The organism is Rudaea sp. 3F27F6 (assembly GCF_005503555.1).
Lineage (GTDB): Bacteria > Pseudomonadota > Gammaproteobacteria > Xanthomonadales > Rhodanobacteraceae > Rudaea.
Window position 1 is genome coordinate 919,787 of the sequence record NZ_SCNG01000001.1, and the last position, 54,575, is coordinate 974,361.

The 54,575-nt window shown below is 63.6% G+C and carries 69 protein-coding genes (2 of these 69 running past the window's edge); 28 read left to right on the plus strand and 41 right to left on the minus strand.

Annotated features, from left to right (window positions below; genetic code table 11):
- On the minus strand, positions 1-605 hold the 5' portion of the coding sequence (lptG, locus tag FFS30_RS03900; protein WP_137911784.1) for an LPS export ABC transporter permease LptG. 532 nt of this gene lie to the left of the window's left edge; 605 of the gene's 1,137 nt are visible here — the first part of the coding sequence; it begins with the start codon at positions 603-605; the stop codon falls past the left edge of the window.
- Entirely contained in the window at positions 602-1,945 is a 1,344-nt protein-coding gene (locus FFS30_RS03905) for an LptF/LptG family permease (protein ID WP_137911785.1), read from the minus strand. Before FFS30_RS03905 ends, lptG begins: the two co-directional genes overlap by 4 nt.
- Positions 1,946-2,206: 261 nt before the next feature.
- Between FFS30_RS03905 and FFS30_RS03910 the strand changes: the two genes are divergently transcribed.
- A complete protein-coding gene (locus FFS30_RS03910; RefSeq protein ID WP_137911786.1) occupies positions 2,207-3,715 on the plus strand; it encodes a leucyl aminopeptidase in 1,509 nt (502 codons plus the stop codon).
- An 87-nt stretch (positions 3,716-3,802) separates the two neighbouring features.
- Entirely contained in the window at positions 3,803-4,225 is a 423-nt protein-coding gene (locus tag FFS30_RS03915) for a DNA polymerase III subunit chi (RefSeq protein ID WP_137911787.1), read from the plus strand.
- A 727-nt stretch (positions 4,226-4,952) separates the two neighbouring features.
- Here the strand turns inward: FFS30_RS03915 and FFS30_RS03920 are convergent.
- The 29 genes from FFS30_RS03920 to FFS30_RS24160 all read right to left on the minus strand — a co-directional run bounded on the left by FFS30_RS03920 (position 4,953) and on the right by FFS30_RS24160 (position 32,920).
- A complete protein-coding gene (locus FFS30_RS03920; protein WP_137911788.1) occupies positions 4,953-5,720 on the minus strand; it encodes a DNA adenine methylase in 768 nt (255 codons plus the stop codon).
- 142 nt (positions 5,721-5,862) lie between these two features.
- A complete protein-coding gene (locus FFS30_RS03925) occupies positions 5,863-6,648 on the minus strand; it encodes a hypothetical protein (protein WP_137911789.1) in 786 nt (261 codons plus the stop codon).
- A 3-nt stretch (positions 6,649-6,651) separates the two neighbouring features.
- A complete protein-coding gene (locus FFS30_RS03930; protein ID WP_137911790.1) occupies positions 6,652-9,033 on the minus strand; it encodes a hypothetical protein in 2,382 nt (793 codons plus the stop codon).
- Positions 9,034-9,227: 194 nt separating this feature from the next.
- Positions 9,228-10,769, minus strand: coding sequence for a putative Ig domain-containing protein (locus tag FFS30_RS03935; RefSeq protein ID WP_137911791.1), 1,542 nt, complete (start codon positions 10,767-10,769; stop codon positions 9,228-9,230).
- The gene (locus FFS30_RS03940; protein ID WP_137911792.1) at positions 10,766-16,603 is read right to left on the minus strand and encodes a phage tail length tape measure family protein; all 5,838 of its coding nucleotides are present in this window, start codon (positions 16,601-16,603) and stop codon (positions 10,766-10,768) included. The genes FFS30_RS03935 and FFS30_RS03940 overlap by 4 nt, the downstream gene beginning before the upstream one ends.
- Positions 16,603-16,911 carry a DUF1799 domain-containing protein gene (locus tag FFS30_RS23735; protein WP_171014399.1) on the minus strand — a complete coding sequence of 103 codons (309 nt, stop codon included), beginning with the start codon at positions 16,909-16,911 and terminating at the stop codon, positions 16,603-16,605. The genes FFS30_RS03940 and FFS30_RS23735 overlap by 1 nt, the downstream gene beginning before the upstream one ends.
- 56 nt (positions 16,912-16,967) lie before the next feature.
- Positions 16,968-17,312, minus strand: a complete 345-nt coding sequence (locus tag FFS30_RS23740) for a hypothetical protein (RefSeq protein WP_171014400.1) — start codon at positions 17,310-17,312, stop codon at positions 16,968-16,970.
- 74 nt (positions 17,313-17,386) lie between these two features.
- Positions 17,387-18,313, minus strand: a complete 927-nt coding sequence (locus FFS30_RS03950) for a phage tail tube protein (RefSeq protein ID WP_137911794.1) — start codon at positions 18,311-18,313, stop codon at positions 17,387-17,389.
- 12 nt (positions 18,314-18,325) lie between these two features.
- On the minus strand, positions 18,326-18,550 hold the full coding sequence (locus tag FFS30_RS03955) for a hypothetical protein (RefSeq protein WP_137911795.1): 225 nt from the start codon (positions 18,548-18,550) through the stop codon (positions 18,326-18,328).
- Positions 18,547-19,029, minus strand: a complete 483-nt coding sequence (locus FFS30_RS03960; RefSeq protein WP_137911796.1) for a hypothetical protein — start codon at positions 19,027-19,029, stop codon at positions 18,547-18,549. Before FFS30_RS03960 ends, FFS30_RS03955 begins: the two co-directional genes overlap by 4 nt.
- Complete coding sequence (locus tag FFS30_RS03965; RefSeq protein ID WP_137911797.1) at positions 19,026-19,541, minus strand: hypothetical protein; 516 nt, start codon at positions 19,539-19,541, stop codon at positions 19,026-19,028. Before FFS30_RS03965 ends, FFS30_RS03960 begins: the two co-directional genes overlap by 4 nt.
- Positions 19,538-20,227: a hypothetical protein gene (locus tag FFS30_RS03970; RefSeq protein WP_137911798.1), complete on the minus strand. Its 690-nt coding sequence runs from the start codon at positions 20,225-20,227 to the stop codon at positions 19,538-19,540. The genes FFS30_RS03965 and FFS30_RS03970 overlap by 4 nt, the downstream gene beginning before the upstream one ends.
- Positions 20,228-20,240: 13 nt before the next feature.
- Positions 20,241-22,544, minus strand: coding sequence for a hypothetical protein (locus FFS30_RS03975; protein ID WP_137911799.1), 2,304 nt, complete (start codon positions 22,542-22,544; stop codon positions 20,241-20,243).
- A complete protein-coding gene (locus FFS30_RS23745) occupies positions 22,544-22,708 on the minus strand; it encodes a hypothetical protein (protein WP_171014401.1) in 165 nt (54 codons plus the stop codon). The genes FFS30_RS03975 and FFS30_RS23745 overlap by 1 nt, the downstream gene beginning before the upstream one ends.
- A gap of 264 nt (positions 22,709-22,972) precedes the next feature.
- Positions 22,973-23,839: a hypothetical protein gene (locus FFS30_RS03980; protein ID WP_137911800.1), complete on the minus strand. Its 867-nt coding sequence runs from the start codon at positions 23,837-23,839 to the stop codon at positions 22,973-22,975.
- Positions 23,840-23,842: 3 nt separating this feature from the next.
- Complete coding sequence (locus tag FFS30_RS03985) at positions 23,843-25,330, minus strand: hypothetical protein (protein WP_137911801.1); 1,488 nt, start codon at positions 25,328-25,330, stop codon at positions 23,843-23,845.
- Between the two features lie 88 nt (positions 25,331-25,418).
- Positions 25,419-27,071, minus strand: a complete 1,653-nt coding sequence (locus FFS30_RS03990) for a hypothetical protein (RefSeq protein WP_212742391.1) — start codon at positions 27,069-27,071, stop codon at positions 25,419-25,421.
- Positions 27,068-27,652: a phage protein Gp27 family protein gene (locus FFS30_RS03995; protein ID WP_137911802.1), complete on the minus strand. Its 585-nt coding sequence runs from the start codon at positions 27,650-27,652 to the stop codon at positions 27,068-27,070. The genes FFS30_RS03990 and FFS30_RS03995 overlap by 4 nt, the downstream gene beginning before the upstream one ends.
- 215 nt (positions 27,653-27,867) lie before the next feature.
- Entirely contained in the window at positions 27,868-28,137 is a 270-nt protein-coding gene (locus tag FFS30_RS04000; protein ID WP_137911803.1) for a hypothetical protein, read from the minus strand.
- 27 nt (positions 28,138-28,164) lie between these two features.
- Positions 28,165-28,563 carry a hypothetical protein gene (locus FFS30_RS04005; RefSeq protein WP_137911804.1) on the minus strand — a complete coding sequence of 133 codons (399 nt, stop codon included), beginning with the start codon at positions 28,561-28,563 and terminating at the stop codon, positions 28,165-28,167.
- A gap of 206 nt (positions 28,564-28,769) precedes the next feature.
- A complete protein-coding gene (locus tag FFS30_RS04015) occupies positions 28,770-28,952 on the minus strand; it encodes a hypothetical protein (protein ID WP_137911805.1) in 183 nt (60 codons plus the stop codon).
- A 7-nt stretch (positions 28,953-28,959) separates the two neighbouring features.
- A complete protein-coding gene (locus FFS30_RS04020; RefSeq protein ID WP_137911806.1) occupies positions 28,960-29,283 on the minus strand; it encodes a hypothetical protein in 324 nt (107 codons plus the stop codon).
- Positions 29,283-29,660 (minus strand): hypothetical protein, encoded by a 378-nt coding sequence (locus FFS30_RS04025; RefSeq protein WP_137911807.1) that lies wholly within the window; start codon positions 29,658-29,660, stop codon positions 29,283-29,285. Before FFS30_RS04025 ends, FFS30_RS04020 begins: the two co-directional genes overlap by 1 nt.
- Positions 29,651-30,337, minus strand: a complete 687-nt coding sequence (locus FFS30_RS04030) for a transglycosylase SLT domain-containing protein (RefSeq protein ID WP_212742393.1) — start codon at positions 30,335-30,337, stop codon at positions 29,651-29,653. Before FFS30_RS04030 ends, FFS30_RS04025 begins: the two co-directional genes overlap by 10 nt.
- Complete coding sequence (locus FFS30_RS04035; RefSeq protein ID WP_137911808.1) at positions 30,334-30,792, minus strand: putative holin; 459 nt, start codon at positions 30,790-30,792, stop codon at positions 30,334-30,336. The genes FFS30_RS04030 and FFS30_RS04035 overlap by 4 nt, the downstream gene beginning before the upstream one ends.
- Before the next feature lie 102 nt (positions 30,793-30,894).
- Positions 30,895-31,188, minus strand: a complete 294-nt coding sequence (locus tag FFS30_RS04040) for a hypothetical protein (RefSeq protein WP_137911809.1) — start codon at positions 31,186-31,188, stop codon at positions 30,895-30,897.
- Positions 31,189-31,268: 80 nt separating this feature from the next.
- Positions 31,269-31,703, minus strand: coding sequence for a hypothetical protein (locus tag FFS30_RS04045; protein ID WP_137911810.1), 435 nt, complete (start codon positions 31,701-31,703; stop codon positions 31,269-31,271).
- Positions 31,704-31,919: 216 nt separating this feature from the next.
- A complete protein-coding gene (locus FFS30_RS04050; protein WP_137911811.1) occupies positions 31,920-32,489 on the minus strand; it encodes a helix-turn-helix domain-containing protein in 570 nt (189 codons plus the stop codon).
- Positions 32,490-32,611: 122 nt separating this feature from the next.
- Entirely contained in the window at positions 32,612-32,920 is a 309-nt protein-coding gene (locus FFS30_RS24160; RefSeq protein ID WP_249352157.1) for a hypothetical protein, read from the minus strand.
- Positions 32,921-32,994: 74 nt separating this feature from the next.
- On the opposite strand from FFS30_RS24160, the gene FFS30_RS04060 reads away from it, so the two are divergent.
- From FFS30_RS04060 to FFS30_RS04185, 26 genes are all read left to right on the plus strand, one after another.
- A complete protein-coding gene (locus FFS30_RS04060; protein WP_212742394.1) occupies positions 32,995-33,498 on the plus strand; it encodes a hypothetical protein in 504 nt (167 codons plus the stop codon).
- A complete protein-coding gene (locus FFS30_RS04065) occupies positions 33,495-33,722 on the plus strand; it encodes a hypothetical protein (RefSeq protein WP_137911813.1) in 228 nt (75 codons plus the stop codon). Before FFS30_RS04060 ends, FFS30_RS04065 begins: the two co-directional genes overlap by 4 nt.
- Positions 33,719-34,024, plus strand: coding sequence for a hypothetical protein (locus FFS30_RS04070; protein WP_137911814.1), 306 nt, complete (start codon positions 33,719-33,721; stop codon positions 34,022-34,024). The genes FFS30_RS04065 and FFS30_RS04070 overlap by 4 nt, the downstream gene beginning before the upstream one ends.
- Before the next feature lie 15 nt (positions 34,025-34,039).
- On the plus strand, positions 34,040-34,888 hold the full coding sequence (locus tag FFS30_RS04075; RefSeq protein ID WP_137911815.1) for a hypothetical protein: 849 nt from the start codon (positions 34,040-34,042) through the stop codon (positions 34,886-34,888).
- A gap of 8 nt (positions 34,889-34,896) precedes the next feature.
- Positions 34,897-35,118, plus strand: coding sequence for a helix-turn-helix transcriptional regulator (locus tag FFS30_RS04080; protein WP_137911816.1), 222 nt, complete (start codon positions 34,897-34,899; stop codon positions 35,116-35,118).
- A gap of 31 nt (positions 35,119-35,149) precedes the next feature.
- On the plus strand, positions 35,150-36,898 hold the full coding sequence (locus tag FFS30_RS04085) for a DDE-type integrase/transposase/recombinase (protein ID WP_171014403.1): 1,749 nt from the start codon (positions 35,150-35,152) through the stop codon (positions 36,896-36,898).
- 32 nt (positions 36,899-36,930) lie between these two features.
- A complete protein-coding gene (locus FFS30_RS04090; RefSeq protein ID WP_137911818.1) occupies positions 36,931-37,221 on the plus strand; it encodes a hypothetical protein in 291 nt (96 codons plus the stop codon).
- A gap of 394 nt (positions 37,222-37,615) precedes the next feature.
- Positions 37,616-38,470: an AAA family ATPase gene (locus FFS30_RS04095; RefSeq protein ID WP_171014404.1), complete on the plus strand. Its 855-nt coding sequence runs from the start codon at positions 37,616-37,618 to the stop codon at positions 38,468-38,470.
- Positions 38,470-38,706, plus strand: coding sequence for a hypothetical protein (locus FFS30_RS04100; RefSeq protein ID WP_137911820.1), 237 nt, complete (start codon positions 38,470-38,472; stop codon positions 38,704-38,706). Before FFS30_RS04095 ends, FFS30_RS04100 begins: the two co-directional genes overlap by 1 nt.
- Complete coding sequence (locus tag FFS30_RS04105) at positions 38,706-38,975, plus strand: hypothetical protein (RefSeq protein WP_137911821.1); 270 nt, start codon at positions 38,706-38,708, stop codon at positions 38,973-38,975. Before FFS30_RS04100 ends, FFS30_RS04105 begins: the two co-directional genes overlap by 1 nt.
- Complete coding sequence (locus FFS30_RS04110) at positions 38,972-39,172, plus strand: hypothetical protein (RefSeq protein ID WP_137911822.1); 201 nt, start codon at positions 38,972-38,974, stop codon at positions 39,170-39,172. The genes FFS30_RS04105 and FFS30_RS04110 overlap by 4 nt, the downstream gene beginning before the upstream one ends.
- Entirely contained in the window at positions 39,169-39,621 is a 453-nt protein-coding gene (locus tag FFS30_RS04115) for a hypothetical protein (RefSeq protein WP_137911823.1), read from the plus strand. The genes FFS30_RS04110 and FFS30_RS04115 overlap by 4 nt, the downstream gene beginning before the upstream one ends.
- Positions 39,618-39,935 carry a hypothetical protein gene (locus tag FFS30_RS04120; RefSeq protein WP_137911824.1) on the plus strand — a complete coding sequence of 106 codons (318 nt, stop codon included), beginning with the start codon at positions 39,618-39,620 and terminating at the stop codon, positions 39,933-39,935. Before FFS30_RS04115 ends, FFS30_RS04120 begins: the two co-directional genes overlap by 4 nt.
- Entirely contained in the window at positions 39,910-40,482 is a 573-nt protein-coding gene (locus FFS30_RS04125; protein ID WP_137911825.1) for a hypothetical protein, read from the plus strand. Before FFS30_RS04120 ends, FFS30_RS04125 begins: the two co-directional genes overlap by 26 nt.
- A gap of 179 nt (positions 40,483-40,661) precedes the next feature.
- Positions 40,662-41,018, plus strand: a complete 357-nt coding sequence (locus FFS30_RS04130; RefSeq protein WP_212742395.1) for a hypothetical protein — start codon at positions 40,662-40,664, stop codon at positions 41,016-41,018.
- A gap of 47 nt (positions 41,019-41,065) precedes the next feature.
- Positions 41,066-41,596 (plus strand): hypothetical protein, encoded by a 531-nt coding sequence (locus FFS30_RS04135; RefSeq protein ID WP_137911826.1) that lies wholly within the window; start codon positions 41,066-41,068, stop codon positions 41,594-41,596.
- Complete coding sequence (locus FFS30_RS04140; protein WP_137911827.1) at positions 41,593-41,841, plus strand: hypothetical protein; 249 nt, start codon at positions 41,593-41,595, stop codon at positions 41,839-41,841. Before FFS30_RS04135 ends, FFS30_RS04140 begins: the two co-directional genes overlap by 4 nt.
- Positions 41,796-42,554 carry a DUF2786 domain-containing protein gene (locus FFS30_RS04145; RefSeq protein WP_171014405.1) on the plus strand — a complete coding sequence of 253 codons (759 nt, stop codon included), beginning with the start codon at positions 41,796-41,798 and terminating at the stop codon, positions 42,552-42,554. Before FFS30_RS04140 ends, FFS30_RS04145 begins: the two co-directional genes overlap by 46 nt.
- On the plus strand, positions 42,551-42,910 hold the full coding sequence (locus tag FFS30_RS04150) for a hypothetical protein (RefSeq protein WP_137911829.1): 360 nt from the start codon (positions 42,551-42,553) through the stop codon (positions 42,908-42,910). Before FFS30_RS04145 ends, FFS30_RS04150 begins: the two co-directional genes overlap by 4 nt.
- The gene (locus FFS30_RS04155; RefSeq protein WP_137911830.1) at positions 42,907-43,401 is read left to right on the plus strand and encodes a regulatory protein GemA; all 495 of its coding nucleotides are present in this window, start codon (positions 42,907-42,909) and stop codon (positions 43,399-43,401) included. The genes FFS30_RS04150 and FFS30_RS04155 overlap by 4 nt, the downstream gene beginning before the upstream one ends.
- Positions 43,398-43,769, plus strand: a complete 372-nt coding sequence (locus FFS30_RS04160) for a Mor transcription activator family protein (protein WP_137911831.1) — start codon at positions 43,398-43,400, stop codon at positions 43,767-43,769. Before FFS30_RS04155 ends, FFS30_RS04160 begins: the two co-directional genes overlap by 4 nt.
- A gap of 641 nt (positions 43,770-44,410) precedes the next feature.
- On the plus strand, positions 44,411-44,749 hold the full coding sequence (locus FFS30_RS04165) for a hypothetical protein (protein WP_137911832.1): 339 nt from the start codon (positions 44,411-44,413) through the stop codon (positions 44,747-44,749).
- A 99-nt stretch (positions 44,750-44,848) separates the two neighbouring features.
- Positions 44,849-45,064, plus strand: coding sequence for a hypothetical protein (locus FFS30_RS04170; protein WP_137911833.1), 216 nt, complete (start codon positions 44,849-44,851; stop codon positions 45,062-45,064).
- A gap of 207 nt (positions 45,065-45,271) precedes the next feature.
- Positions 45,272-45,658: a hypothetical protein gene (locus tag FFS30_RS04175; protein WP_137911834.1), complete on the plus strand. Its 387-nt coding sequence runs from the start codon at positions 45,272-45,274 to the stop codon at positions 45,656-45,658.
- A complete protein-coding gene (locus FFS30_RS04180) occupies positions 45,659-46,078 on the plus strand; it encodes a hypothetical protein (protein ID WP_137911835.1) in 420 nt (139 codons plus the stop codon).
- 279 nt (positions 46,079-46,357) lie between these two features.
- Positions 46,358-46,642, plus strand: coding sequence for a hypothetical protein (locus tag FFS30_RS04185; RefSeq protein WP_137911836.1), 285 nt, complete (start codon positions 46,358-46,360; stop codon positions 46,640-46,642).
- A 356-nt stretch (positions 46,643-46,998) separates the two neighbouring features.
- Here the strand turns inward: FFS30_RS04185 and rimI are convergent, their stop codons facing one another.
- The 10 genes from rimI to FFS30_RS04235 form a co-directional block, all read right to left on the minus strand.
- Positions 46,999-47,478 (minus strand): ribosomal protein S18-alanine N-acetyltransferase, encoded by a 480-nt coding sequence (gene rimI, locus FFS30_RS04190; protein ID WP_137911837.1) that lies wholly within the window; start codon positions 47,476-47,478, stop codon positions 46,999-47,001.
- Between the two features lie 5 nt (positions 47,479-47,483).
- The gene (locus FFS30_RS04195) at positions 47,484-47,963 is read right to left on the minus strand and encodes a hypothetical protein (RefSeq protein WP_137911838.1); all 480 of its coding nucleotides are present in this window, start codon (positions 47,961-47,963) and stop codon (positions 47,484-47,486) included.
- Positions 47,960-48,637 (minus strand): ABC-type transport auxiliary lipoprotein family protein, encoded by a 678-nt coding sequence (locus FFS30_RS04200; RefSeq protein ID WP_137911839.1) that lies wholly within the window; start codon positions 48,635-48,637, stop codon positions 47,960-47,962. Before FFS30_RS04200 ends, FFS30_RS04195 begins: the two co-directional genes overlap by 4 nt.
- Positions 48,634-49,572, minus strand: coding sequence for an MlaD family protein (locus FFS30_RS04205; RefSeq protein ID WP_137911840.1), 939 nt, complete (start codon positions 49,570-49,572; stop codon positions 48,634-48,636). The genes FFS30_RS04200 and FFS30_RS04205 overlap by 4 nt, the downstream gene beginning before the upstream one ends.
- A gap of 80 nt (positions 49,573-49,652) precedes the next feature.
- On the minus strand, positions 49,653-50,597 hold the full coding sequence (locus tag FFS30_RS04210; RefSeq protein ID WP_137911841.1) for a DegV family protein: 945 nt from the start codon (positions 50,595-50,597) through the stop codon (positions 49,653-49,655).
- Positions 50,598-50,699: 102 nt separating this feature from the next.
- Entirely contained in the window at positions 50,700-51,509 is an 810-nt protein-coding gene (locus tag FFS30_RS04215; RefSeq protein WP_137911842.1) for an ATP-binding cassette domain-containing protein, read from the minus strand.
- Between the two features lie 27 nt (positions 51,510-51,536).
- Positions 51,537-52,244 carry a DUF3592 domain-containing protein gene (locus FFS30_RS04220; protein WP_171014406.1) on the minus strand — a complete coding sequence of 236 codons (708 nt, stop codon included), beginning with the start codon at positions 52,242-52,244 and terminating at the stop codon, positions 51,537-51,539.
- 112 nt (positions 52,245-52,356) lie between these two features.
- Positions 52,357-53,154 carry an ABC transporter permease gene (locus FFS30_RS04225; RefSeq protein WP_137911844.1) on the minus strand — a complete coding sequence of 266 codons (798 nt, stop codon included), beginning with the start codon at positions 53,152-53,154 and terminating at the stop codon, positions 52,357-52,359.
- A gap of 19 nt (positions 53,155-53,173) precedes the next feature.
- Entirely contained in the window at positions 53,174-53,509 is a 336-nt protein-coding gene (locus tag FFS30_RS04230; RefSeq protein ID WP_137911845.1) for an STAS domain-containing protein, read from the minus strand.
- On the minus strand, positions 53,506-54,575 hold the 3' portion of the coding sequence (locus FFS30_RS04235) for a SpoIIE family protein phosphatase (RefSeq protein ID WP_137911846.1). 658 nt of this gene lie beyond the right edge of the window; only the last 1,070 of its 1,728 coding nucleotides appear in the window; its start codon lies off the right edge, out of view; the stop codon is at positions 53,506-53,508. Before FFS30_RS04235 ends, FFS30_RS04230 begins: the two co-directional genes overlap by 4 nt.

Sequence of the window (54,575 nt, forward strand, 5' to 3'; positions counted from 1 at the left end):
GTGAACTCGAACACGCGCACGTCGGACAGTTCGATCGACGGCTGGCCGTTCTTGTTCGGCAGCTTGCGTCCGCGTTTGGCGTTGATCACCGCTTCGCCGTCGCGCGCCCACAGGGTACCGCCCTTGCCGATCGTCACGTCGCGATTCTTCGCGGTCAGCGCCAGCGCCTCGGCCTTCTGCTGCGCGCGCGGCGCAATCAGTTCGCCCATCAGCGCGACGAACACGGTCAACACGGTCAGTGCGAGCACCACCGAGGCGCAAATGCGCAGCTTCGACAGGCCGGCCGCGCGCAGCGCGGTCAACTCGCCGCTCGCCGCGAGCGCGCCCATGCCCATCAGGCCGCCGATCAGGCCGCCGTAGGCGAAGAACTGATACATGCGCCGCGGGATCGTCAGCAGGATATAGGTCACCGCCTTCGCCAGCGTGTAGTCGCCCGTGCCGACGTCGTTGATTTCGTTGACGAAGGCCATCATCGCGTCGAGCGCGACGACGACGAACCAGGCGAGCATCACCGCACCGATCACCGAAAGCGCGACGACCTTGTCGACCTTCTTGAAGCGCAGCCGGTCGAGGCCGCTGCGCGCCGCCAGCGCGAGGCTTGTCATGCGGCCCCCTTCGCGAGAGCGGCTTTCGGCGGTTTCGGCCGCGGCAACTGCTGGCTGCGCCAGAGCAGGAACAATGCAACCAGCAGCACCGGAATATGCACCCACCACATGCCGAGCGCGAAGCTCAGCTTGCCGACGCTGAGCTGGTTGCGCGCGATATTCATCAACGCGTAGTAGATCGACCAGGTCAGGAACGCGATGATCAAACCCGCATAGCGCGGCTGGCGCGGACTCGATTTCGACAGCGGCAGCGCGAGCATGATCAACACCAGGGTCGAGAGCGGCGCGGCGAGCCGCCAGTGCAGTTCGGTGCGCTGGACCAGGTCCGTACTGCGCAGGAGTTCCGAAGTCGGCGCCGCGCGCTTGACCGCGTCGGCGGTGGCATCGGGCTCAGACTCGGTCAGTTTGACGTCGTTGCGCTCGTAGCGCAGCAGGCGGTAATTGTCCTGGCCGACGATGCCTTCGACGCGGAAGCCGTCGTTGAGGCCGAGGTAGCGTTCGGCGCCGTTGACGTCATGGTACAGCTCACCGTCGGTCGCCGTGACCACGTTGATGCGCACGCGCGGCGGTGCGCCCTTGTCGTCGGCATTCTGCGCGACCGCCTCTTTTTCGCCCGCCTCTTTCGCGCTTGCGTCCTTTGCCTCCTTATCTTTCTTGCTCACGTCTTTCGCGCTCACATCCTTCGCATTCTTGTCCTTCGTGCCCGCATCCTTGGCACTGCTGTCTTTCGGATCTTTTGCGTCGGTGCCCGGCGCGGGGGCGTGCTTGTCGGCAAGCTCGGTGCGCTCGCTCGCGACAAACATTTTCTTGAACTTGGTGCCGTCCTCGTTCATCGCCTCCACGTACATCACACCGTCATTGTTCGGCAGCTCGACGAAACGCCCCGGCTCGAGGCCGGCGATGATCAGCGAACGATTGGCCTGCAGCACCAGGCTCTGCGACAGGCGCACCGCGGCTGGCGCGAGCCAGAACGAGATCAGCCCCATGACCGCGACCAGCGGAACCGCGAGCAGCATCAACGGCCGCAGCAGGCCGGTCATCGGCAAGCCGGACGCGGCGAACACGGCCATTTCGCTCTCGCGGTACAAGCGGCCATAGGCGAGCTGCACGCCGATGAACACCGCGAGCGGCGCGAGCAGGGTCAGCGCGTCGACCGTGCGCAGGCCGATCAGGGTGAACAGCAAATCGGCCGGAATGCGTCCGCGCGCGATCTTGCTGAGCAAATCGGCCACCGTGCCGCCGATGCTGACGAGCAACAGGATCGCGGTCGCGGCGATGAAGCTGATCAACAACTCGCGGGCGAGGTAGCGATCGATGATGCGCAGGGTGGGGAGTCGCATGATGCGGTAAACTTCGTCTCTTGTGTGTGCGCCGCGGGCGTCGCGCGTCGCGATTGCACACGCAAGCACGTTTACGCAGGCTTAATTGTAGCCGAGTCGGGCGACGCCCTCGCCCGCTCGACGCGCGCCGGCAGATCGTAGCGCCCGCGGATCGGGAAGCCTGCAGCCTCCGGGCGCGGCGCACGTTTCGCCCGGTTTTCCTTGCGCCGTTTGCCGCGCGCACTCGTTTTTCGCTTTTCATTCCATCGACACGGTAACGAAATGACTCTTCAATTCAGCTTCGATCCGCACACTCCCGAAACCGCGGAAGCCCCCTGCCTCGTCGTCGGCCTGTATGACGAGCGCGTGTTTTCCGCGGCGGCCCAGCGCGTCGACGCGGCCGCGGGCGGTGCGCTCTCGCGCCTGGTCGAATCGGGCGATTTGTCCGGCAAACCCGGTACCGCGCAGGTTCTGTTCGGCCTCGCCGGCATCAAGGCCGCGCGCGTGCTCGTCGTCGGCCTCGGCGAAGTGAAGAAATTCGATGCCGCGCGCTACGCACGTGCGAACGCCGACGCCGCGCGCGTGCTGAAAGGCCTGCCGATCGACGCCGCGCTGTCGTATCTCGCCGAACTCGACGTGCCGGGCAAGGATTTGACCTGGAAACTGCGCACCGCCGCGCTCGCCAGCGATGCCCAAGCGTACAAGTACACCGCCACGTTCAAGCCGCGCGATCGTTCTGCGTCGGAGCGTACCAAGGCAACGGAACTGCGCGCGCTCGCATTCGCCGCGACCGAAGCCGATGCGGGCGTTCTCGCCCAAGCCACCGCGATCGCCAAGGGTGTGCGTTTTGCGCGCGAACTCGGCAACCTGCCGCCGAACATCTGCACGCCCGCCTACCTCGGAGAGCAGGCGCAGAAGCTCGCTGCCGAACACGCCGGCGTCACCTGCGAAGTGCTCGAAGAAGCCGAGATGAAGAAACTCGGCATGGGCGCCCTGCTCGGCGTCGCCCAGGGTTCGGCGAACAAGCCGCGCCTGATCGTGCTGCAGTGGAACGGCGCCGCTGCGGGCGACAAGCCCTATGCGCTGGTCGGCAAAGGCGTCACCTTCGACACCGGCGGCATCTCGATCAAGCCGAGCGCCGGCATGGAAGAAATGAAATTCGACATGTGCGGCGCGGCCGGCGTGCTCGGCGCGTTCCTCACCGCGGTCGAGTTGAAGCTCAAGCTCAACCTCGTTTGCGTGGTGCCGGCCGTCGAGAACATGCCCGGCAGCAACGCACAGCGGCCGAGCGACGTGGTCACGACCATGTCGGGCCAGACTGTCGAAGTGCTCAACACCGACGCCGAAGGCCGCCTGATCCTGTGCGACGCGCTGACCTACGTGCAGAAATATCAGCCGCAGGTCATCATCGATGCAGCGACCCTGACCGGCGCCTGCGTCGTCGCGCTCGGCAAGCATGCGAGCGGCCTGATGACCACGGACGACGAACTCGCCGACCAACTGCTCGCCGCCGGCAATGCCACCCTCGACCGCGCCTGGCGCCTGCCGCTCTGGGACGACTACCAGAGCCAACTCGAAACCGGCTACGCCGACATCGCCAACATCGGCGGCAAGTACGCCGGCGCGATCACCGCGGGCTGCTTCCTCGCGCGCTTCACCGAAGGCTACCGCTGGGCGCACCTCGACATCGCCGGCAGCGCATGGGACGAAGGCCGCAAGGGTTCGGCGACCGGACGCCCGGTGCCGCTGCTCGTGCAATATCTGCTCGACAGAGCCGAGAGTCGGGAATAGAGATTGGAGATTCGGAAGAGCGCGCCTGATGCGCTCTTCCGCCTTACTCAATCCCGAATCTCAAATCTCGAATCCCCGCTCTCGACCATGCCTCGCGCCGACTTTTATCTCATCGCCAAGCCGCGCTTCCGTGACGATCCGTTGCTGCTCGTCTGCGAACTTGCCAAGCGCGCGTTCGAGTCGGGCCAGCCGACCCTGATCCTCGCACGCTCGGCCGACCAGGCCGACGCGCTCGACGAGAAACTCTGGGAATTCGACGAACAGGCTTTCGTCCCGCACCAGATCGCCGGCGACGATGACGACGCCATCACGCCCGTGCTGATCGCAGCACCCGGCATCGCCACCGCCGACCGCAGCCTCGTCATCAACCTGCGCGACGAATGCGCACCGGGCCTGTTCGAACGCGTCCTCGAAGTCGTGCCCGCCGACGAAGCAGAACGCCTCGGATCGCGCGAGCGCTGGAAAACCTACAAGGCGGCGGGGTTTGAGGTGAACAAGCACGACATGTGACGGGGGCTGCGCTTTGCTTTCGTGTAGGTTCAAGAGCTAGAGCTTCCACTCGCCCTGCGGGCGAGCGGCTTACTTTCTCTGCTCGTGCAGAGAAAGTAAGCAAAGAGACACGCCCCAGAACATTGCGCCCTTCGGGCTCCTGCCCGAAGGGTCCGCGTCAGCGGCCGGGTTCCGCTAATTGCACATCCCTGTGCAATAGCGGAATCGGCGCGATCCATCGCGCCGACCCTAGCGGGCCTTTTCGTCCGCTGCCGCCGCAATGTAATGGGGACCCGGAAGAGCCGGAGCAGCGCGCATCCTGCGCGCCCAAGCAACAGCCGCCTTCGTAGGTACGGCCCTTGATCTGTCTTTTGATCTCGGGTCCCCGTCAGCCGCGGCGAGGGCATGACGGATTCGCCCGCTAGGGTCGCGCGCAGGATGCGCGCGAGTTCGCGAATGGACACGGATGTCCATCGAGCGAACCCCGGCATGACCTCGCGAACTCGCAGCGAAGCTGCGAGCGCGGCTCCCGGGGTGTGTTCTCTTTGGTTACTTTCTCTTGCACAAGCAAGAGAAAGTGACCCGCTCGTCCGCAGGACGAGTGGAAGCTCTGCTCCTAAAGCACAAAAGAACCAAAGCTGATGCGGCGCGCGATAACTGCGGCCGGAATTGCTTGATAACTGCATCGTCCAAAGTTTTCGCCATGCAAAACAAAATGCCGCATGGCGAAAATCCTACCTGATCAGCGCTACCAAGTGCGATAGATCAGTTCGCCGAACGCCTTACTCTTCACTTCACGGTTCATCGAGTACTTCAGCTCGACCCTTTGCCGGCGAAACGCACCGAACACGCGCCGCATATCAGGATGATCGTTGATCGTCAACACGGCGCGACCTTCCAAAGCTGCCAGCTTTGCCGCGAGCTGCTCGTACTGCTCGATGCCGAACTCGACGCCATAACCCTGCGTCTGCCAGTACGGCGGATCGACGAAGAACAGCGTATGCGGCCGATCGTAGCGCCCGATGCAGTCTGCCCACGGCAGATGCTCAATCGTGACGCGCGAAAGCCGAAGATGCGCCGCGGAGAGCGTCTCTTCCAGCCTGCAGAGGTTCAGCGCGGCCGGCCCGGTTGTCGAGGTGCCGAACGTCCGGCCCGCGACCTTGCCGCCGAACGTCAATTGCTGGAGGTAAAAGAACCTTGCAGCGCGCTGGACGTCGGTCAATCCGTCCACGTGGGCCTTCTGCGCCCATTGGAACATCTCCCGGCTCGTTAGTGCCCACTGGTACTGGCGGACAAACTCGACCAGATGATGCTGGACGACGCGATACAGGTTGACCAGGTCGTGATTGATATCGTTCAAGACTTCCGAGCGCGCCGGCTCCGGCCGGGCGAAGAGCATGGCGGCGGCGCCAGCGAAGGGCTCGACGTAGCAGGTATGAGGGATTTCAAAGAGCGGCAAGAGGTGTTTCGCGAGCCGGCGCTTTCCGCCAGGCCAAGGAATGATCGGTTGAGCCACGTTTTCTACTCCGAGTTTTTGTTAGGCTCGGCTCGTCCCTGGCCAGGGATGGGGAGCCTTGCCTGTGCTCACGGGTCTGTAGCCCGCGTGTTTCGGGGGCCGGCCCGTGTTGACGCACGTTCCGGCCGCTCCTCTTTGCTTGTTAAACCGGGATCGGAATCTCGTCGACCAAGATCTCCGAAGGGTCGTACCACTTTCCCGACAGATGCGCGGTTCCGGGCGGCTGCTTAGCGATGCCGAAGATCGCGTTCGCCGCGATCAGGCCGGGCGAGAGCAGGCCGGCATCGTCAAGCCAGCGCGTGATATAGATCGCTCGCTGGCGGCGATTGATTCGCGCCCAGAGCGCCTTGAAACCCATCGACATGACATTGCCGGCGCCGTACACATCCGCCTCTTTGATCTGTGTGACGGCGAAAGTGCGCTGACGGCGTACTTGGCCGCGCCGATCTGACTGCTGCGAGAACTCGGACATATCGCCTTCGGACTTATCGACCTCTTGATCGCGCCAGCCCTTCTTGATCGGTACGTCGCTCATCGGCGCATGCCAGGCTTCTCCGATATCGACCAACGTACCCGCGCCCAGCCCTGACTCGATCGAGAGCGTCACGGCCGACGAGGCGGCCAGACCGAAGTGCATGACCAAGAAAAGCCGCTCGCCTTGCGGCAGCGCGACGACGGTTCCGGTGGTCGAGTACGCACCAATGGTCACCGTCACAGGACTGCCGACCGGCAGCGTCGTATTGAGGAAGCCAGTTAGGCCAGGCACGATCGACGCAGTGAGCGATCCGGTCAGGGTTAAAGGGCCGGCAACGGGCGTTGCGATACGGGCGGTCTCAGCCGGATTGCCCGACGATAGAACCGCCAGATCATCGACCGCGGTCCCATTCGTCGTCCAGACAATCTGAGGCCGGCTATGACTGATCTTCATTGTTCAACCCCACCCAACAGAAATTTCGTAGCGGCATGGCAGCGGGTAGTGACGACGCTGCTTGATGTAGAGATTTTTCCCAGCCGTGAAGGCGCCCGAGTCGCAGATCACACGCAAAGCCAATCCGGGCCGCAAGATCGGCGCGGGGGGCCACGCATAAGTGAACGTCACGGGGTAGTCGAAGCGGGCGTCGGCAAATAGCCCGCACACGCTGTCGTGTTGCGTTTGGACATGCGCCGGGATATCGAGCAGTGTCCAGAGTTCCTTTGCGTTCTCGGCAAACGAATAGAGGTCTGGCAGATTCGCTGACGACTTCACGAGGAACTGACATTGCCTCTTGAATTTGGCGCGCGTAGCGGCGTCGATGCCGGTGGCCGGATTGAAGTCGAGAACGAAGTCACTGTCGCCGTGGACCTTCCAGTTGTAGCGACCGCCCGCGTTGAGCGTCAGGCCCTTTGCTTCGTCCGGGTCGCCCAGCGGCGCGTCAGCTGCGCGCGCAAACGTGACCGTCATCGCCGGCGTCATCGCGTCCGGGTCTTGCAGGGTGACGATGCGCATGCGGCCGTACTCGTCCGTCGTGACCGCCGCGCAGAATGAATCGAGCGGCGCGCGGATCGCGGCCATCGTCGTTACGACATCACGGATATACACACCGAACGGATACGGCTTCGCGGCGTCAATCGCCTCGGCGTCCGCGCGTACCCATTCTGTCGACTTGGCACCGAATCGGTTTTCCAAGATCTCCTGCATGTAGTTCGCAAGGGAGATGCCTTCGAGCGCCACGTTCGCGCCGGGCGCGCTGGGCAGTTGGAACAACGTTACGTTGTCGAAGTCGATGATGAACGTGTCGCTGACGGTGCTGGGTTGAACCTCGATGTAGGCGCTCACGCCGAGCGCGACGGCATCGATCGGAGCGGTGAAGTCCGCAGTGTAATGGCCGATATCGAACGAACCCCACTGTGCACCGGGAAGCGTGCGATAAACGCCACCGGAGTCCACCAGCTTGACGGAGAGAATCGCCCGCGCCAACGCGGTCGTCTTCGTGAATCTCGCGACGTCCAGCGCAATCCGGTAGCGTTTGCCCGACACAATTGCAACCGGAGTGCTCGCATTTGAGGCATTCGCCATGTTGAAGGCTTGGCCCTGCCAAGCGGACATGGTCAAGCGAAGCCGGCCGCCGCCGTCGCCGGTCCATGCCTGCGTCACCGTACACAAACTGCCGGCCGGTGCCCGATCCGTCCAGCTCGCCGGCATGGCGCCGCTCGCCGTCGTCATTGCGCCGACACCACCCAGCAATTCAGTTGGGTTCGTGGGCGTGAGATTGCTCGATCCTGTTGACGATACGTCAACGACGAATGGACCGAGCGGCTGTCTCTCGAGGACCGTTCCGCGTAAATCGTTCGTGGGCGTGTAATCGGGCGGATCGGCAGCGGGGTTGTAGGGGTCACCGCGATCGCGCTCGATGCCAATCATCGTCAGTGCGGCGTCATGTATCGCATAGATCGGACGGCCGCCGTTGGGATCGAGCAGCACTGGTTCGGCGTTGCGCACGGCACCGAGCGCGATCGGCCAAGGCTGATTGGCCGATCCCGAGTCAGCCCAAGGCGGAATTGTCTTCCGCATCCAAGGGTCGTCGTAGATCGCGAGCGGGCTACGCTGCTTGATGCGAATGACACCGCGCTTCGGAATCGTGACCAGATCGACGCGCGTCGTCTCTACGCGCGTTGGCGGATCGTCAGGATTATCGAGATCGAGCGTCTCCCAGATCACCAACGCATTGCGCGGCTGTTCTAGAAACAGCGGAGTGAGCTTGCCGTTTTCGTTGTCCAGGTCCACATCGGATGCGCTCCAGCTACTGCCGCTTGTTCCATCCGTCCAGACCTGAATTCCGCCGTCGAAATACACCTTCTCGGCTTCCAAAATGCAACCTGCAAATCGTTGATTCGGCGGCGAGCCGGTCGGCGCATTGCGATGCGCCTGGCTGGCAAAAAACCAAGCGCCGCTGCTCTGCGAATTGATGAATACGCCGGGTTTATAGTTCGTCGGGGGCACGTACTCGCACGCGCGCTTGCCGAAGTTGACGAGTGCGTTCAGGCCGTAGGCGGTTGCGCCGCCGATCGACGCTGCCGGACGCCAGCTTTGCCCGGCAGGCAGATTGAACGTGTAGAGCATCAAATTGCCGACGCGGATCTGCAGCGTCGGCGTGGCCGCAACGAGATCAAGCGCGAACTGGATGTAGGTCTGCTTGCCGATCGTCGGGATCGTGTCGATCTTCGAGCCATCGACCCATATGCCGCCATCGCCGGGCGTGAATCCGACGCTGCCTACCGCATTGCCGACACGCACGTTGCTCGCCACGTTCGATTTCACGAGGCCGAAGGCCACGTTCGTCGCTGTCAACGCCTCGGTGCCCCATGCTGCGCACTCCCACGTCCAGCGGGAGCCGCTCAGCGATTGCGTCGCGCGCGCGTTGCGGTCGCTGCTCGTGCCGTCCGTGTCGTACGTGAGCACGAGACCACCTTGCTGCAGCTCCAACTGCGCAGGGAGCGTCGTCACATCGAGAATGGCGTATCGACGGCTCATGAGTAGTGGTCCGCAGAGATGTCCGTTCTTTCCGACGCCGTAACGACGCGCGAAAGAAGGATGGCGCTATACATCCGGCCCTTGAAGTCCACCCCCGCCAAGCTGGGGTAGTAGCCGACATTCAGCGCGTTGTTTGTGATGCTGGCGGGACCGGCAACCGTGCCGCTGTAGCCGGACGTGCTGTCCGTATAGATCGCGAGATTGTTGCCGCTCTTGGTGGCGATGATCGCGTAGGAGCCCGCCGCTATTGAGGCGCCCCCGATGCCGTGTCCCGAACCTTGCTCGAATACCGCGAAGCCTCCCATGACGCTGTCGCCATTGCCAATCGCAAAGCAGCCGGCAAACGCGTTCGCGCCGTACAGCAATGGTGTTTCGTTGACAGTAGGACCGCCGAGCGTGCACACCGCGACGATCGACTTGCTCGCATTTCCGGCGAGAGTGATCGGTACGGCCACCGTGCCATGAGCCGCGCCTCCACTCGGGAACTGCGCGTAGTACACCGCGCGGGTCGAATCGTATTGCAGAGTCGGAGCCGCTCCGGTGAAGACGCAGAGACTTCCAGAGACGCGATCTCTGATCGAATAGATCGACTGTCCGACGGTGGTAACCGGCATTGTTCCCGCGCCGTTCTGAAACATCGTCGCGAGGTCTTGGAAGTCGAGCACGACTCCGGTTTCATTTGAGGCAAACAAGGGCGCGTAGTACGGAACGCGGATCGACATAGGCACGTCGACGTGCTGACCGTCGTTGGACGTATAGCGAAGCGTGAAGCTGTAGGTGCCAATGACCAGGCAAATGCCGCTCGCAACGCAAGACGAGCCCGATATGACGAACGCAATGCCCGGCGGTAATGTGCCGGACAAAACGGAGACGCTATAGGGCGATGCACCGCCGGAAAGAACTTGCGAGCCGACGACCGAGCTTGTCGTGATGCCATAGGCAAAGGAGCCGGAGACAGCGAGCGGGGCGTAGGCAATCGCGATCGTTTCGGTGCGCGTGGCAACCGTTCCTGCGCTGTCCGTCGCGGCGACGACATAGGAATACGCGCCTCCCGTTGTCGGCGCACCAGTGAGTAACCCGCCGCTGGAAAGCGACAGCCCAGGCGGCAGCGCGCCGGACTGGATGGAGAAGGTCACCGCACCGGCACCGCCGCTCGTCGCGTAGCTAAACGAGTACGGTGTAGCGACGGTGCCATTCGGGGCTGAGTTGGTAACGATGAGCGGCAGCGCAACGACGGAAATGACGAAGGTCTGCTCCAGCTCGTAGTCCCATTCCGAGTCGCGCACATAGAGGGCAAGCGTCACGACGTCGGTGACCAGCGGCGACGCCGCAGTAACCGTGCCCGTGGCCTCGTCGAATGCCCAGCCCGCGGGCAGAACGGAACGTAGCTCGAACGCATAGGGCGGGGTTCCGCCGTAGATGTTGAATCGGTGCGAATACGCGGTGCCGACATACGCCTGCGGCGGCGGATTGAGGACCGTAATCCCGCGCACGATCGTCATGCGCAACACGAGGCGCGGCGGAATGATGACCGTCATCGCTGGACCACCACGTTAGGCGAGGTGCGGTCGCTGGGCTGGCTGCGCGATTTATCCACCGCGCCGCGCAGGGTGCGCTCCATGTCTTTGAACGCGTCGAGCAATTTGGCTTGGCCGTCGTCGTTGCTGCTCGCGCCGCTCGCTACCACTTTGATCAGGTCGATCATTGCGTTGACGAGCGTCTGCGTCTGTTGCGCCTGGCCGTCGATCAACTTCTGCTGCAGCTCTTCCATGCGCGGCAAAGCTACCGGCAACGGCACCGGCAGCTCGCGCGACGTGCGCGAGTCGTTGATCTGGCCGATCGAGTCGCGCAGAGCGTCCTGGTTCGCCGTTGCGATGCGCGCAAGCTCCAGCGTCACGGTGCTGGCAATGGTGCTCGGCATCGCCTCGTAGGTCGCGCCCAGGCGCTTCGCGCCCGCGTCGGCCGAGCTGTCGAGCGACGGGCCTTTCACCTCGATCGGCGTCGGCTTGTTCTTGTCGACCGCGACCGGCTCGTTGTTCATGTTGTAGCTGCGCTGGATCGCCGCGACGATGCGATCGACTTCCTTGGAGAGCACAGACGAGAGGTCGGCGAGCGAGTACGTCTGCGACTGCAACGACTTCAAGAAATCCTCGACCGACTTGCCCTGCAAGCCCAGATCGCGGCTGAGATCGGTGAGCGAGAAGCCCAGGCGCTTAGCGACGTCGGTGAAGTTCTCGCCGCTGAAACCGGCGAGGTCGGCGACGTTCTGCGCGAGCTGCTGGGCGAGCTGGCTGCGCTGCAGATCCGTCAGCTGCGTACCGCCGACCGACGAGCCGGCGCCGGCATCGGCCGAGTTGTCGGCCTTCGGGCGCACCATGCCCGTGATCTGATTGAACGCGTCCGTATAGTCCGCGCCCGTCGCCATGAGCTTGCGCGCGAGCTCCAGCGCCGTGCGCGCGGTGCCTTCGTCGCCGGTCTGCGCGAGCTGCTTGAGTGCCTCGTCGTACTGCTGCTGCGTATTGAGCGGGCTCAACGACGAATCGAGCAGCATCGAGTTTCGGAAGGCGTCGACGGCTTGCTGAATCGACTGCAGGCCCTGCGCGACCGACTGCAAGCCCGCGCCGGCCGCGCTCGCCGTGCGGCCGAGATCGCCGCTGCCGTAGAGCTGGCTGACGAGGTCTTTGGCACCGAGCTCCAGCGTGTGCGCGGCGACGGCGGCCTTCGCGGCGGCGAGCTGGTGCGCGAGCGCGAGATCCTGCTCGCGCGCCGCTTGCATGCCCGCGGCGCGCGCGGCGGCGTTGAGCTTGTCGATGTTGTCGTTTAGCTGCGATGCAATGTCGCGCAGCTGCTGCTGGAACGCGCTGGCAGGATGCAGCGTGTCCAACAGCTCGGCGCCGAGACCGGCCGCAACGCTCGCATAGTCCTGATACGCCTTCTTCTGCGCTTCCGCCGCGGCCTTGCGCGCCGCGTCGGCCTGCATCGCCGCATACAAGTGCGCGGCGGCCAGGTCCGCCTCGGACGCGCTCTGCATGTTCGCTGCGCGCGCCGCGGCATTGAGCTGGTCGATCGTGTCCTTCTCGGCCTGCGCGATGCCGTCGAGCGCCTTCTGCAGATCCGTCGCCGGCGTGTTGAGCTCGTCGATGCCCTTGCGGATCTGGCTGACCAGGTTCGCGTAGTTGTCCTGCGCGGCCTTCTGGGCTTTGGCAATTGCCTCGGGTCGATATGCTTCGGCGAGCGCGAGCTGGTCGACCGTCGCGCCGGCTGCTTTGAGCTTCTCGATCGCCTGGTCGAACGTCGCATTGATGTTCGCGAGCGTCTGCGTCCAAGTGCCCGCAAGCGGATCGCCCGCGGGATTGAGCGAAACGAGCACGCTGCGAATCGTCTCGGCGTTCTGCTTGAGCTGGTCGCTGTAGGCTTTCTCGGCGCTCGTCGCCTGGGCAAGAAAGTTCGCCGCGTTGAGCCAGGTTGCGAGCTGCTCGGGCGTCAGCTTCGGCAGCGCCGCCTCAAACTTCGCGCGGAAGTCCGATAGGGAAATCGACGGGTCGAGACCGAGCCCCGTCAGCGCACCGTCCGACTGCTTGCGGTATGCCGCAGCCTGCGCCTTGGCGAGCTCGCTTGCCGAATAGAACGCCGACTGGAAACCGTCGAGCAACGTCTTGAACTTGTCCACGCCGCCAGCGGCCGTGGCCGCGGCATCGGCGAAGCGGACGAAGTCAGCGCCGGTCTTGTCGATCGACACGCCGATGATGTCGAGCGCCGAGCGGAACGTCTGCGTTTCCGACTGCAGGCGCGTGTACGCATCGATCAGCGTCTCGCCGGATGCGGCGAGCTGTGAGACGACGGCATTGATCTGCGTCAGCGACGTCGATTCGCCGAGCAGGCTCATGCCGTGCTTCACATCGACCTGCGCCTGCAGCAGCATCTTTGCCGCCTCGGACAGCTGGTCCGCATTCTTGCGGTACTGCTCGGCGATGCCCGAGGCTTCCTTCGTGCCGAGCGCGGCGTCGATCTGCGCGAACACGTTCTCGGCCTGCATGCGCTTGGCGAACGCGTCGATCGATTCCTTGTAGGTCTTGCCGAGGACGGTCGAGATCTGCTCGGTGACCTTGCCGTCCTTATCGAACTTCTGGCTGAACGCGCCGGTGACCGTGTCGGCGATCGTGTTGCCGAGCACAGCCGAGGCCGACTCGCGGACCTGCTTCATCGCCGCAGTGAACTGGTCGAGCCACTGCTTCTGCTCGTCCGTCGTGTCGGTGCCGACCCATTTGTACGTGTTGCCGCCGAAGAGGGCTTTCTTCTTTTTCTCTTCGTACTCGTTCTGGAAACTCGCGCCGGCCGCGGTGACCGAGAGATTCGAGCGCGAGTTGCCGGTCGGGTTCCAACCCGTGCCGAACAGGTTGCCGCCCGAAATCTTGTCGAGCACCATCGCGCCGAGCGCGACCCAGCCTGCGACCGGAATGGCCGAGAACGCGCCCGACACACCGGCAGCGAAGCCGGTGCCCGCAGCGAGCGACGACAGACCCGCGCCCAGCGCGTACGTGCCCAGCCCATAACTCAGGCCGCCGCCGATCTTGCCGAACGCACCGTCCGCGTTCTGCGCGCGATTGATGCCGGCATACGCACCGCCGAGCGCGCCGAGGATCTGCTGGAACGCGCTCGAATAGCCGCCGAACTGCGGGCCGAACGTCTGCCCGGCGACGGGCGGCCCGACGAAGTTGGCCGACGCCGGGTTGAACGCGCTGCCGCCCCAGAGCGACGAGAAGCCGCTGAACAGGCTCTTGCCGAGGCCGAACCATTGCGTCGGCGAGAAGAGGTCACCGAGCCCCTGCAGGCCGTTGCCGCCGACGTTGCCGAGCGTGTACGCGCCACCGCCCGGAATCGCGCCGCTCGCGGCCAACGCCGAGCCTGTTTGCACCAGTGCCGGCGTACTGCCGAGCAGCGATGCGCCGCCGCCGAGATAGCCGTAGTTCGCGCCGTTGAAGCCGAACGACTGCATGATCGGGCCGAGCATGCGCATCTGCAGCGACGATGCGATGATCTGCGCGAACATGTTCTTGAAGCCGCTGACCACGCTGCCCCAAAAATCCTTGAAGCTGCGGATCTGGCCCGTGAGCAGCTGGCCTACGGCGGAGAACGCGTTGCTGAAACCGCCTGCGATGGTATGTTCGACTTCCTGCGCGCCCTGGCGCATGTAGTCCATCGCGCGCGTGTAGTCGTATGCCGCCGCGGCTGCGTCACGAACCTTGCGCGCGCCTTCCTCGGTGTGTGGGTTGAGACCTTCGAGGGTGAGCTTTGCCTTGATCTGGGCGTCAGCAACGCGGTCCCATTTGTCGATCTGCTCGTTAAGAGCTTTGTTGACCGCGTATTCCCGATCGGTCAACGAAGCGAGCGCTTTATCGTCCTCCACCTTTTGGAGAAAGCTGCCGACGACGTCCGCCTGCTTCTCGATATGAGCCGTCGTCTCCTGCAACTGCTGGCCCGCGTCCGCCGCCGCATCGGAAATCTTCTTGAACAGCGCTGCGTACTTCTCGTTGCTGATCAGCCCGAGCGCCTTCTTTGCTTCGAGCGAGTCCATCGCAAGACCGAGTTTGTCGATCTGCGCGTCGTACGCATTGAGAGCCTGGCCGAGCTGGCCTTTGTAGCCGTTTGCCAATTTGTCGGCGACGGCGACGCCGTCGTCGATCGTCTGATTCAGCGTGCCGAGCGCTTCTTCCGCGCGGCGTTCGTCTGCAGCAACGCCTTTGAACGCCCCGCTGGCTTCGAGAATCTTGGTTTTGAGCTTGTCCCAGCCCGGCCCGACCGGAACGTCAGCGACGGGGCCATCGAAGCGAACGCCCTCCGGCAGCTTGCCGCCGCCGATGTAGATCTTGTACAGATCGGCCGCGGCCTTGTTGATCTTCTCCTGCGCCGCTGCCGTTTTGTCGAACGTCGCATTGAGCTTGTCGAAGTCGGCGCGCGCCTTGATCGCCGCGTCCTGCTCTTGCTGGTGGATGCCGGCGAGCGCAGCGGATTGGTCTTCTGCAGCCTGGCCCGTCTTGTGTAACGAGGCATAGAGTTTCGCCTCGGCGTCGATTGCCGACTGCAGGTCCGCCTTGCGGGCATTGATAAAGCTGTCAGGCGCGTAGCCAATTTTCCCCGCCAAAATTTCTTCGAGGAAATTGCTCGCTTCGTTGACCTTGGACCGAGCAGCTTTGAGTTGCTCGTCGGGACTCTTGGTACGGCCGATGTCGAGGATCGCGTCCCACGCGCCTTTCGCCGCGGAGGTAACCCCTTTCCAGGCGCGCTCGACGGTGCCGAGGTTGTCCTCCATCGTCTTTGCGCGCCGACCGAACTCTTCGGCGAGCGCCTTCTCGGCAATCGCCGCGGCCTGCTGGGTGTCGCCGTTCTTCTCGGCCGCGGCGATCTGGTCGTAGATCGACAGCGTCAGGAAGTGGTACTGATCATTGAGCGCGATCGACGCTTTGACCGGATCGTCCGCGAGCTTCTTGAACGTGTCGACGGCCTTCTCGACGCTCGTGCCGGTGACCGTCGCAAAATCCACGACGCCCTTGCCGACGAGCGCGAGCTGCGAGCCGGTGAACTTGCCCGATGCGACGAGCAGATCGAGCGCCTGGCGCGTCTCGCTGATCTTGCCCGTCTGCGCGCCGACCGTCGTGCCGAGTTGCTGCACCTGGGCAACGGTGACGCCGGCATAGTTGCCGGTCGAGATGATGGCCTTGTTGAGTCGCGACTGCTCGACTTCGAGCGATACGAACGCGGCAATCGCGATGGCCGCGATCCCTGCGATCAGCCCGATCGGACCGAGTAGCAACTGGAAGCCGGTCGTGAGTAGGCCCGTCTGCCGCGCGAGCGTGATCAGCGATTTCTCGAACGCGGCAAAGTTGCCGCGCGCAAGCTCGCCGATGAGAACGCCGATCTCGCGCTGCGCGCCGGCCGACTGGATGCCGAGATGGCTGACCGCGCCGGCCGCGCCGTTGGCACCCTTCGCCGTCTTGCCGAGCTGCTTTTCCAGTGCGGCCTGCTGCGAATTCAGCGCCTTCGACCCGGTCGTGAACTCGGCCTGGCTGATCAATCCATTCTTCAGCGCCGAGGCATATGCCTCCCGGCGCGCGGCGACGTCGGCAAGTGATTTGGCCTCGCTACCCAGCATCGACTGCACGTTGCGCGTCTGCGACATAAAGGCCGCGGCGCTTGCGCCCATCTTGTCGAAGCCCGCCGCGGTCTGCTCGCCCGCGGCCTTGCCGGCCGCTCCGACCGAGTCAATTCCCGACTTGAAGGTGCGTAGCTCGTCGGTGCCGGAGCGCAGCGTCGCCGACAAGCCGCTGCCATCGCCACTGATCCTTAGCCGCAGTTCTTGATCGATGCCGGCCATCAGCCGCAGTCCTCGTTGAGAATCGGCGCGGCGGCGTTCGCCATGAGGCGAACGCTATCGAGCACGAACGCGCGGTCGGCAACGGGGATGCGCATCAAGCGGCACACGGATTCGATCTCGCGCGAGCTGATGTCTTGGAAGTACGGTTTACTCATCCCGATGTGCACGGTCCACTCGCAGCGCTCAAAGACCTGCGCGGCAGGCCAGTTCTCGGGCCAGACCAGGCCCGGCTCAGCGAGCTGGGCGGCCTCTTCGATTTCGAGGGCAATGGCTTCTTCGGAATAACCCTTCTCGCGCAGATCGGACACGACGTCGTCGATGTCCGATCCGGGGCCGCCGCGTGCCCACCATTTCGCGGCGTCGATCAGTTTTTTGCGTAGGCTTCCAGGCCGATCGATTTCAGCCAGGCTCTGACGATGGCGCCTTGCACGCCGAGCTCTTCGAGCAGCTTTAGGCGATTGTCTTCGTTGACTTCGAGCGTTTCGCCATCGACGTCCAAGACGTCCTTCCAACCGATGAACACGGCGTCGCAAATTGCCCTATCCCTCACAACTTCGGGGCTGCCGACCCTCAGCAGGTCCTCGGCAGCGCTTTGCGAGACGACGTTGAACTCGGCGCTGAAAGTGAACTTGCGCACCCGGCCTTCGTCGTTTTGCAAATCGACGGTGACGGGGAAAAAACGGGTCTTCTTGTTGCTGAGCTTTAACATGGATCAAGTCCTCTATTGGGAGCGTGGGAAACCTCTCCCTGCGGGGGCGCGGGACTTGCCGTTGACGCGGTGGATCAGGTGAAGACGAGCGTCATCTCGTCGTCTTTCGACGTGTACTTGATGTCCAGGCCGCACTCGATCGTGGCGCGGCCTTTGTCGTCGCCGTAGTTCGGCTTGAGGATCTGCGCGTGCGGCGCGTTGAGCGTGATGATGCCGCCCGCGGTCTTGCCGTGAACGAACGACATCAAGTCATCGGCATCCAGCCGAGCCGCCATGAAGTAGTTTTTCTCCGTCAGGGTCGGCGCCTTCAAGCTGACGTTGCCCTTGCAGGAGCGGCCCATGATTTCGACGGACTGCTCGCCGGGATTGTCGAAGAACTGCACATCGCCGCCGTAGTCGAAGCCGAAGCTCTTGTAGACCGAATCGAGACCGTGCAGCCTGATCTTCGGCGTGTACGCGTAGGCGATCGGCCGCGGCGTCGTGAAGCCAGTGAAGTCGGGAATCAGACTGGCCGCAGTCACCGGATCGACCCAGCAGCCCGTCCACTTGAAATTGAAGTACGGAATGCCTTGGCTGTCGGCCTTGATCGACCACGTACCGCGCACGCCGCGCGCCGGATGGCGCTGCCCGTCGAGCTCGATGTAGGTGGTGAGCGAGTCGGTGCTGTCGCTTGCCGGCGCGTAGGTCACGCTCGTACCGGCGACAATCGTCTCGGACATGCCGCACGCCTTGAAGAGCCGGCCATATGCCGGAGGCGTGCCCGCGACTCCCGAGCCTGCCATCTCAACGTCGATCTCGACGGTCACATGTTCGCCGACGTGAATCGTGCCCGCATTGCCGAATCCGGTGCCGTCGAGATCACGCTGAACCTCGGTAGCCTCGAACGGCGTCAGCTTGGCGCCTTTCGTGCGAATTGCATCGGTCGCCGCCAGGGCGACAGCCGTGCCGTAGACGCTCTCCAGCGCGGCGAAGAAAGCAATTTTCTTGGTACGCAAAGTCATAGTCGTTTACTCCTAACGCTTGCGCGTTTTCGTGGTCTTGGCGTCGTCGGATTGCTCGTCGACAGGTGAGTCGGTCGACGACGCCGGTGCCGGCTCGTCGCTTGCGCCGTTGCTGTCTTCCGCGATCGACGGCGGCTCGATCGGTGCGGTAGGCGGATCGTGGCGGACGAAAGTGCCGTCTTTCTCGTAGACGAACGTGCCGCCGAGGCTGCGGTCAGGGATCTTGGGTGAGGTCATGGGCTGCGGTCCAAAAAACGTACGGTGAGAAGTTCAAGGCGCGCCGAATGACACAGCACGCCGCCGAACATGACGGGGCCGGCGTCAATGAGCTGGATGCCCGAGACGCCGTCGATGTTTGTGGGGTCACTGCACTGGTCGACGAGACCGCCGAGCGATTCGTCGGGCACGAACGCATCGCGCACCCCTTCGATCAGGTCGTCGAATACGAGCTCGGTTTCAGCGGCATCGGATAGCGACATGTATCCGCGAATGCGCCACGTGCACACCTCGACCGAACTGGCCTGGCGATTGCCGCTCTCGCTCGTCGCAAGGCGACGCACGTACCAGCCCCGCAGATTGCCGTGCGCAGGCGAGTAGTAGAACTTCTTGAGCGTCGCCTCGTCTTTCGCGTAGCGCTCAAACTTCTGAACGACGCCAATGTCGGGAATCGCGCTCATGCGCGCGACGATGGCCTCGCGGATCTCGCGGATACTCACAAAGCACCCCCGGCAAGATCGCGTGCAATCGCCACCATCGCCGCATCGAAGACCTGCTGCCGATAGGCGGCACGCGCCGCGAACGTCGTCTGCCAGACGGGCTGCGCTTTGGTGCCACGCTTCGCAATCGCCCCGCGGATCGCAAAGGCGACGCTGCGCGCGCTTTCGTCGAGCAAGCCCATCTTGCCCTTCACCCAATCGATCAGCGGTTGGATCGGCGCGAAATGCGGCTTGGTGCCAAGCTCGACGTAAACCGCGTAGTCAACCTGCGAGTAGGTGATACCGATGACGGCGTCGTCGAGCGCTTGCTCTTCGCTCGTCACGCTGCCGGCAAGGCCAGCCGCACCAGCTGCGCCGCGCGGCAGGTTCTGTTTCAGATGCGCGACCTGGTCCGCGTCGACGGCGGTCATTGCCTGCATGAGGCGCGTGCGCGTGATGTCCGGCGCGCGCTCCCAGAAATCGGCCAGCTGCGCGAAATCGCCCGCGTCGAGATTGATGTTGACGCCGCTCATTGCGCGGGCCAATTGCGAACAGGATGGAACAGCCGCGGGAAGCCCAGCGCGGTCGTGCGCGTCGGGTTCGCATCGACGCTGGCCGGTTTCGTGCGCGGCGACGGCGCGACGCCAACGAGGCGCACATACTCGGCGAGCAGGTCCTTGGCACGATTGCGGAAGCGTTCGGTCTTGCCGATGTGGTCGACGGCGTCGGCGCTGATGGACGTCTCTGCCTCGGTCGCGTAGTGCGCGCTGAGCTGACCGCACAGATCCGACGCAGCGAGACACGCGACCGCACGCCGGAACTTCGGCGGAATCGTGTCCTGGGTGTCGTCGAGGATGTGCGGCGCCGTATGCGTCAGACGCAGGGGCTCGCCGATCGTCGGTTGAAAGCCGAGCTGCAGCTTCAAGCCGCTCGGCGTCTGATAGAGCTGCGCGGCATCGCTGTCGAGCATGGCCGGAGGGAACTGGTCGACCGGATACTCGATGCTCTGCAGCTCGCTCTCGCCTTCGACCCACGTCGTCGGCAGATCCACGCGCGTCGTGCCCGCACCGGGCACGTCCACGACGATCGTCCGCGGCGCATCGACGGAGTAACGCCGCACGGCGTCGTCGATGGCATTGGCGCGCGTCGGAGAAGCGATGACCTGGTCCTTGTCGCGGACCAGGTCATCGACCAACGCTTGGATGCTGACGAGGGTCATCGGCGCAGGTTCGTTAAGCGACCTTCGCGCCGTAGAAGCCGCGGTAGTCGATCACGGCGCCACTGTAGATGTGGCGAATCTTGTACTTGATCTGATCGTTCGAGAACAGCGAGCCCTGCGTCGGCAGATCCTGGACGAAGAGCTCGGGTTCTTGGCGACCGCCGTAGAAGCCGAGCTCCAAGAGCGGCAGCGCGCTCTTGTCCGCCGTCGCAAACCAGTCATTCGTGTCCGTCCAGTAGTCGACGACGTGTACCTTGGGCTTACGGCTCTGTACGAACGTTTCGTCCAGGTTCGTGCCGCGCACGAACATGTTGAACGCGGTTTCTTCGAGCTCGGCCGGGACAGCCAGGTGACGCAACGTCAGCCCGAGCTTCTTGTTGCTCGACAGCTCGCCCTGCTTCTTGATCGCGAGGCGTGCCGCGGCGAAGCTCGTGTTGTCGAGCGCGGCGGTGCCGAGGTTGCCGTGCGTGGCATGCACCAGCGAGACACCGTCGTAGATCGTTCCGTTCTGCGCGAGGAAGTCGAAGACGAACTCGTACAGCGTGCGGGCCGCGGCGACGCCAAGCTTCTGCGGAATGCGCCGAATGACGCCGACGTCGTCGTTCGCGATCGTTTCGAGCGTGATCGTCTCGGTGCCACCGCGCTTGGTGACGGCGTAGACCGCTTTCTCGTCGCCCGGCGAAGTCAGAGGGTTGTACGGGCCGCTTTCAGCGACGGCCGGCAGATTGCCGTAGCCGCCGAGGCGCACGCGCTGCTGCTGCCGAAAGTCGTTGACCGGCACGACGTCAGCGAGCCAATCCCAGTCCTGCCAATCCTCGGCGCCGTTGTACTCGCGCACCATCGCACGCGTGATCGAATCGCCCAGCGCACTGCTGAAGGTGGACGCATTGATCGCTTCGCGGAAATTCTGCTCGCCCACGGCCTCGCGCATGCGCCGCTGATCGCAGTTGTCGAGCAAGCCGGTGACGCGCAGGTCGCCGGTGAAATCGATGTATGCCTCGCGGAAGCTGGTCGCCGGCTTGTCGCGGTCGAAGAAGTCGTTGAAGCGCTGTTGCACCTTGTCGGCATAGTCCTCGCCGGCTTCGATGCGCGCGGCGCCCAGGCCTCGCACTTGCGCGCCTTCAACCAAACGCCCGAGCAACGTGCGTTCGCCCTCGATGGCGGCGGTCACATCGGCGTCGGTGAAACTGGCCGCTTCGGCGAAGCGCGCGGTGAGACGCTCCTGCAGCGGAACCGGCAGGCGCGAGCCCGCGATCGAAACACGTGCGTTCGCGCGCGCCTCGACCATGCGGATACGCGCCTCGACGTCGGCCGCCGTGACCGGCGCGGCGGATTCCGCGCCGGTCGGGCTGGTCGTCGTCGAGGTATCGGTGTGAGTGCCGGCGCCGACCGCTTCGCGATAGGCAGTCAGTACTTCGTTGTCGGTGGCGTTGGCGAGGGAGTCGGCGCGCTTGGCGTCGCGCTGACGGATCTGATCAAGCATCTGCTGACGCAGCATGTCGTTCTCCTGATGGACGGATTCGGTGAAACGGATGATTTGCCCGCCCGCGCCGGGCTCGATGATCAGGTCGACGCTATCGACCCTCTTGAGCGCGACGGCTTCGCGGAGCTTGCCGCGGCGCTTCTCGGTGCCGGCCGCGTCGATCGACAGGCCGAAAAGATCGGTCATGCCGCGAGTGACGGCCTCGCGCAGCTGGGCGGCGACGTCGCTGGATTCGAGGACGTCGAGCACCGCCTGGATCTCGCCGCCGTTCGCTTCGACGAAGCGCGGCTCGCTGAGCTTGCCAACGAGATTGCGGAAGTCCTTCGCGTTCGGATCGCCTTTCACGTGCGCGTTGTCGTTCTTGGCGAACACGCGCACGCCGTTGAACAGCGGCACGGCTTCGCGCAGTACCGCGGCGGGGTAGTCCACGCCGTTCAACGAAGTGCCCGAACGGATCACGCGGACGAGATAACGAGGCGGAGCGGAAGCATCCGCGGCGGCGATAGCTTCGATGAAAACACCGGAACTTCTCGCCGCCGCTTCTGCCACCCGCGCCCCCGCAGGTACGAGCGTCTCGACGACTTCAACGGCAGCGCCGAGCGCCACCTGGTTGTCGTCGGAGATCGTGTAGGTGAACTGGTACAGGCGTCCGTTGCGCTGTACGACGACGCGGTCGGGATAGACCGCCTCGACGCACACCCAGTCGTTTTCGCTTAGGCCGTAGTTGCGCTGCAAAGCCGCACGGAGCAGGTCGGTTATCTGACCAAATTCCGTTGCCGCCGCTTCACGCAGCGCAGCCTCGCCAACGATGCCAGCAGCGGGGACGCGCTTCATCACGCGCCCTTCTTCTTCGGCTTGGTGTCTTTCCAGACTCGCTTGCTGTCCTGCAGAACCTGGATGATGTTGTCGCCATCCTCGCGCTCGGAGAGCACGACGACTTTGCCGACCGGCTTGTACGGCTTGTCGGCGGTTTCGGTTTCGGGGGTTTCGTTCGGCACGGGGTTCGCTCCTCAATCGGGATATCGATTGGTCGGAGCGCATCATCCGCATCGCGCGGGCGAAGGTCTTTTAGCCGAGGCTAAAAACAAAACCCCGCGCGCGGCGGGGTTGCTTGAAGACTAACACGAGTGCCGCTCGCACAGCTGAGTCCGCGTTCTGGCTCGCGGCAAGCTCGGTTGGCTCGCGAGCGACACGCTGCAAGAATGCAACAGCAACGCATCGCCGGCTTCCGCAATTCGCTGCGCCGTCCTGTAAGAAATCTTCTACTTCCCGGCGAAGCCTCCGCTGACAATCTCGCCGCCGCGCACGACAGTGCCGGCTTTGATCAAGTGCGTCAGCGGCTGCGAAAAGAGCTCGTCGGGCGGCGGCGGAACCGCGATCATCATGCAGCCGCAATTGACCGAGTTGTACGCGCTCGCATTCGGGTCGCGCGGATAGCGCAGCTGCTCCACCTCGCCGGTGCGCAGATCCACGATCGAGAACGGCTGATCGACGGGGATCGGTTCTTTCGCAGTCTGCTGAGCGCAGAGGACATGGCCGGGCCGCGGATGTTTCTTGCCGCTATGTATCCACGACTTCTTTAGCCCTGGTACCAGGCGCAGCTGCTGCAGCATCGTTTCGTACTGCGCGACAGAGTAAACGCGGCCGATCTCGGTGTAGGCGATCGTCATCGCGCGCCCGCGCGGTACGCCGCCGAGCAGGCGCTGGATCTCGGTAATCGTGCTGCTCTTATCGTGCACACCGAGCAGGTGCTGCGTCAGCGCAGTATTGATGCGCCTGACGGTCTCTCGCGAGACGTCGCCGATCTTGCGCGTCATGAAGTGCTCGGTCGCGAGCAGCGTCTGCGGATTGATGCGACCGGCGAAAACGATGCCGCTCTGCTTACCGACGCTCTCGATGCCGCCTTTCCAGACGGCGTCGGCACTCGTCACCATCGCCTTCAATACCGCCGTGCGATAGATCTCCATGACGCGCGCCACTTCAGCCTGCTGCGCGGCCAAACGCCGCGCCGCGTCCTTGCTGGTCGCATTGCGCAGCGCGACCGTGATCGCGGCTCGCGCAATGGCGAGCTGCCGCAGGATTTCTTCGAGCAGCGCACGGCGGATCGCCGGCAGCGGCTGGACGGCCACGGTTTACTCCGCGGCGGCGACGTCAGGCGCCGGAATCGGCGGCGCCGCGGGCGCCGGGTTCAGATCGAGCTCGTCGAGGTCATTGCCACCGCGCTCAGCGAGCTCTGCCTGCGCCTTCTCCAGCTCGTCCTCGACGTCGATCTCGACGCCGAGGCGCTGCGTCATTGCAGCGAGAATGCGCAAAGCCGTTTCGCGAGACAAAAGCCCTTCGGCGATGGCCTGCGCCGCAGCGGCAGTCAGCTGCTGAATGGCAGCCGCATACTTGGTCGTGTCCTTCGCCGTCAGCTCAGGCCAATCGATCTTGAGTGTGTCGAGGATCGCCTGCTCGTTTTCACTCAGCTCGCGATCGAGCGCGTGCCATTTCGCGCGCAGGGCATACTTTCCAATTTCCTCCAACATGTAGCCGACCATCGTGCGCCGCATGAGCAGCACCTTCTCGGTCGGCTCGGTCATGCTGTCGCCGGTCGCGCGATTGACGGTCTCCGCGCCGCCGTACCAATGCTCCGGCACGGTGGCGCCGCCGAGCATGTGGTTGCGCACTAGGCGCGCGGCGCGCTCCGCATCGTACGCTTGCAGCGAGGGAGACTCGGCCTTCCATGTTTCGTTTTCGTTGTGGACGCGCACGGCGCCCGCACGCGGTGCGGATATTTCCTTCGCTCGCTTCGCCACTTCTTCTGGCGAAGAGCCTGTCAAAGTGACGTCCCACATGTACGCGCGCATGCCGGTCGCGCGTTCCACTTCGCCAAAAAGGAACTGGTCGTATGCGTCGAGCCAGTCCATCTGCGCAAGCAGGTCGCTACGGCCGCGCGTCGTGCTGCAGAGGTCATTGACGCGGAAGTAAAAGCAATCGCCGTCGGTCATCGTTTCGCGTATCGCTTGAGCCTTTTCAGCGAATGCCTTCTCAGGCACGTTGACGATGATGCGATAGCGGCGCGCGACGCCCTTGTCGTTCTTACGCGTCACGACGCCGATCGGTTGCTCGCGATTGTCGGGGTCGGTCACGACGGTCGCGATCTCGACCGGATCGAGGTAGCCCAGGCGCACAAAGCCCGTCACCTCGTTGACGAAGACGGGGTAGCACTGCTCTCCGAATAGGCCGAGCTCGCGCACGCGTTTCGGCAGTTTCATCTTGTACGCATTGATGCCATCGTTCCAATGACGATTGAGCGCCTTCTGTGCCTCTTCGTCATCGACGCGCCACGCCACGCCGCCTGCGAGCAGATACGCGACCGGCAGCTCGACGAGCCGGTTAGCTAGGAGGTTCGATTCCCACAGGAAATGCGCGAGGCGCAGCATGCGCTGCTGCGTCAGTGGAGCGAGGTCGCGGCGACCGTCGCCGGATAGGCGGCGCCATTCGTCCTCGTCGGCGTCGATGTTGACCCCCGCCGATTCGCGGAAAGCGGCTTGGTCTGACTGCGGAGCAACGGGTTGGGCCGGCTCCGGCTCAACCGGGCCGCTCCACCAGTTTTTAATGCGATCGAGCAGCTTCATGCGGGTCCACTCCAAAATCCATGCCCAAAACGCGGCAGGAACCGCGTAGGACTTTTCGCAAAATGAGACGGAAAGAATTCGCGGGCCATTACGGCGGTCCTGGGCGCGATCGGCGCAAATCGCGGCTGTGGCGGTCGTCGCCTCGACCGAACATCACGGCGCGACGACGGCCGATCATCGCCTCGGGTAGCGCGTCGTTCGGATTGGCCTCGACGGTCTCGCCAGCAGCCGGTTGAACCTCTTCTCGCGCTGCCGCCCACATCAGCACCCCGCCAACGGCAGTATCGCCGTGGCGGTCTCCGCCATCGCTGCCTTTAGTGCGCGCGTCACTCATGCGCGGCAGGCCACCAACGAGCACGACACTGCGGTGGTCGGCGATCCAGTCCTCATCGCCGAAAGTGAGGATGTCGCCGTCCTCGAAGGCTTGGTGGTACTTCGCAAACCATTCGTCGTACCACTTGCCCGACAGCATCACGCATTCAACGCGGCCGGGGCCGCGCCGCTGCAGGGCTGCTTCGGCATGACTCTGACCGTTACCGCGCGCGTCGAACTTCTCGTGATGCAAGAGAGGCAAGTTCTGTTCGAGCCAGATGACGATCAGCGTCTGGCAATCGAACGGGATATTGCGCAGTTCGATGCGCACTGGCGTTCGCCACTTACTTCCGACCGGTTCGATCTGACCAACCACGATGGCGGACAAATCGCCGGTGCGGCCGAAGTCCTGACCAAATACGGTGCGGCGGCCGGGCAACGCGCGCACGATCGGCGCGAGCGTCTCGTCGATCCAGCGCTGCGTCTCCGCAAGGCGGAACTGATCGGTGACGAATTCGGCCTTCTTCGTGAGCGTCACCACGATCACATCGGGCACGGCGCACTTCTCAAGTAGCAGGCGCGAGAAATAGACACCAGTACCGCGGCGCGGAATGCACTCCAGCTCTTCGTCAGCAACGTCCGCGCTGCGATAGTCGCCACGCGTGGCGGCAACGAAGTCGCGTTCGCCGTCCTTCGACCATTCCTTCCGCGTGACGAGACAAATGCGCTTGTAGAGCCCTTCGTGGATCGCGTCGCTGAATTTGACCTGGTGCAGTGAGTACTTGAGCCGGCCCGCGCGGATCTGCTTCAGTAGTTCGTTCCAGGGCGAGTCCTCACCGTTGTGAGTGCCACCCATCGAGATCCGGCCGCCCCAGATTCGGAACGCGAGCGCACCGTCCAACACTTCATTGAGGTGGGGCTGATGGCCGGTCTCGTCGATACGTGCGTGCCCTTGCCGCCCGCGCCAGTTGTGCGGCATCGCGGAGAGTGCCTCGATCTTGTTGCCGCTGGCGAACTGAATCTTGTACCGAACGATGTCGCGTTTTTCGTTCGCAATGACCACCGGCTCCAACGCGACGTCGATCTTGCTGCAGATGAGGTTGTAGAAGCTCGCGAACGTGGCACAGTCACCGATGAACTCGGCGGCCATGCTCTGGTTGTAGCCCATGTAAAACTGATCCATCCCGCCATTCGCGCGGGCCGCTTCCAACGAGGCTTCCGCGGCCCACGCTCCCCACGTGAAACCGACGCGGCGCCCCTTGTCGCAAGCCCGCACAATCGAAGTGTCCTTGTGCCAGCGAACCTGGTACGGCAGCAGGATGTACGGGATTTCCTTCTGCAATCCGGCCTGCTCAATGCGGCGGCCCGAGCGCGGCCGTTGCAGATCGTCGACCAGCTCCAGAGCTTCCTGCTTTTCTTCGGGGGTCATGCAGCGACGCCTTCGTCGTCGTCGCGAATGCCGAGGAACTTCTTGCGGATCGCTTCCCACTGATCGTCCGAGAGACCGTTTGCGCGCGCGGTCTTCTCGGCGGCCTTTGCTTGCCGCTCCAACGCCAGACGCTCGATCTTCTCGCGCCGCTCCATGCTGCGCTTGCTGCTGGCCTCGATCGATTCGAGTGCCTTGGCGAGCAACATCAGATCCATCGCCTTGAGCGGCTTCGCAGGCGTGCTATCGTCGCCGGCCTCCTGCAGCTGCGCGGTGGCAACCTGGTCGAGCGTCTGGAACGCGATGCCGGTCAGCATCTGTTGGCAGAGCGTGGCGACGTCGCCGCGTCCGTTCTCGCCGAGCTGCTCGACCCACTGGCTCGCGACCTGCTGAGCGTCTCGGTAGCGCTGCATTTGCTCGCGCGCGCTCTTCACGTAGCGGCCGACCGCCGACTTCGACACATCAGCATCGAGCTCGTTGAGCTTGTCGGTAATCTCGTAGATCGTCTTGCCCTCGCGCATGAGGCGATTGCAGAGATCCACGAGCTCCTGCGGCAGACGCGCAACGGATGAGCGTGCGGCCATCAGCGCAGCCTCAATGTCGGCGGCGCCGGCCGCGTCAGCCCGCGACCGCTGAAGTGCGTGCACGCGGGCATAAGGCTATGCCGCTGGTTTTCAGACGACACGAGCCGGAACGGATTCGAGCAGTTACCGGCGTGGCAGGGATAGCCGGTTCGCGACTTGCCCTTGAGCTTCGTGCTCGTCCAGAACTTGCAGTGTTCGCAACGCGCCGTCATCGATCAATCCTCGATCAGCTTCACGCCGGGGATTTCGAGGTTGCCGGTGACGACGTCGCGCCCGCGCTGTGTGAGCGTCGTCATCTCGATGCCGCCGACGTCGCGTGAGCGCAGCAGGCCGTGACGCGAGAGCCAGTCAATGTCGATCGCGAACGTATCCGCGTCGCACTTGTAGCCGAAGCCTTGCAGCGTCGTGCGAAGCAGCGGCCCGGACATGCCGTTCTCGTTGCTCACTTTGAGCAACGCGAGGATGCGGCCACGACGGTACGGCATCGTTTGCTCGTTGAAGTTCATGTCAGATCACTCTTTGTGGTTGATGTGCAGAACACGGTTCTCGAAGAGGCGCTGGAGCAACTTGAGCTGCTCAGTGATGCCCCGGTAGTCCGAGCGCATGCCGGCGACATCGAGCGCGACCGCGTTGATCTTGTCGTGCACGCGCCCCAGGTCGCGCGGGCGAAGCACATGCTCCGCCTCGGTTTCCTGCCGCTGTTCGATGCGCGCGATCGAATCGCGGATGTCGGCCAGCTCTTCCTCTGCATAGGCGCGCACGCTGCTGTCGCCCGCGGTAATCTGCTTGTCGAAATTCGTTGCGCCGAACTTGCGCCAGATGCCGATGCAAATTACGGCGCAGACGACGCAGCACACCGCGGCGACGATCGCGGCGATCGATACGGCATCCCAATCGAAGCTAGTCCCCATACTTTTCCTTGCGCTCCTGGCATTCGATGCACCGCACGGCGTTCGGTTGAGCCTGCAAGCGTGCAGTGGGAATCGGTTCGTCGCAGACGACACAAAGCCCCGGTGTGCCGCGCCGTTCCTCTGCGGCCTCTGCGGCGACGCGCGCGAGCTGTGCCCGCAACGCCGCCGCGCAATTCGCCTGATCCAATTCCTGCCCACGCTCTACGTCATCCACGCCGCACCTTTCCCGCTTCGTCTCTGAGCTCCTGCGCGCAGACGCGTATCGTCCGCGCGCGCATGTCCATCAGCCGCCGCTCGATCACAGTCCAGTCCGCATGCTTCGCTTCGGCCTGGCGCTCCAGCGCGTACGCCTCGCGCACCCACTTGTCGGCCAGTTCCTGCAGCGGCATGCGACGCTCATTGCTCACCCGCGGCCGGCCCTGCGGCGCGCAGCGCCGCCTTGTCGTCGTTGCAGCTCGACAATGCTTGCCGATAGCCCAGGCGCATCTGCAGCAGCTGCTCGTTGCAGAACTCGCGGTGGCCGTCACGCCAGCACGCCGGATCGGGCTCGACGTAGATGTACGCCTGCAGCAGTGCCGGAGGCAGCGGTTCGCGCTGATACTTCGTGACTTCCACGGTTTCCGGCTTCACGACTGTGCGCGGCGTGAACCAGGTGCAGCCGGAAACAGAAGCCGCGCTGAGCGCGGCAAGTGCAGCGACGAATGTCCGAGCGACACGCATCAGGGCACGCTCCCGCAGGCGGCCTGCTTTGCCCACTCTTTGCACTGGCCGCTCATTAGCCGGCTGAGCTGCTCTCGCGCCGTGTCGTACACCTTCTCCGCGCGCTCCAGCTGCGCCTTGCGATCCGCGAGTGCGCGGTCCTGGGCGGCCTGATCGACGATGCGGTTGCGCTCGCACGTCGTCACGCTCAAGCGCAGCCCAGCAATCGCGAGCTGCGATGCGTCGTTCGCGTTCTTCGCTTCGGTGAGCGCGAGGTTGCTGTCGGCCACGCCGGCCTGATAGCCGGCTGAATGCAGCGCCCAACCGCCGAGCCCAAGGCCCGCGGCGAATACCGCGAGCGACACGAAGACCGATGCCGGGCTGATCATCACGGGCATGCCTGCTGCCCCGGCCAGCCGGCCGCGAGATACACCGGCTCGAATTGACGCAGGATGCGCTCGACGTAGCCTCGGTTTTCGTCGAAGGCCCAATCGACACGCGCACTCGCGCGCTCGACGTTGTTCCACCAGCGCTGCGGATCGAAGCCGCGCTGCGCGGCGAGTGTGCGGTCGCGCTGCACCCAGACGAGGCCGCCGTTGTAGGCACTAAACACGAACGCCCAGCGGTCGCAGGCGGTTGCCGCGTCGATGCGGGCGAACAGCCAGTGGTCGTAGCACACGGCCGCGCGAACGCTCCAATTCGGGTCCCACGGATCGGCAGCGCCGATCTCCGGGCAGACGGAAACGATCCATTGCGCGGTCGCGGGCGTGAACTGATACAGGCCCTGCGCATACGCGCTGCGCGCATTCGAGCGCCAGGCGCTCTCCGCATGGCCCTGGCCTGCGATGCGGGCGACGGCGTCGGTCGTGCCGAAGCGCGAGGCCACCTCGCGCTCCAGCTTGAATCGGTACAGATAGGACGCGCTCGGCACCTGTATCGTCAAATGCGCCCCTGGGGGCGCATTTGACGCACCAAACGCGGACGGCGAAGTCGCCGCGCTAATGAGCAGCATCAGGAGCACCAAGGCGATGCCGAGCACAATGCCGATGGCGATCTGTGCGAGCCAGCGCTTCACTGGAACAAGCCGCCCGCGAGCATCGCCGCGCAGATGATGAAGGCTCGACGCTTCTCGGCCGCCATGCGGGCCACGTTGAATGCCTCGAACCGCAGGCGGACGAGGATGGCCGCTTCGCTCTCGGGCGGCGTGTTCTCGACGGTCGTCAGCTCGCTGGTGGCGGCATCGCCGAACTGTCCGGGCCGGGATCGCGGATGCAGCAGCCGGTCGATCCAATACCCCAGATAAGCGAGCACCGATTCTTTGCAGACGAGCCAGGCGATCAAGCCGACCTTGATCGTGTTGGTGTTTTCGACGAGGGGGTTGGGTACAGCGATCAGCCACAGTGTGGCGATGCCAACCAGGAGAAGCGTCAGGCCGCGCAGCTTGTCGCGCACGACACGGACGGCGGGCGCCAGCGCCGCGGCAATGGCGGCGAGGCGAGTACGAATCGAGGAGAGAGGCGTCGGGTTCATGCCGCACAGGGTGCGGCATGAAGGTCAGCGAATACTTTTAGCCGAGGCTAAAGAAGCAATGCGCTAGCGTGCGAGTCATTGTGACATCGTTCGCGACGAGTGTCAGTGCCACACGCCTGCCGCTTTCCCTTCCATTTCGAGCACGCTTTCGGCTTCGCGCTCGTCCTTCTCGACCAACCGATCTTTCGGGCTTCGCATCAGCGTCATCGCCTTTGCGTGCCAGGATTTCACCGCGGCCTTGAGATCCGCATTGCTGGCTGCTTCGGCTATTGCTGCGGGTAGCTTTTCTTCGAGACACTTCTGGGCATCTTGATACACCGCAGGACCGTTGCCTTGCCCGGCTGCGCGTCGGATCGGTTCGGCGCGCGCCTCCGACAAGCAGTAGTAGTGATCCATGACCGCAGAGTGCGCTGGTTCAGCAGCATTAATGCCAGAAGAGAAAAGTATACAAATAGGCAATGCGAGTTTGAGCATCCTCATTGCAGAGCCCTCTCTCTTGCGCGCCTTTCATCGAAGCGATGTGCCCACCTAAACAAGGTGTGCATACCCGCAGCGACTGCGAATCCCGACGCAGCGCAGTAGGTCATTAGGCTGGTGCCGGTAAACTCGAAAAATCCACCGGAAGGCAAGCCCAAGAAAAGAAACCCAATCACGAAGCCGCCCGCAGTGAGCTTGTATATCTCCATCTGCTTAGCGCGCGCGCGTTCCAATTGCGCCGCGTATTTAGCTTGCTCGACCGCAGGATCGTAGTAGCAGTGTCCGCAAAACGGTGCGTCAATCCAAATCGGTCGCTGGCATTTTCGACACGGCCCGATTTCACGGCCTTCAACAGGAAAATCCGCATCGATAAACGTGCAGCCCTCGTAGTAGTCGCGCACCGCATGGCGGGCGCCTGAATCGTCGTAACTCATAGGTACCCCTGAGCATGCCGCACATCGCAAAGAGCGCAGGATCACTGCGGCGATGATCCTGCGGAGTACTCCTTCACGGCCCGTCCTTTCCGCCTCGGACTCCCGGACTTCGGCGGAAGTTTCATCATGCAAGAAAATGCAGCGTTAACGCGTCGGATTTCTGCCGAAAAATGTGTAGGAATTCTCCTACACCGGACTTAGCTCACGTTTTAATCGCTAGCCCCGGCCTTTCCGAATAATCGTGCTGCCCTGAATTAAATCCCCACCTGCGCCACGGTTCCCCGTACCACTGACACTGACGTTGACGCCTCCACTCTTAGGCGTCGGAGCAGTGGGCTGCAGCAATACGCGATCCAATTGTTCAGGATCAGATGGATCGTTTGCCCACTCAATCAGCGACTCGGCGGCCAACTTCGCCGCCGCAACTACATTGTCGTCGGGCTTCAACTTACTAACGACCGAGTTATAGAGCTTGCAAAGCTGATTGCTGCGGAAGCTCCGACCAGGATCTGCTCCGCTGCGGACCGTCTCATACGCCTGACGCAACGCAACCTCGCAAACTCCGAATAGCGTCAGGTCAATGTCGCGCCCCCGAACACCCATCACGATGTAGAGAACATCGGCTCCGATGCGTCCGATCTTCTGTAGATACAGGGAATCCGGAGAGCGCTTGTCGAGCTCGTAGTTCCCTTGCGCATTCGCAGCCACGCCGCCTAACGCGCCGAAGTCCGCTTGCGAAAGACCTAGTCGGGTTCGCTCTTCTCTCAACCGCTCGCCAATATTCATAGCAATCCAAAACGCTTGACTATCCACTCAAATGGGTGGATCATCCATTCATTCGCTAATTTGTTCGCCTCGTTTGAAGCGAATTTCTTATGCGCCACCGGGGGCGCTTTCCCCCGGAAAGGTCACATCACATGAATCCCGTAATGATCCAAGCCGCCTTGAAATTGCGCGGCATTCGGCAGACGGACATCGCCAAAACGTGCGGGGTCAGCGCCTCTGTGATCCACGACGTGATCTTCGGCAATCGTCGCAGCCGAAGAGTCGAAATGCAGATTGCTGCCGAAACGGGGTTCCAGCTCGCTGAGCTTTGGCCGGAATGGCATGGCCCTAAAGCGACTCGCAAGCGGCGCGCAGCGATGACTCGCGCGCAGGTTGCCGACGCGTTTCGCACGCTCGTGGGCTAGCTCAACCATGAGCACTTCGCCGTTCATGATGTATCCGTTTTTTAGGCACCAGTGCCCATTTCAGCGTGCGCAACTCAATTGCGCAATAGCAAAACACGCTGATGTTTGGGGACCGTCGTTTTCGGGGGTTTCCAATGGCTAAGCGCAATTGGAAGACCTATCGCCCCACGTCGCTGCAGGACGCGATCGAGGCATGCGTCGAGTATGCGCGCGAGCGGCATCAGATGACGGTCGATCGCATCGCGGATGAAATGGGCCTTGCGTCCAAGTGGACGCTCTACAAGTACATCGAGTCGGCCAGCATCCCGGCGCGACTGATCCGGCCATTCGAGTGCGCGTGCCGCTGCACGTTTATCACTCAGCACCTGGCCGTCAGCACACGCAAGCTGCTGATCGACATGCCGACCGGCCGCAAGGCCAATCCCGCAGATATTCATGCCGTGCAGGACGCCTGCACGCGCGCCGTCGGCGCGCTCCTGAATTTCGCTGCCGGCAAGGCTCAAGCAGCCGACACCCTCGCTTTCGTCAACGACGCTATCGAGCGCCTCGCGCGTGAGCGCGCGGAGGTCGAACGTCACACCCAACCGGAGCTCAATCTGTCATGACCTACGCCCCCAACTTGCCTCTCCGCAGACGGAATATCCGTCGCCTCATTGTTCTGCTCGCTGAGCGCTGTGAGCGAGAGCTCCGCACCGCCGATCTAAGCAAACGCGCCGGCTTTGACAACCTGTATTCGCGGGATCGCGCTGCCGAAGCCGCCGAAACAGCGGCCTTTTGGGCGCAGAAGTTGGCGACGGTCCAGCACCAGCTTGACGCGGTGACCGCATGAGCGAGCGCTACATCAACGAGGCGCAGCAGCGGGCGCTGAAGCTCATCTTCCGCCTGGCTGGTCACGAAATCGAAGGCATCGCGCCGTCAGAGCTCGCAGCGGCGATGCGGACCAGCCCTTCCAACATGACACGCGACCTCGCGAATCTCAAAGAGGCCGGCTGGGCCGAGCCGCTCGATACCGGCCGCTGGCGACTCGCCCCTAAAGCGGTGCAGATCAGTCTCGCAGCCGGCACGGCTTTTTCCCGCGCGCAGGACCGTCTCGACGAGACGCGTCAGCGCTACTCCACCCATCCACGCTAACCAATAGGGGACAAGATGGCACGCCCACGCACCAAGCGCTCGCCCGAGCAGACCGACGGCATCGAAGCGGCTCAAGTTGACCATGCCGCGCTCGAAGCGGCCGGGGCCGAATCCGCGCAGTTGAGCCAGCAGCTCGCCTTGATCGACCGCGACTACGGCATCGGCGTCGAATACAACCGCGCCGCGCTCTTGATCCACGCGAAACACCTGGTCGCCAACATCGGCCTGCAATCGCTGGAGCTCGGGCTGATCTTCCTGCAGGTCCGCGCCCGCGAACCGCACGGTGAGTTTCTTTCGGCCCTGCAGGAAGTCGGCGTTAGCCCGCGCTTCGCGCAGAAGGCGATGCAGGTCGCGCGCAAGTTTGGCGGCGATGCGCACCGCAAGCAGCTCGCCGAACGCCTTGGCATGTCCAAGGTGCTTGCCCTGATCGCCGAAGACGACGCCGACATCGGCGACCTAGCCGAAGGCGGCGAACTGGCGGGATTCACCGCAGACGAGTTCGCGACCATGACGAAGGACGAAGTCGTCGCGGCGCTGCGCGCGGAACGCGATGAGCGCGCAGACGAGAAGGCCGCGGACGAAGAGATCATCCGCAAGAAAGACGAGCGCATCAACAAGCTCAGCCGCCGTGCAACGCGCTCGGGTACACGCGAGCAGATCAAAGAGCTGCTGAAAGACGTCTCCGAGTACAGCACGGAGGCCGGTTCGTTCCTCAACAAAATGCGGCAGACGATCGGCACGATCAACGAGCTGTACACCGAAGCCGGCGAGCAGCCCGACGAGGACGTGACGCAGGCGCTGGAGAAGGCGACCGAGTTTGCCCATCACTGGGCGAACGAGCTGGCCAAGGACCTTGGGGACTGAGGCCCGTGATGAGTACATCTTCGACGGTCGGCATTCGACTCAAAGCAGAGCGCATTCTGCTCAATATGTCGCAGCAAGAAATGGCAGTTCGCGGCGGAGTCAGCAAGCGGACTCAGATCAGCTTCGAGACCGGACGCACATCCCCCAATGCCGAGTACCTCGGTCGTGTTGCTCAACACGGTGTGGATGTTTTGTTCGTCGTCACCGGCATTCGGTCGAAGGGAGTTTGACCAAGCCATGCACGCCGGGGAGCTCGCCGAAATGCACCTACTCGAATCGCTCGCTGCGCGCTTGCGCGCCGCCGCGCACCGCAGCCGCGGCGCGATCGTCGCCGATGGCGCGCGCATGCTCGGAATCAGCGTACAGACGCTGTACGCGCGCCTGCGCAAAGTCGGCTGGTCGAGCGGCAAGAAGCTGCGCTCGGACAAGGGCGACTCGCGTGTGTCGGTGGAGGAAGTGAAAGCCGTCGCCGCGATTGCCCAAGCATCGCGGCGCACGACGGGCAAGCGCCTGCTGCCGCTCGGTGACGCGATCGACGTGGCCGAGGCGAACGGTCTTCTTTCCACGCGCGTCAGCGCGACGACGCTCTCGCGCATCATGCGCCGCGAGGGTTGTCACCCCGATCAGCTCTCGCAGCCGACACCGCATGCGTCGATGCGCAGCCTGCATGTGAATCACGTGTGGCAGCTCGACGCGTCGATCTGCGTCCTCTACTACCTGCGCAATGGGCAGGCGGCGGTCATGGACGAGCGCAAGTTCAACGCGCGCAAGCCGAAGGACCTGGCGCGCGTCTCGAACCTGCGCGTGATCCGCTACGCCGCCACCGATCACTTTACCGGCGACGTAATCGCACGCTACTACCACGCCGCCGGCGAAGATCAGCGCAGCGTCTTCGAGTTCCTCATGCACTGCATGCAGCGCAGCGAAGGCCGCGTCATGCACGGCGTGCCCTGGATGCTTGTATGGGACGCGGGCAGTGCGAACCAATCGCACGGCATCCGCAATCTGCTCGACCAGCTCGCCGTTCGACATTGGGCGCACGTGCCGGGCAATGCGCGGGCGAAGGGCCAGGTCGAGGTTACGCACAACATCATCGAGACGAAGTTCGAGGGGCGCCTGACATTCACGCGCGTCGAGAGCGTCGACGAGCTGAATGCGCACCTCGACACTTGGCTGAAGTCTTTCAACGGCGTACACGTGCATCGCCGCCACGGCCATACGCGCGATGCGCTCTGGCAAACCGTGCGCACCGACCAGCTGCGCCTATGCCCGCCGCTCGAAACCTGCGCGGTGCTGATGCACACGAAGCCTGTGCTGCGCACGGTTGTCGGCAACCTCACGATCAGCTTCAAGGTCCGCGGCGGCGAGAGTCTGCCGTACAGCGTGGGCCATATCCCGAACGTGCGCGTCGGCGACACGCTACAGGTCGTGGTCAATCCCTACCGCTCGCCCGCGATCTACATCATCGGCGAGAACGAGGACGGCAGCACGCGCTATCACGAGTGCGAGCCGATCGCCGAAGCGGCTGGCGGTTTCTTCGCCGACGCCCCGGTCTTCGGCGAGCGTTACGCCGCGAAGGCCGATACCGACGTCGACACCGCGCGCAAGGAAGCCAACGAGGCGGCCTATGGCGAGCGCGACACGCTCGACGCCACCGCGGCGAAGGTCAAGGGCGCCGTCGCATTCGACGGCCGCATCGACCCATTCAAGGACCTGCGCGAGAAGGCCGCGGCGACGCCGGACTTCATCCAGCGCCGCGGCACCGAGCTGCACGTGCCGAATCCGGCGCACGTCGAGCTCAAGCCGCTGACGTTCGTGGAAATGCTCTTCGAGCTGCGCGCGCGCCTCAACCGCGCGCTCGCGACGCACGAAGCCGAAGCAGTGCGCGTGTGGTTCCCCGAAGGCATCGAGCCCAATCAGATCGACGGCCTGGTCGAGCGTATCGAACAGCTGTCCGCAGCCGGCGCGCCGCCGGCATTCCAGCAAGCGCCGCGCTTGGTCGCGGTGTAGTCCCACGTCCCCAACCCAAAAGGAGTCAACAAATGTTCGGCAACGTCCCCAATCTTCATCGTGTTCCCACGCCGGTCTATCCGCATGCGCGCGACATGACCCCTGGCGTGCTGTTCCGCCCGGTCAACGACAGCGATCGCATACTCACGCTGTTGTCCAACAACAAAGCGAGCGTGACCGATACGGCGCGTTTGTGGTGTGTCGTCATCCTCGCGAGTCCGCGGAGCAACGAGCTACCTGGCGCACTGTTCCCGCTCGAATTCGACGAGCTCGTCCAGCCGCTGCGCGTCGAGCAGCCGATGCATCTGTCGCCGGTGGTGTGACATGCCACGCATGGGACGCCCCGTCACGAGCAGTAGGAGTGCGGCGCCGTACAAGCTCCGCGCCATCTTGCTGCGTCACAAGCTGGAGCACGGTTTGCTCCGCGCCCGGCTCCGTTTCAGTTCGGGCAAGCGCAGCGGCCAGGAGATAGCGCCGGCCACGTTGTCGACGCTGCTCACGCGCCGCGTCTGGCCGGTGACGATCGAGGCCGACGAAATCAAGCGCGTGACGGCGGAGTTTCTCCGCGCGCACGGCGTGCCCGAAGAAGAAATCGAACAGGCCTGGATCATCGACGGTGTAGTCGATGACCAGGCCCGCCCCAGCAGTCCGCGACGCGCTCGGCCGAACGCCAATTCAGAACCGAGCGAGCCGCCTTTCCTACTACCGGAGAGTGAAATGTTATCACCAGCTACCCGCGAACACTTCGGCCTCGCGCGCCATCCGTTTATGGATGACGTGCAAGGGCCACAGGACGTCTACCTGTCCAAAGACCAGCGCTACATCCGCGAGTCGATGCACTACGCGGCCAAAAACTCGGGCCTGATCGCCGTCATCGGCGAGTCGGGTAGCGGCAAATCCACGCTGCGCCGCGACCTGGTCGAGCGCATCCGCCGCGACAACGAGAAGATCACGATGATCCAGCCGCAGACCGTCGACAAGACGCAGCTGACGGCGGCTCACATCTGCGACGCGATCATCAACGATCTGTCGAAAGAGGCGCCGAAGGTCTCGCTCGAACTGAAGGCGCGTCAGATCCAGCGCATCCTCACCGAGAGCGCACGCGTGGGCAACAACCATGTGCTGATCATCGAAGAGGCGCACGACCTGACCAACGCGACGCTCAAGTACCTCAAGCGCTTCTGGGAAATGGAGGACGGATACAAGAAGCTCATCGGCATCGTCATCGTCGGCCAGCCGGAGCTCAGCGATCGGCTGAACGAGCAGCGCAACCCGGATCTGCGCGAGTTCATCCGGCGTTGCGAGGTGGCAACGCTCAAGTCGCTCAACGGCAATCTCGAAGAGTACCTGACGCTCAAATTCAAGCGCGTCGGCAAGCGCCTCGACGAGATCTTCGAGAAGGACGCATTCGACGCGATCCGCGCGCGCCTGACGCGTGTACGGCCGAATACCCAGCACGTCGAGTCGCACCTCTATCCGCTCGTCGTGCAGAACCTCATCGTGAAGGCGATGAACCAGGCGGTCGAGCTCGGCCTCGCCAAGATCAGCGGCGAGCTGGTCGGGAGGGTGTGATGGCAGCCGAAATCACGCTACTCCAAAAGCACGAAGAGTTCATTTCCCGCTTGCGCGCAAATGGCGTTCGCATCCTTCGGTACCAGGTGCCGTGCTGCGGCAAGGAATTGGAGGATCGCGCTGCGAACAAGGGCGAGGTCTGGGACACGCTGGCGACTTGCCCTCACTGTAAAGCGCTGTATCTGAAGATCAGCAAGAGCAGCGAGATCGTCGCCATGTTGGCGGAGGTGAGCTGATGCGCACCCAATCCAAAGCCCGGAAACTCGCTGGTCAGAATGGTGCGGCACCAAAGGCCGCCCAGGCATCTCGCCCCAAACAGGTTCGCTGCACCTGCACGCTCACGATCGAGGACGTCAACATCGCGAAGGGGGAGCTCCGCATCAATCTCTCTTTCAATCCAGCGTTGCAGCCGAACTACTTGACCACGCCAGCGATAAACGCCGCGCTGCACGCGCTCGAATCGCTCAAGGCGAAGTCCGCCGTGCTGGAGGAGCGTCAAGGATGAGCGCCCACAGCCAACCTACAAAAGCCTACGCGCTGAAGCAGGTTCGCGGGGTGCGCGCTTGGCTCAAAGCGGCGGTGCAGGACATCGAGACGAACAAACAGCTCGATGCACTCCACGCGCTCAAGTACGCAAACAACTGCCTGAGCAATGCTCGTCGTGCAATTCGGCAAACGCTGCCGAAGGCGGTGCGGCCATGATCGAACGCACCTTGTTGCAGAGCGAGATACTTGCGCGCCTGGACGGCAGGGAGGCAATGACGGCGGGAGAGCTGTCTTTCCTGCTCAACGAACAAACGCCGGACGTGCAGGCCGAGCTGAAGGTCCTCGTCAAGGAGGGGCTGGTGCATCGGCACCACCTTTCCGATGGCTCGCTGCGCTACAGCTTGCGCCCTCCCGTGATTGCTCCGCAGTCCCCGTCACCAGCTCCCGCGCCGGTCACCTCGGGCTCGGCTCGGCTCACGTTCGGCCCTTCGCTGGACATCCTTGTCGATTCGGCCGTCCGCGAAATCGATGCCATCGCCTCTTGTAGCGATGTCGCAGCACGCGCCGCAGCTCTCTATGGCGTGCACCGCGTGCTCAATGCACATATGGAGCGCGCCGCGCTCGCCATCGTCGTCAGCGAATCCACGCCTAGGAGCATGCCATGACCAAACTAGATGCCGTTCAGTTCTCCGCGCCGGCCGACGCGCAGCCGTTCCACCGTGTGCGCACGATATTGCTTGAGCTCACGCTGATCGCCTTTGCGCTGTTCACCGCGTACTCGATCGGCGTGCTACAGGAGCGCAAGGCCGTCATCGCGGGCGTGCTCGGCGAAGCGCAGAGGCAGCTCGACGCCGCGCGCCAGGCGCACGCGCGCGCGGCGCAGCACGAGGCCGAGGCCGAAGCGCTGCGCAAGCGCCTCGGCGTGCCGACGTCCCATCACGTAGGCGAGATCCATGTTGCTCAAGTGTCCAGCCTGTAACGCGGGCTTCTCGCTCGAAGTCGCGCTTGGTGTCGATGAGGCGCGGTCGGCGCTCGTCGCCGCGCTGAATTTACAGCCGCGGCCGTTCGGGCATTTGCTCGCGCAGTACCTTGCGATGTTCCGTTCGCATGGCCGCATGCTGGCGTTTCATCGCATGGAGAACCTTCTCGCCGAGCTCGATCTTGGCAAGCAGACGGTTACGCGAAACGGCCGCACGCTGGCGTGTCCATTGCCGCTCTGGCAGCAAGCGCTGGAGCGCATGATCGAACAGCGCGACGCCGGCAAGCTCCAACTGCCGTTGAAGACCCACGGCTACCTTCTCGAAATCGCCTTCGGCCTGGCCGATGCCGCAGGTGCCAAGGTCGAGAAGGCGCGAGAGACGGCAGTGCGCACCGGCGCCGCACGCGTCGATGCCGACGAGCGCATGACGCGGCAATTACTGATTTCGGCGGCGCGCGGCGACTTGGAGCTCGGCCTCGCCACGCTCGAAGAGGCGAAGCAGCGCCTGCGCGATGCGGGCATCAACCCGGAGGTACTCAATGGCTGACACACGAAAATCAAAGGCCGCGGTCAAGCGAAAAGTACGGCTGCACGAATGGCTGAACATTCAAACACTCAAAGTCGAATACGGCCTACAGATACTTGTCGGAAAGAAGTGGCATCACGTTGCTGAGAATGGGGTGGGCTGCATCTTCAGGAATCGGGCCAGAGCCGAACGAAAAATGCGTGCACTTCAAAATGGATAACTCCATCACCCGCGACACACTGCTCGCCGCGCTGCGGAATCACATAGGGCGCAGGCAAGGCGTTACGGTGACGGCTCTCGCCCGCGAATGCCTCGGTTACGAGCCCACGCGCGGCGATGAGCGCAGGGTGCGCGAGCTCGTCGTCGAGCTCCGGCTCGAAGGCCATCACGTCTGCGCCACGACCGAGGCGGGCTATTTCCTCGCTCTCACGCCGGACGATCTGGCCGACACCATCGCCTTCCTGCGCAAGCGCGCCATGAGCTCGCTGCAGCAGATCGCGGCTATGAAGCACGTATCCGTTCCCGATCTGTTCGGCCAGATGCACCTGCCGACTTGACGACGGACCTTCGCGCCCCCGCAGGCCCGCCACGAATAGGACCCATCATGAGCACCACCATCGAAGAAATCGAATCCGCTGCCAAGGTCTATGCCGGCGCTCGCGACGAGCTGGCCGAGCGCGTCAACATTCTGCGCGAGGAACACGAGGCCGCAAAGCGGCGCCGACTCCAGGGGATCAAAAATTCCCTCGAACGCACACGCGAGGCGTACGAAGTACTGAAGGCCGCCGTCATCGATGGCCGTGGGCTTTTCGACAAGCCGAAGACGCGCATCCTGCACGGCATCAAGGTCGGCTGGCAGAAGCAGAAAGGCGAGCTGCAGATCGCCGACGAGAAGGTGACGATCGCTGCGCTGCGAAAGCTCTTCGGAGAGGAGCAGGCCGCCGCGTACATCAAAACCACTGACAAACCGATCAAGTCGGCCCTGCAGACGCTCTCGGCGGCAGAGCTGAAGAAGTGCAGCATCGCCGTGACCAACGATGGCGAAGCCGTGCTGATCAAAGCGCAGGATTCGGAGATCGACAAGATGGTCGACGCACTGCTCGGTAACGCCGAGGAAGGGGAGAGCGACTCGTGAAGCTCCAGATCCGCAAGAAAGAGGCTTGGCACACGATGCTCGATTTCGACGCTGCGCAGCGCTTCGAGGTCGAGGACGCAGCTGCATCGCTCTCGCGCGCAGCGGGCGGGCTGCCGCTGCGCATGCTCGACGACGATGGCACCGTGCGCCATCTCAACGCCAGCGGCGCATTCCGCAATGAAACCTACTCGTGGGACGCGTGGCGGCCCGCGGGCGGGGAAACGATCGCCCAAGGAGCTGGCTGATGGACCGCAAAACCGCGCTCCGTAAAGTTCTTAGTTGCCTTCGCCTCGCCGCGAGCTCCAACCCGAACGAAGCCGCCGCCGCACTGCGCCAGGCGCGCGCCCTGATGGACGAGCACGGCCTGACCGAGGCCGACGCCTACGCGAGCGAAATTCACCACGCCGATGCGCCAACGCGCTGCCGCGGCTCGGTTCCCGCTAGGTCGCTGATGTTCTTGATCGACATCGTCGCCACGGGCTTCCGCTGCGACGTAGTCATCCATCGAGTCTCCCGGACCGTCATGAGGAACGGATGGCCCGCGTCCGAATCGACGACGACGGTGCGATTTTTCGGTGCCGGGTCCGACGCGGAAATCGCGGCCTACGCGTTCTCAGTGCTCCGGCGCCAGCTCGAAGTGGATAAGGGCAAACACACGGCGCGCGTGCGCAAGCGCGCAAACAAAGAGCGACGTGGCGAGGAATTCGCCATCGGCTGGATCTCGGCTGTTCGTCATCAGTTTCCCGGCGCCGAGCTTGCCGACGATCGCAAAGCGGCTATAGCTCGCGCAATCGAGAGCAAGCACACGAACATCGTGCAGACCGCCGGCCGCGAAGTCGGCAAGCATGGCCGCGCTTCCTACGGCGACCGCGATGCCGGCTATATCAAAGGCAGCGCCGCACGCGTCCATCCCGGCGTCGGCGATAACGGGCCACGCAAGCTGGAGCATGCCCGGTGAATATCGATCAGATGAGCGCACTCGTACAGCAATGCGCCTTCGACGGCTATACGTTTACCGTCTCTGAAGGACACGGCGGCATTTACCTGCAGGGCGTCTACCTCGATGCCGACATCGTCACGAAGCGGCCGGAAGCGCAGTACACACGCAAATGGCTGCTGTCGCCGTCCATGACACGCAGCGAGATCGTGCAGACGTGTTTCAAGCTGGTCATGACCAGCATGGAGCACCGCGCGCGCGAGGGCTTCACGTATCGCGGCAAGCGCGTCTTCGGTCCGCACTTTGACGTAGAGGCGCTCTGGCAGATCTGCGCAGATAAGCGCTTCGACGTTCGGCCAACAGCGGGGACGGCGTGACTACTCGCACGAAGCGCAAGCAGGGGAAATCCCCCAAACCTACTCGCACGATCGAGCTGGCGAAGATTCACATCGGCGCGCAGAAGCTTGGCTTGCGCACGAAGTTCGACGACTCGGGTTATCGCGACATGCTTTGGGCTATCGGTCGCGTGCGTTCTGCGAAGGACCTGGATGCTGCTGGCCGCGCTGACGTTCTCGAACATCTGAAGGGGTGCGGCTTCAAGCCTGCACCGAAGGCCGGCGAGACTCGCTACAAAAAAGGCACGCCGGAGGCGCTGATTCGCTGGCTGTGGACCTGTCTCGCGAATGCTGGCGTGGTCCGTGACGGTTCCGATGGAGCGCTGCGCCGCTACATCGCACAGCACGCGCGAAAATCCCCGCATCCGTCTGTAACGGAGATCGCGCCGCAGCACTTGGTCGGGCTTGATGCTAATGACGTCATCGAGCAGCTCAAAGCCTGGTATCGTTCTCGCGACGTCGACTACGAATGAGCGCGAATTTCGACCGCACGGCAGCTTTCACTCGCGATCTTGCTGAGGTCGTGAGTCGTAAGCTGCAGGCCGAACTAAGCCTACCGCCAGAGCAGGCCGGCGAGATCGGTATGGCGTGCGCGCAGGAGATGTGCGACGAGTTCGGCGGGGAGCTGATCTACGTCGGTAAAGGCTGGGTGCTCCAAATTTCAGAACGCGACCGCGAGCTACATGCCTACTACGTCAAATCCGGCCGCAACATCGTTGCGACCGCGAAGCAGTTCGATCTCGGCGTCCAAGCCGCCTACAAACGCGTCCGTCTGTTTGAAGCCGCAGAGTTCAATTCTCGCCAGGGTGCTCTGTTTGGCGATGACGCTTGCGGTAGTTGAACCGCACAGCTTGCAGAACTGAAAGATTTCGGTCGCTTAAATTGGCGAATGCGTCGCCGATTTTTGGTCATTCCGTTAGCCCGCTTGACACTCTTTATTTTTACTCACAGACTCGCGCCGCTCGCTCGGCGGGCAATCAGGCTTGTTCCGTTTTATTAACATTGGAGGTTTGTAAAATGAGAAAGTTAGCTACACTCGCGTTCGCTCTTTCGGCATCGTTCGTCAGCGGTTTGGCCCTTGCGGACAATCCGCCTGGGCCGGGTTCGTCTGGTCAGACGACGACGGTGTGCAATGCCAGCGGCTGCTGGACATGCACAACGACCGCAACGGGCGCAGTCTGCGTCAAGAAGAAACAGAGCGGCCCGATCGGGGGATAACCCGAATGGTTCGCGATGGCCGCGTTTAACCACGCGGCCATCTTTCCGCCACAGCCCTCGGTATCTACACGGATGATCAGATCGTGCTTGTATTTGGCTATCAGCTTGTTATTGGGCTGCGCAGCTACGAAATCCCGGCCGAATTCTTCCTATGAGCTAATGCTCCCTGCCGGCGCTGAAACGTATACGGAGAGCGATCGAGAAGTCTTTCGGCTTGGCGACCGAATCGGGGAACCAGCGCTCCCAATTTATCCGAGCGAACTGGTGTCAAAGAATCTGCCCGAACAGCAGGTCTGCCTGGAGATCGATATAGATACAGCCGGCCGCGTATTCGATAGCCGACCGCTGTACGACACCGGGAATTGCCCGAGCAAGGCGAATCACCCAGACGACTCGTTCCTCGCTGCGACAAAACAAGCCGTGCAACAGTGGCGATTCGAGCCCGCGCGCATGTGTACTTTTCCTGACGGCGTACCGAAGAACGACGAATGCCAGGGAACGGCCGTCAAGGTCGAACTCATGCCGATTCGCTTGGCGTTTGTATTTTCATTCGTCATCGGGCACGGCGGACCGGCTGTAAAGAACGCGCTGATCCAACCGTAAGAGCCGTACACACTTTGTCGCGCTGCGACGTCGAAATCTCTTGCTTCGGGTTCCAACCAGAGCGTGAATGGTGACCAGACAAATCACCGGACGCGCCGCATGAACCTCTCTACCAAGATCGCTAAACAGCTGGGCCTGAAGATTGACGAAGTCCTCATTCTCCAAGGCGCTGATACCTTGTTACTTTCAGCGGTCGCTCGCGGCAAAGTTGATCTGAACGCCTTGGCGCGCGAAGAGCTGGCAGCCCGCGGGCTCGACGCCTACGGGAATTGGGTTGGCTTCATGGCCGCAGAGCGCGCCCTTAAAACCGCGTAAGAGCCCGTAGATGCCGCCACAAGCGATAGAAAACTCTTGACGCCGTAGAAACTACGGTGTAATTTACCTTCCGTAAGGTCACATCGCCATCACTGCCGCGTAGGCAGCTCAGAAAATCTAGGCGTATCGTGCCGCTCGTTTTTATCTGCCGCGCAGGCAGTCCAATCAATTCGCTGCCGCTTAGGCAGCATAGAAGAGGATCAACAAATGAAAAATCCATCCGCTTTCTTGCTCGACTCCCTGGGTAACGTTGTCGGCATTGCTGAGACGTGCGAAGCGTCTATCTCGATCTCGAACAGTCTCACGGATGACGGCGTGCCGGCCAACGGGTTCAAGGTTCGCGTGTCTCGATCAAAGGCCGCGAACGCGAAGGCGCGCCGGAGCGAGTTCATACCGGAATACTCGCCGACGGAGTACGGCGTTTTCGTTCGTAGCGACATGCTCCGGCATCACAAGAGCAACGCCGACCGACTCGCGCTTGAGCTTCAACGGCGTGCCGCGGCGAAGGAGGCCGGCTGGCATTTTTCGGTCTCCGAGACGATGCGGCTCAATAGGGAGTTTCAGGAAGAAATGAAAGCAAAGCTCGGTGATTGAATGACCTACATCGTCCGGCATGATGGAAGGACGGTCACGGAGACCGATTGGTCTCCGATGGCGCAGGCCGCGTGGCATCGTGCAACCCGCGATCAGTCCGCGGGCGGCGTTGTCGAGCTATTCAAAGATGGTCGACTTATCGCGTCACATCGAATCACGGGCGGCCGCGGCGCGATCTGGCCGGAAGGAGAAGCGTGCAGCCTGCAGGATGTCGTCAAGGCAATCCTGCAGTTGCTTCGGGACGACGATTGGGATGCGAAACAAATCGCGCAAGCCATGACTGACTACGGGCTTCCGACGTCGCGAGCGCGGGTCGACGGAATGCGCGGCAGCTCCGGGCGTTCGCTTGAGCTATCGCATGCCGAGATCGTGACGATGCTCAACGCGATTTTGAGCGAATATAAGCGCGGCTCGCAATGAAGGCACCAGCAAACTATGACTACACAGCAAAGCAACGCGCGGAGCGTCAGCGCGAACGTACAGCGCTAACTGTGACTCTGCGGCTCGATGATGCTGACTCTATGCTTTTGCGTGCGTTGCTGCGCGACGGTGAGTCTTACAACGATGCGCTCCGTCGCTTGATCCGCGAGCGATCGTGAAGTGTTCCCGTAAAACCGCACAAAAGCCCGTACGACGCGCGCCGGTGCAATGCCGGGGCGCCGCTCAGATTTTGCGACGCGCCGGCCTATACTGGCCTCTATGCGCGGCGACAAAACAGCCCTGGAACAGCTCCACATCGGCCCTACGGGAACCAGCAATACCTGGGGCGCGTGGCTCGACGGAAAACTCTTCGCTCAATTCAACGGATGCCCTAGCGGCGTCGCTGTGCGATGGCTCTTCCTCGACTATCCCAAGCCGCACTGGAATACCATCCACGCAGATCACGACGCCGCGATCGAGTACATCCGGTTATGGGTCAGCGGGCTGGATATAATTCCCTGGGATGAGCTGGGCAGCGGGGAAGCGGCTGCAGACAGCGCGTAAGTACCAAATGCGCCCCAGGGGCGCATTTGCGTTGCACGCAACGAGTTTTCATTTCGCGTCCCATTTTTTCCCGCTGGTTGCCATGATTTCCCAGTTATCAAGATGTCTCCCTCTGAGTTATCAAGCTCCCCCTCACAAAGCAAAGTCACTGGATTCCCGCTAAGAGCACGCGGGAATGACGAGCAGAGGCAAGAGCTGGATTCCTGCTTCCGCAGGAATGACGAAGAAAAAGCAAAAGTGCGATGACCGACATTTCGCGCCGAGAAAACTCACCTCGCGAAAACAATCCACCTCGACAACGACGAGCGAAAAACAACAACCGAGCAAGCGACCAAACCCCGCGACAGCGACGATAACTAATCGTCCGCCGGCAACAGTTCCATCGCCATCACGATCGCATCCTCGCGCCCGTTCTTCGCCGGGTAATAGTTCGGCCGCAGCGCGATTTCGTTGAAGCCGAGGGTCGGATACAGCGCGACGGCAACGCGATTGGAAGGGCGTACTTCGAGGAAGATGCGCTGCACGCGATGCCAGCGTGCGAGTTCGATCATGCGCTTGACGAGGTGGCGACCGTGGCCGTGACCTTGATACTTCGGCGCGACGCAGGCATTGAGCAGATGCGCTTCGCCCGCGGCGACAGAAAGGATGCCGTAGCCGATGATCTGCTCGGCCTGGCAAAGCACCCAACATTCGTAGCCGGCGCGCAGGCAGTCGCGGAAGATGCCGAGTGTCCACGGGAACTCGTAGGCGGAGGCTTCGATCACGGCGACGTCGTCGAGATCGTCGACGTGCATCGCGCGCATCTGCGGCCTGGGTTCGGAAAGGATGGCGACCATGCGCCTTAGCCCACCGCCCCGCGCAGCCTGCGTGCGATCGGCTTGAGCGCCTGCCACAGCGCGCGCTTGTCCGCCGCGCCGCCGGGCAGCTGCGCCGGCTCGGCGGTGACCGCAATCGTCGCGGTACTTTGCTGCATTGTGGACAATTGCGCACCGAGCGCGCGCGCCATCGTGGCGCCGAAGACGAGGTAGGCCTGCGCTTCCGCCGCGGCGGCAAGTTCGCCGTCGGCACCGGCATCGAGCCAGACGAGCGTCTCCGCATGCGTACCGAAGATCTGCGGCAGATGTTTGAACAAACGTGCCAGCCGCGCATCGGCGCGCACGCCCTTCGCGCAGACGACGGCGACGCGCAGCGCCTGCACGCCGTCGCTGTCGTCGCGGCTTTGTTGCGTTTGTCCCGCCGGCTGCGGCTCTTCGCGTGCGCGCAGAGCGTAGACGTCGACGCCCATCGCTTCGAGCAGACGCAGCCGCGATGCGTCGATCATGGCTTGCCGCCTTCGAGCGCAATGAAGTCGGTCTGGAACTTCGCGAATACGGCGTCGACGGCCGTGGCGAAAGCCTGCGCAGTCGCAGACATCGTATCGTTCGCCGCGGCCTGTTCGGCGCTGTAGCTCTGCTCGAGCAGCGGCTCGCCGGAATCCTGTTCGACGCGCATCTCGAATTCGACCTGGGCGATCACGCCCTGCGCCTGCTGCACGCGCTCGTAGCGGCGGATGCGGCCCTTGACGTGCAGCGCCTGCACGCTCGCCGGCAGGCGATCGGTTACGAGCGGCGCGATGCCGGTTTCGCGCAGGCGCAAGGTCAGGCGCTCCTGCAGCGTGCGCGAAGGCGGATCGCTCCAGAGCTGGTAGTGATAGGCGCGCAGCGCGCCCGCATCGGGCGTGGTCGCATAGAGCACAGCCTGCTCGGCGTAGACGCCTTCGGCGCGAAAAGTCTCGACTTCGATCGGCAGCACCGAAAGCGGCTTCGGCAGCCGCTCCACTTTCGCCGCGGGCGGTAGCCGAAAGTAGGTGACGTCGGGCACGGTCGGTGGCGAGCAGGCCGCCAGCATCAGCGTGCACAGCGTGGTCGCCGTCCAACGCGCGGCGGCATATCCGTGCGCCTTGGTTTTCGCGCGAACCGGCGAGGAAATCGGCGCAATGCGAGGCACGCGTTTCATCGCGGCTCCTCTTCGATCTGGTCGCGTTTCGGCGCGATCAGCAGGCGGTTCGGGCTCATGCGAATCTCGCGCGAGAATTCATTGAAGTTGCGCGCGGCGACGGCGAGGTTCTGGGTGATCGAGTCGATGCGCTCGGACAGCGACGACAGGATGCTGCGCAGGTCGTCGACCGAGTCGCGCACGCCGGGACGGTTTTCGCGAATCACGCCGTTGAGCTGACTGACCGCGTCGTCGAGCTTGGTCTGGGTCGCGCGCAGGTCCTGCGACAGCTTCTGCACGTTGCCAAGGATTGCGCCGACCGCCGCGCGATTCTGTGGCTTGAGCAGGTCGTCGACCGAGGCCGACGCGGAATTGAGCCGCTGCAGCAGCGCGCGCGTCTGCGCGACCAGTTCCGGCGTGTTCTCGTCGAGTGTGCTCGCGATCGAGTCGACGTGCTTGGAAAGATTCTTCACGAGCGGGCCGATCTGATCGCGGGTCAGATCGCTCAGTTGCACGGCGAGCGTATTCATCGAGGTAAACAGGTCGGCGCTCTCGACGCCGGCAAGTTCGCTGCCCGGTTTGGCCACGTCCGTACTCGCGCCCTCGCTGATGCCGATCGCGACGTCGGCGAGCAGCCCGGTCGAAGTCAGGCGTGCAACCGAATCTTTCGGAATCGGCCAGTCGTGGCGCACGGCAAGGGTGACCTTGTAGCGCGTTTCCAGCTTGCCGTCCTTCGCGCTGCGTTCGGGATCGATCGCCGCGACCTGACCGATGCGGAAGCCTTCGTAGAACACCGGCGCGCCGTAGTGCAGGCCGGTGACGTTGCGGTAGTGCGTCATGTAGTCCGTGCTGGCCGCGCCGCGCCCGGTGATCGCCGCGAGTGCGACGAGCAGCAGGGCCACGGCCGCCGCGACGACGGCACCGACCAGAACGTAGTTGATGTTGTCGCGTTTCACCCGCGCCTTGCTCCATAGCCGCAGCGCCGCCCGCGCCGCGTGCGGGAATCATACACGGGCGCCGCGCGCGACGGGCACGCTCAGAACTGTGCGTCGTGTTCCGCGGCGGCGAAGCCGAGCGTCACCGCGCCGACGCCCACGTTGACCATGCCGGTCACGCTCATCGGGCTTTCGAGCAGTTCGACGCCGTGCTCGGCGCAGGTCATCCGCAGCGAGTCGTAGCCGTGCAGCGCGGCGAGTTCGGCAAGGTCGCCGCCGTAGCTCACGCACAGCGCCGGCACGATCAGGCCCGCGCGCACGCGCGCGCAGGCGTAGGCGAACAGCGCCTTCGCCCCGGCCTCGAAGCCACGCACCTTGCCGACCGGGCCGGTCTCGCCGCGGTATCCGCGCAGGATCGGTTTGATGTCGAGCGCACTGCCGAGCGTCGCGCTGAACCAGCCGACGCTGCGGTCGCCCTTCTTCTGCGCGCGGGCGCGCAGGTAGTAGAGGTCGCGCGGCAGCATGTAGCCGTAGGTATTTTGCGCGACGTATTCGAGACGCTCGCGCAGCGCGCCGACGCCGGTCCCCGCAGCGATCAGGCGCGTCGCCTCGACGACACCGATGCCCTGCCCGGCAAATAGAGTCTGGCTGTCGATCACGCGCATGAGGAACGGCCCGTCGATGCCGGCCTCCTTGCGCACGGACTGGTAGCTGTTGAGGATGGCGAAGCTCGCCTTGCGCGCATGCTCGAAGATCGGGCTGCGCGTCGAGGTGATGGTCAGGCAGAACACGCAGTCGTAGTCGAGCACGAGACGTTCGAGGAACACGTCGCGGATCTGTTCGACCGTGTACGGCTCGGTCTCCGCGGCATGGCTGCGCGCGCCGAGGTTGTCGGAAAGGAAACGCGCGATCAGTGCGGGATCGCGGTCGTCGATGAAGGCTTCTTCATCGATGCGGATGCTGATGGGCAGGATGCCGATGCTGTGACTGGCGAAGAACTCCGCCGGCAGATCGCAAGCGGAATCGACGACGATACCGAAACGCACGCAGCCCCTCCCCCAAGGCGTGACGCCTTTTCTTGTTGCTTATTACGCGCAGCTTCACACATTGTTCGCCGGCGTTTCGTTGCACCGTTCACAGAACGCGCCTCAGGCCGGAGGCGCGTGCTCTTCGGTAAGGCGGCGCAGATAAGCGTCGGCATCGACCGGCGTTTCGCGCGGGCGGCGGTTGAGCAGATCCTGGATGCGCTCATTGTCGGCGCGGCGCACCTTGTCGACGCTGTCGGTCATCAGGATCTCACCCTGATCGAGCACGGTGATCGTGTCGGCAATCTTGAACGCACTTTCCAGCTCGTGGGTGACGACGACGATGGTCATGCGCAGCGCGTCGCGCAGGCGCAGGATCAGCTCGTCTAGCTCGGCCGAAACCACCGGATCGAGGCCGGCCGAAGGTTCGTCGAAGAACAGCAGCTTCGGGTCCATGACGATCGCGCGCGCGAGCGCCGCGCGCTTGATCATGCCGCCGGAAAGCTGCGCCGGCATCAAGTCCTGGAAGCCGCCGAGGTTGACCACTTCGAGCTTGAGCCGACTCATGATGCGGATCGTGTTTTCGTCGAGCGAGGTCAGCTCGCGCAGCGGCAGGGCCACGTTGTCGCCGACGCTCATCGAAGTCAGCAGCGCGCCGCCCTGGAACGACACGCCGATCTGTTTGCGCACCGCGAGCATCTCCGCCTCGCTCGCATGGCCGATATCGGCGCCGAGCAGCCTGATCGTGCCGCTACGCGGGCGGTGCAGGCCGAGCAGATGGCGCAGCAGGGTGCTCTTGCCCGAACCCGAGCCGCCCATGATCACGCGGATCTCGCCGGCATGCACGTTGAAATCGACGCCGTGCAGGATGCGGCGGCGCCCGTACCAGGCTTCCAGTTGCGAAACTTCGATCAGTGGCCGATCCAGATTCATGCGCCTGCCGAGCCTGGCCCGTCCCGCCTAGTCGGCGAGCTTGGGCAAAAAGGAGACGTCGACATAGTACTTCTTCGGATTGTTCGGATCGATGTACACGGTCAGCGTTTTGCGCTCGATGTACTTCTGCGGATCGAACCAGAGGTTCTCGCTGTGGAATAGATGAATCCGCGACGTCATCGGGTCCTGCCACTGGGCGAGGACGCGAAACGGGTTGCGACCGCCGACCGTCAGCGAGGTATTCAGTTCGACGCCCTCGTAGTCGGCGTCGATCCTGCGGCCGCTGGCCTGCAGCAGGCGCCGCGCGTCGCCCTGCCTGCGCTGGAACAGCAGGATGCCGAGGCCGATGCCGCCGAAGATCACGCCGAGGCCGGCGAAAATCGAAGGGCCGAGCCAGAGTTCGGAGAAACTTTTCAGCCGCGCATTGTTGATATTGCGCGGGTCGTAGAGAACCTCGACCGCGTCGCCGCGCGAATACGACGGCGGGTCGCTGCCGACCGAGGAAATCAGCATGCCGCGGCTTCCATCGGGCGCGGCAAACTCGACGCGTGGCGCGTAGACCAGGCCCCGCCGCGACGTGCGCGGAACGAGTTCGACGACGATGCCCTTCGCCGTCGCCGCGCCGGCGAGGAAACTGCTCGTATGGAAATACCAGAACACGGCCGCGGCCAGGGCGACGAGGCCGACCGCGAGAAAAGCGAAACAGAGAATTCGAATCGACTTGACCGGACTCATGCAGCCCTCTTGCGCGATGAAGCTGGCCCTGTTTTCCGCGCGCATCATAGCGAACATGGCGGCGAAAAAAAGGAGGCGATGCCTCGGCGCAAGGCCGCGGTCGATCGAAGATTCAGCGATTGAGGAAGAAGCTGAAGACCATGTCGGCGACGATGATGTAGCAGATTGACAGCACCACCGAACGCGTGGTCGCACGGCCGACGCCTTCCGCGCCGCCGCTGACCGAGAAGCCGGTGCTGATGCCGATCAGCGCGATCAGGATCGCGAACACGACCGACTTCGCCAAGCCCTGGCCGATGTCGCCCGGCGTGATCAGCGCCAAGGTCTGCGCGATGTACGCGGCCGGCGTGACATTGAGCGCCGGTGCCGAGTACATCGCCGCGCCGAGGATCGCGATCGCATTGGCGAAGATGGTCAGCATCGGCAGCATGATCAGCATCGCGAACAGCGCCGGCGCGGCGAGGTAGCGCACCGGATCGACGCCGATCACGGCGAGCGCGTCGACCTCCTGCGAGACGTTCATCGAACCGATGCGCGCGGCCAGCGCCGAACCCGAGCGTCCGGCGACGAGAATCGCCGTGATCAGCGCGCCGAATTCGCGCGTCACCGACTTGGCCACCGCAATGATGACCTGCGACTGCGCGCCGAACTCCGACAGCGCGGCGACGAACTGGATGCCGAGCATGATGCCGATGACCAGTGCGAGCATCGCCGTGATCGGCAGCGCATCGACGCCGATCTGGCGCATCTGCTCGAATACCGAGGCGAGGCGCACCGGCTGGCCGCGGCGCCAGCCGGTGACGGCGAAGCCGATGCTTTCGCCGAGCAGCATCGCCGCATGGCCGATGCCGGCGAGCGACTGCAGCGTCGCCCGGCCTAGGGATTCGAGAGCGGAGAGAACGGCGGCCATGATGTCGCGGACGCGCCGCTCAGGCCGACCTTGCCGCGTCGAGATCGGCGAAGATCGGAAACACGCGGTCGAGGCGCGCGAGCTGCAGCACCGCCATCACCGCCGCACTCACGCCGACGAGGCCGAATTTCTGATTGCGGCTGCGCGCGTTCTGGAAGCCTTCGACCAGCGCAGCGATGCCGGACGAGTCGATGTAGCTGACTTCGGACAGCTCGACGCCGACCTTGCCGGTGTCGCCTAGCGCATCGAGGATCGCGCGCCGCACCTGCTGCGACCAGGACAGGTCGACCTCGCCTTTCAGGCGCACGAGCACGTAGTCGCCCAAGGTCTCGCTGACGCATTCGTTGCCGTTCACTCGTTCTCCGATTTCGGCGCAAGCCGTTTCTGCATGATCAATCTGTTGCCCCTGCCGCCGGCCAACGCTTCGACACGCCAGACATCCATGGTCGCATCGATGAAGGCGACGCCGAGGCCACCGGGCCGGCACTCGGACAAGTCGCGCGGCTTGATCCGGGCGGGATCGACCGCAGGCGCCTCGTCGCGCAGTTCGAAGCTGAGCATATCGTGCTCGCGCGTCGCGCGCAGCGCGATGCTTCCACATTCGCAGTCGGGCGCGACTTCGCCCGATTCGTGACAATAAGCGTGACGGATGATGTTCGTGCACGCCTCGTCGACGACGAGAACGAGGCGGTCGCGCAGTTCAGGGGACACCTCTTCTGCGTCGAGCGCCGCGCGCAATGCCGCGCGCACCGCGCGCATCTCGATCGGCCGCGCCGGAAAACGCAGCGCCAGCAGCTCGCGCACTTCGCTGCCGCGCGGTTCCTGCAGCAGCAACAGCGTCGTGTCGTCGACGAGGCGGCGGCGCTTCAGCTCGCCGAGCAGGGCGCGCAGGCGCGGTTCGGGAGCGAGCGCGGCATAGCGCCGGATCAGTCCGCGCAGACCGTCGGCGCCGAGACGCGAACGCGCGTCTTCGCGCACGTCGGTGGCGCCGTCGGAGAACAGGTACAGCGCCGACGCGCCGAGGTCGATCGCGCGCTCGCCGTACTGCGCCTCCTTGACGATGCCGAGCGGCGGTCCGTCGGCCGGCAGTTCAACGAAATCTTTGCCGTCGTCGAGCAAGGCCGGCGGAAAGCCGGCGTTGGCGACAATGGCCGCGCGCTTGTTGCGGTCGTAGATGCCGACGACGGCGCAGACGAAGCGGCCGTTCTGCAGCGTCCGGCAAAGCTCGGCGTTGACTTCGGTAAGCCACGCCGCCGGCGCCGGCGCGTCGCCGCCGCTCCAGCGCAGCAGGCTCGCGACGCGCACCATCAGGAACGCCGCGTCGAGGCCCTTGCCGGAAATATCGCCGATGAAGAACGCGAGCCGCCCGTCGGGCAGATCGAAGTAGTCGTAGAAATCGCCCGAGATTTCGTGCGCGGGCA

Bases quoted from the DNA above. Each gene is read 5' to 3' on its own strand.
- FFS30_RS03990 (WP_212742391.1), bottom strand. From the start codon at position 27,071: ATGACCCCCGAAGAAAAGCAGGAAGCTCTGGAGCTGGTCGACGATCTG.
- FFS30_RS04075 (WP_137911815.1), top strand. From the start codon at position 34,040: ATGGCACGCCCACGCACCAAGCGCTCGCCCGAGCAGACCGACGGCATC.
- FFS30_RS04115 (WP_137911823.1), top strand. From the start codon at position 39,169: ATGATCGAACGCACCTTGTTGCAGAGCGAGATACTTGCGCGCCTGGAC.
- FFS30_RS03925 (WP_137911789.1), bottom strand. From the start codon at position 6,648: ATGAAGATCAGTCATAGCCGGCCTCAGATTGTCTGGACGACGAATGGG.
- FFS30_RS04195 (WP_137911838.1), bottom strand. From the start codon at position 47,963: ATGATCGACGCATCGCGGCTGCGTCTGCTCGAAGCGATGGGCGTCGAC.
- FFS30_RS03905 (WP_137911785.1), bottom strand. From the start codon at position 1,945: ATGCGACTCCCCACCCTGCGCATCATCGATCGCTACCTCGCCCGCGAG.
- FFS30_RS03915 (WP_137911787.1), top strand. From the start codon at position 3,803: ATGCCTCGCGCCGACTTTTATCTCATCGCCAAGCCGCGCTTCCGTGAC.
- FFS30_RS04040 (WP_137911809.1), bottom strand. From the start codon at position 31,188: ATGGATCACTACTACTGCTTGTCGGAGGCGCGCGCCGAACCGATCCGA.
- FFS30_RS04220 (WP_171014406.1), bottom strand. From the start codon at position 52,244: ATGAGTCCGGTCAAGTCGATTCGAATTCTCTGTTTCGCTTTTCTCGCG.
- FFS30_RS04015 (WP_137911805.1), bottom strand. From the start codon at position 28,952: ATGCCGCTGCAGGAACTGGCCGACAAGTGGGTGCGCGAGGCGTACGCG.
- FFS30_RS03955 (WP_137911795.1), bottom strand. From the start codon at position 18,550: ATGACCTCACCCAAGATCCCTGACCGCAGCCTCGGCGGCACGTTCGTC.
- FFS30_RS04110 (WP_137911822.1), top strand. From the start codon at position 38,972: ATGAGCGCCCACAGCCAACCTACAAAAGCCTACGCGCTGAAGCAGGTT.
- FFS30_RS04060 (WP_212742394.1), top strand. From the start codon at position 32,995: ATGTTTGGGGACCGTCGTTTTCGGGGGTTTCCAATGGCTAAGCGCAAT.
- FFS30_RS04095 (WP_171014404.1), top strand. From the start codon at position 37,616: ATGTTATCACCAGCTACCCGCGAACACTTCGGCCTCGCGCGCCATCCG.
- FFS30_RS04125 (WP_137911825.1), top strand. From the start codon at position 39,910: ATGTTGCTCAAGTGTCCAGCCTGTAACGCGGGCTTCTCGCTCGAAGTC.
- rimI (WP_137911837.1), bottom strand. From the start codon at position 47,478: ATGGTCGCCATCCTTTCCGAACCCAGGCCGCAGATGCGCGCGATGCAC.
- FFS30_RS03985 (WP_137911801.1), bottom strand. From the start codon at position 25,330: ATGAAGCTGCTCGATCGCATTAAAAACTGGTGGAGCGGCCCGGTTGAG.
- FFS30_RS24160 (WP_249352157.1), bottom strand. From the start codon at position 32,920: ATGAACGGCGAAGTGCTCATGGTTGAGCTAGCCCACGAGCGTGCGAAA.
- FFS30_RS03950 (WP_137911794.1), bottom strand. From the start codon at position 18,313: ATGACTTTGCGTACCAAGAAAATTGCTTTCTTCGCCGCGCTGGAGAGC.
- FFS30_RS04225 (WP_137911844.1), bottom strand. From the start codon at position 53,154: ATGGCCGCCGTTCTCTCCGCTCTCGAATCCCTAGGCCGGGCGACGCTG.
- FFS30_RS23740 (WP_171014400.1), bottom strand. From the start codon at position 17,312: ATGTTAAAGCTCAGCAACAAGAAGACCCGTTTTTTCCCCGTCACCGTC.
- FFS30_RS04090 (WP_137911818.1), top strand. From the start codon at position 36,931: ATGTTCGGCAACGTCCCCAATCTTCATCGTGTTCCCACGCCGGTCTAT.
- FFS30_RS03970 (WP_137911798.1), bottom strand. From the start codon at position 20,227: ATGACCCTCGTCAGCATCCAAGCGTTGGTCGATGACCTGGTCCGCGAC.
- FFS30_RS04005 (WP_137911804.1), bottom strand. From the start codon at position 28,563: ATGGGGACTAGCTTCGATTGGGATGCCGTATCGATCGCCGCGATCGTC.
- FFS30_RS03975 (WP_137911799.1), bottom strand. From the start codon at position 22,544: ATGAAGCGCGTCCCCGCTGCTGGCATCGTTGGCGAGGCTGCGCTGCGT.
- FFS30_RS04175 (WP_137911834.1), top strand. From the start codon at position 45,272: ATGAAAAATCCATCCGCTTTCTTGCTCGACTCCCTGGGTAACGTTGTC.
- FFS30_RS03995 (WP_137911802.1), bottom strand. From the start codon at position 27,652: ATGGCCGCACGCTCATCCGTTGCGCGTCTGCCGCAGGAGCTCGTGGAT.
- FFS30_RS04105 (WP_137911821.1), top strand. From the start codon at position 38,706: ATGCGCACCCAATCCAAAGCCCGGAAACTCGCTGGTCAGAATGGTGCG.
- FFS30_RS04200 (WP_137911839.1), bottom strand. From the start codon at position 48,637: ATGAAACGCGTGCCTCGCATTGCGCCGATTTCCTCGCCGGTTCGCGCG.
- FFS30_RS04025 (WP_137911807.1), bottom strand. From the start codon at position 29,660: ATGCCCGTGATGATCAGCCCGGCATCGGTCTTCGTGTCGCTCGCGGTA.
- FFS30_RS03965 (WP_137911797.1), bottom strand. From the start codon at position 19,541: ATGAGCGGCGTCAACATCAATCTCGACGCGGGCGATTTCGCGCAGCTG.
- FFS30_RS03935 (WP_137911791.1), bottom strand. From the start codon at position 10,769: ATGACGGTCATCATTCCGCCGCGCCTCGTGTTGCGCATGACGATCGTG.
- FFS30_RS04080 (WP_137911816.1), top strand. From the start codon at position 34,897: ATGAGTACATCTTCGACGGTCGGCATTCGACTCAAAGCAGAGCGCATT.
- FFS30_RS04070 (WP_137911814.1), top strand. From the start codon at position 33,719: ATGAGCGAGCGCTACATCAACGAGGCGCAGCAGCGGGCGCTGAAGCTC.
- FFS30_RS04215 (WP_137911842.1), bottom strand. From the start codon at position 51,509: ATGAATCTGGATCGGCCACTGATCGAAGTTTCGCAACTGGAAGCCTGG.
- FFS30_RS04135 (WP_137911826.1), top strand. From the start codon at position 41,066: ATGAGCACCACCATCGAAGAAATCGAATCCGCTGCCAAGGTCTATGCC.
- FFS30_RS04085 (WP_171014403.1), top strand. From the start codon at position 35,150: ATGCACCTACTCGAATCGCTCGCTGCGCGCTTGCGCGCCGCCGCGCAC.
- FFS30_RS03940 (WP_137911792.1), bottom strand. From the start codon at position 16,603: ATGGCCGGCATCGATCAAGAACTGCGGCTAAGGATCAGTGGCGATGGC.
- FFS30_RS04120 (WP_137911824.1), top strand. From the start codon at position 39,618: ATGACCAAACTAGATGCCGTTCAGTTCTCCGCGCCGGCCGACGCGCAG.
- FFS30_RS04100 (WP_137911820.1), top strand. From the start codon at position 38,470: ATGGCAGCCGAAATCACGCTACTCCAAAAGCACGAAGAGTTCATTTCC.
- FFS30_RS04180 (WP_137911835.1), top strand. From the start codon at position 45,659: ATGACCTACATCGTCCGGCATGATGGAAGGACGGTCACGGAGACCGAT.
- FFS30_RS04000 (WP_137911803.1), bottom strand. From the start codon at position 28,137: ATGCCGTACCGTCGTGGCCGCATCCTCGCGTTGCTCAAAGTGAGCAAC.
- FFS30_RS04170 (WP_137911833.1), top strand. From the start codon at position 44,849: ATGAACCTCTCTACCAAGATCGCTAAACAGCTGGGCCTGAAGATTGAC.
- FFS30_RS04045 (WP_137911810.1), bottom strand. From the start codon at position 31,703: ATGAGTTACGACGATTCAGGCGCCCGCCATGCGGTGCGCGACTACTAC.
- FFS30_RS04035 (WP_137911808.1), bottom strand. From the start codon at position 30,792: ATGAACCCGACGCCTCTCTCCTCGATTCGTACTCGCCTCGCCGCCATT.
- FFS30_RS03910 (WP_137911786.1), top strand. From the start codon at position 2,207: ATGACTCTTCAATTCAGCTTCGATCCGCACACTCCCGAAACCGCGGAA.
- FFS30_RS04185 (WP_137911836.1), top strand. From the start codon at position 46,358: ATGCGCGGCGACAAAACAGCCCTGGAACAGCTCCACATCGGCCCTACG.
- FFS30_RS04020 (WP_137911806.1), bottom strand. From the start codon at position 29,283: ATGCGTGTCGCTCGGACATTCGTCGCTGCACTTGCCGCGCTCAGCGCG.
- FFS30_RS04065 (WP_137911813.1), top strand. From the start codon at position 33,495: ATGACCTACGCCCCCAACTTGCCTCTCCGCAGACGGAATATCCGTCGC.
- FFS30_RS04160 (WP_137911831.1), top strand. From the start codon at position 43,398: ATGAGCGCGAATTTCGACCGCACGGCAGCTTTCACTCGCGATCTTGCT.
- FFS30_RS04050 (WP_137911811.1), bottom strand. From the start codon at position 32,489: ATGAATATTGGCGAGCGGTTGAGAGAAGAGCGAACCCGACTAGGTCTT.